Raw genomic sequence first — 55,631 nt, forward strand, 5'->3', positions numbered from 1 at the left:
TTCGGGACAACAGATGATTTCCAGGAGGCGTTTTTCCATAGCCTCGGGAGGTCTAGTATTTGGCGACGCTCGGGTCGACGCGGTCGGCCCAGGCGAGGATGCCGCCTTCCACATTGGCGAGCTTGCCAAAGCCTGCCTTCTGGAGCTGGCGGAGTGCCTTGGCGCTACGCACACCGCTCTTGCAGTGGATGACGATCTCATCGGCGCTGTCGAGTTCGCTCATGCGGGAGGTGAGCTCGCCCAGCGGGATGAGCTTCGCGCCCGGGATGCGGGCGATGTCCCACTCGAAGGGCTCGCGCACGTCGAGGAGGACGAATTTCTCCTTCGCGTCGAGGCGCTTCTTCAGGTCCTCCACCGTGATCTCCGGCACCGGCGGCTCGGCGTCTTCCTCGGCCTGAGCCTGGGGAATACCGCAGAACTGATCGTAGTCGATCGGCGCGGTGATGGTCGGACTGGCGCTGCACACGGGGCACTTCGGATCCTTGCGAATCTTGAACTCGCGGAACTTCATCTTCAGCGCGTCGAAATGGATGAGGCGACCGATGAGCGCCTCGCCGATGCCGACGATGAGCTTCACGGCCTCAATGGCCTGGATCACGCCGACGACGCCCGGGAGGACGCCCAGCACGCCACCCTCGGCGCAGCTCGGGACCATGCCCGGTGGCGGCGGCTCGGGGTACAGGCAGCGGTAGCAGGGACCGCCGAGATGCGGGGCAAACACGGTGGCCTGCCCGTCAAAGCGGAAGATCGAGCCGTAGATATTCGGCTTCTTCAGGAAGACGCTGACGTCGTTGGAAAGATAGCGCGTGGGGAAATTATCCGTGCCGTCGATGACGATGTCGTACTGCTCGACAATCTCCATCGCGTTCTCAGCGCGAAACATCACGTCATGCAGGACGACGTTGACGTTGGGGTTGATGTCTTTGATGCGGTCGCGGGCGCTGTTCAGCTTCTTGCGGCCCACATCCTTGGTGCCGTGGAGCACCTGGCGCTGGAGATTCGAGTAGTCGACAACGTCGAAATCGATCAGCCCGAGCGTGCCGACGCCGGCCGCAGCGAGATAAAGCGCGATGGGAGAGCCGAGCCCGCCCGTGCCGATGCACAGGACGCGGGCGGCCTTGAGCTTCCGTTGACCCTCCAGCGTCACCTCCGGCATGATGAGATGCCGCGAGTAACGGGCGATTTCATCATTGCTGAACTCGATGTCTTCGAGTCGAGCGGGATCGAGGATGCTCTTGGTCATGGTAAGTTCGATTAATGTTGAACCAGCCACGTTAGCGAAGAGAGACCGGATTGCAAGACGCTGGAATATTTGACGACCACTCTTGTGCAGGATATGTCCTCCTGCCTCGCACACGGGATGAAAGCCACCCTATCCAGCATTTTCGCCGTTTTCAGTCTGGGAATCGTCTATTTCCTGGCGGCCATCCCGACCGGCGTCGCGCTCAAGCTCCACCCCGCCACTGCGGCCGTTGCCGCGTGGGCCGGATACACCGCCATTGCCGCCGCCATGCTCCTGATCGGCACCCCGGCTCGCGAGTGGCTGCAGAGGAAGTTCAAAATCTCGCTGGAACCGAATCCGCAGAAGGTCTTCTGGCGGGTCTGGGGCCGGTTCGGCATTCAGGGTTTGGGCTTGCTCGCTCCGGTCACCACTGGTCCGTACATCGCCGCCCTCATCGCTCTCGCCCTCGGGACCCAACCTCGAAAAGTGATTATCTGGATCGCCGTGGGAGCCATTCCGTGGTGCATCCTTTTTGCCATCCTCAGCGCGGCGGGAATCCAATTTCTCCCCAAGCCCGAGTAGTCCGAGAGAGAGAACACGAGGAGCCGGGGAGGAAATTCGCCCCGGATGGAAAAAAGGCTTCGTTTCCCCCGGTCGTCCCACGTAGTTTTCCGGCGTGAGTTACCGTGTATTCGCCCGGAAGTACCGCCCCCAGACGTTCGACGAGGTGGTGGGGCAGGAACACATCACCCGTACCCTGCAGAATGCCATTTCGTCGGGACGGGTCGCTCAGGCGTACCTTTTTGTCGGTCCCCGAGGCATCGGCAAGACCTCGACCGCACGCATTCTGGCCAAGGCGCTGAACTGCGTGAACGGCCCGACAGCCACGCCTTGCGGCGTGTGCGATGCCTGCAAGGAAATCGCGGAAGGGCGCAGCCTCGACGTGCTCGAGATCGACGGAGCCAGCAACAACGGCGTGGAGAACATCCGCGAACTGCGCGACAACGCCGCCTACGCCCCCGCGCGTGGACCGTTCAAGGTCTATCTCATCGACGAGGTGCACATGCTCAGCGCCGGTGCGTTCAACGCCTTGCTGAAAACGCTCGAGGAGCCGCCCGAGCATGTGAAGTTCATTTTCGCCACGACCGAGGCCCAAAAGGTTCCAGCCACAATCACGAGCCGCTGCCAGCGTTTTGACCTGCGCCGCATCCCGACGGAATCGATCTCGGCGCATCTCCAGGACATCGCCCGCAAGGAAAACATCACGATGGAGCCGGCCGCCGCCGATGCGATCGCCCGCGCGGCCGAGGGTGGATTGCGCGACGCCGAGAGCATGCTCGACCAGTCGGTCGCTTTCTGCGGGGACAATATCTCCGCCACCGATGTGATGGCCGTCTTTGGCTTCACGCCGCGCGAGGTGATTCATTCCCTGCTGGAGAACGTCCTTTCTCGCGACGCAGCCGCCGCGCTGGCAGTCATCGCCGGGCAGGCCGAGGCGGGACGCGATCTTTCCCGGCTCCTCGCCGACCTGATTTCGCTCATCCGCGACGAACTCGTGGCCGGAGTCGCCGGAGCCTCCTCCGCGCCGCGCGAGAAGCTCCTGCTGCTACTCGATCTCTTCGCGGAAACCGAAGCCCGCATGCGCTGGGCGACGGACAAGAAGCTCCAGTTTGACGTTGCCACGATCAAGGCCGTCCACATTCTTGATCAGGCCAGCCTCGATGATGTGCTGACCACCCTTTCCGCGTTGAGTCGCGGCGAGGCACTGCCGTCCGCTCCGGCGCGGCCCGCCCCCTCAGCAACTCCAGTGCGCCCGGCTCCCGTGGTACAGGCTCCCACCGTTTCAACAAAACCGGAACCCGCTCCGGTGCCAGCCCCGATTCCCGCGCCCATCTCAGTCCCTGCTCCGACCCCGATTGCTTCGGCTCCGCCGATCCCCCCTGCCCCGCCGGCTCCGGCCCCCGAGCCACTTCTGACCAAGGCCGAGGAGCGGGAGGAAAAATCCATCGATGCCTCCATCGCCTGGGAAAACGTAGCTCGCACCTACGAGACATCGATCAAGTTCCGATGGCTGACGAAGGGCGTCTTTGCGCTCATCGAGGGAGATTCGGTCCTCGTGCAACTCCCGCCGTCGGAAGCGAAGGAACTGGCGTCCTTCCTCGGCGAAATGGGCCGCAAGGATGCCGAAGGAAAGCTTTCCACCGCCCTGAATCGCAAGCTGACCTTGCGCCTGGAAATCGGCGAGCATCTCACCGTGGTCGAGGAAATCCCGGAGCCTGAGCCCGAACCCGCGTCCGTACCGGAGGCCAAGGCTCCCGAGCCCGAACCCGCTGCAACGGCTCCACAAGCCCCGGCAGTCGATCCGATGGACGACTTTAAGAACGACCCTCTCATCAAGAAAGCCCTGGAGATTTTCCGGGGCGAAATCCAGACAGCGACAAAATGAACATTCAGAAAATGATGCAACAGGCCCAGCGCATGCAGGCCAAGATTGCCGAAGCCCAATCCTCCCTCGCCGACAAAACCGTGGAAGCCTCCGCTGGCGGCGGCAAAGTCACCGTGACCGCCAATGGCACGGGCGACGTGCTTTCCATCACGATCGACCCGTCGATCGTCGATCCGCAGGACGTCGAGTTTCTCCAGGAGCTCGTCCTGGCGGGCGTCAAGCAGGCCATCGAGGATTCCCGCAAGCTCGCTGAAAGCGAAATGAAGAAAGCCACGGGCGGCCTGAACATCCCGGGAATGCCCTTCTAAGGAACGAGAGTATGAGCGTTTGTTCGGATAAGTGGATTCGCCAGATGGCGAAAGAACGCGGAATGATCGAGCCCTTTGTGGACGGTCAGGTCAAAGCCGCCGAGGACGGTTCCCGTCTCATCAGCTATGGCCTCTCGAGCTACGGCTACGATCTGCGAGTCTCCAATGAGTTCAAGGTGTTCACCAACATCTTCAACACCGTGGTCGACCCGAAGAATTTCGACCCAAAGTCTTTCGTCGACATCGAGACCGACGTTTGCATCGTCCCACCGAACTCCTTCGCCCTCGCCCGCAGCGTCGAGTATTTCCGCATTCCGCGCGAAGCGCTCACCATCTGCGTCGGCAAGAGCACGTACGCCCGTTGCGGCATCATCGTCAATGTGACGCCTTTTGAGCCCGAGTGGGAAGGTCACGTGACGCTGGAGATTTCCAACACGACTCCCCTGCCCGCCAAGATCTACGCCAACGAAGGCCTCGCCCAGGTCGTTTTCTATCTCGCCAACGATGTTTGCGAGACCAGCTACGCGGACCGTGGCGGCAAGTACATGGGCCAGCGCGGAATCACCGTTCCCCGGATATGAAGATCTACGCTGCCGTGATGCTGGGAGGAGCGATCGGCAGCCTGTCCCGATTCCTGCTGGCGAGCTGGATCGATGGAGTATCCGGTGCATTGTTCCCTTGGGGAACCGTCATCGTCAACATCATCGGGTGTTTCGTCATCGGGCTCTTCAGCGGGTTGATCCTGCCTGAGGGGCCTTGGAATGCGTCACCGGCGTTGCGGTCATTTGCCATCATTGGGGTTCTGGGTGGTTTCACCACCTTTTCCTCATTCAGCCTCCAGTCTGTGGCCCTATTCCGACAGGGACATCATTGGCTGGCTCTCGGAAACGTGTCCCTTTCCCTGGCAGCCTGCCTCTTGGCGACGGCTGCGGGTTTCGCCTTCGCCCTGTATATCGACAAGCACGTGTCCTAGGAGATCAGTCGATCAGCCAGGGTTCCCAGCACAAACAGAGCGCCCACTATGGCATTGGCCTGAAAAAAGGCCTGATTGATCGCGTCCACGCTGCCCTTTCTGGCCAGAATGTGTTCATAAGCCATCGGGATGAGAATCAACCCGGTCGCGGCAAAATAGACCACGCCGAGGTGAGCCGCCCAACCGAAGGCAACCAGGCCAAACCACGCGACGAGATGCAGCAGGACGGCGAGCCGCAACGCACCTGGAATTCCGAGTAGCGTCACCATGGAGCGAAGCCCCTCGCGCCGATCGACCTCGTAGTCCTGCGTGGCATAGATCGTATCAAAGCCCGCCGTCCACACGCATACCGCGACGGCAAGAATGATGGGAGCGAGGGCAAACGATCCCGTCACCGCCAACCACGCACCCACCGGGGCAATGGCCAAGGCGAGACCCAGCACGAACTGAGCGAAATGGGTAAACCGCTTGGCGTAAGAATATCCCAAGATCACCGCCAGCGCCGCCGGCGAAAGGGCAAGGCAGAGCGGATTTAAAAACGCCGTCACTCCGATGAACGCAAGCGAGGAGACCGCGCATGTCGCAATCGCCACGCCCTTGGGAACGAGTCGATGACGTCCCACCGTGCGCGGATTGCGTTTATCGATCTCCCAATCCGCGATGCGATTGAACGTCATGGCCGCCGTACGTGCGAAAACCATGGCGAGAAGAATACAGACCATCACTCGCAGCGAGGGAAAGCCATCCGCGGCAACTACCATCGCGCCGACCGCGAAGGGAAGTGCGAAAATCGTGTGGGAGAAACGGATGAATCGAAGCAGATTCGATATCATCGACGTGGCCGAGCACTATCCTCGAACAACTCGACCAGACCGTCGTCGATGCGCAAATCGACCAGCCTCCACTCGCCCTGCGTCTTGTAAAAATAGAATCGCCAGCGCAGGGGCAGATCGGAGTTTAAGGAAATACATGTACGGCGCATGAGAACGGTTCCCACCTCGCGCTCGTCGACCACCTCGTATCCCGAGATCGGTCCGTAGCCATCGATGGCCTCCTTGGTCTTTGCCTTTAGCCCGTCGACATCCTTTTGCCTCTCGGCAATGATCGTGTTGCGGACCAGCGCGTCATAGGCGGCATCGACCTGATCGGCCTTGAGGGCCAGGAAGAAGGCGTTGAGGATATCATCCGGGGAAAACACCTTTCCCGAGGGAGCAGCCTGCTGCGTGGGAGTCGGCGCAGGGGTATTGACGACAGTCGGTTCCTTTGCACCGGGCGCAAAGATCATGCTGCTGCGCTGATTGGTCTGCTGACCAAAAGCCGACGCAGCCGCCACCACCAGAAACAAAAGCGGGTACCTCATACTGACTGCCTCTAGCGACGACCCAGCTCCGACATGTCCGGTCCATCACCGATGGCACGGAGAGTCGACCCACTCACCCACTCACCCGGGATGAGGATCTTGCGAGGCTGACGAGGAAGACCGAGTTCATTGCGGCTAAGAGCACCGATGAGATGATCGACCGCCGAGGCGCCGATCTCATCGTGCTTCTCATTAATGCCGCTCCACTCGGAGACGTCAGCGACGAGATTCAGGTTGGCGAGGCCGATGTCCTTCGGCACGCTCAGCCCGAGTTGCTCCACCCACTCGCGAATGACCGGGTTGATGCAAAGAATCGCCTCCGGCTTCTCCTGCTCCAGCCATGTGTCAAAAGCCTGGGGACGCCCTTCCTTGAACCGCTCCAGGAATAGAATCGGTATGCGCTGATCCTCGGGCAGCGCTGCCTGCTCGGAGAGGTAGGCGCCCTGCGCCTGGCCGTTGGCCTCGGCGTCGATGTATCGACTATAGACCAGACCGATGCGACGATAACCGAGCTGCAGCAGATTCTGGTACGCAAGCCGCATATTGAAGAACAAGTCACGATCGGCGATGGGGAAACGCTGCGGGTAGAACTGTGCGTGCAACCCGTTGAGGCCGGTAGGCTGCCGGAGGTGGCCGCTGCCAATCAGCGAAACGACACAATGCTCCCACTCTGCGAGCAGATACTGGTGGTTTAGCATGAGGGGAAGAATGATGCCGTAAATGCCCTGGACCTTGAGAAATTTTGACACGCGCGAAACCTCATCCTCAAAGCTGCTGTTTGCCGTCGAGAGGCTGATCTCCTCCAGCCGGTAACCCATGTCAGCGCACCGCTGCCGCGCACCGGCCAGATATCCCCGCAGCCACGGAAACTCATGCCAGGAAGCCACATGCGGATAGTCGTTAAGCCAGCCCATGGCCGCTTGCATCGACGTCGGCCGACTGGCGCGAGCCTGGGCCTGATACATGGCCACCAGCGGATTGGGACGATAGCCTTCCTGGCGGGCAATCTCCTGGATGCGATCCCTCGTGGATTTGGGAATCGTGGGGTGATTTCTCAGTGCTCGTGAGACAGTCGCCTTGTGGACGCCTGCCAGTTTAGCAATGTGGTCGAGGGAAATTCTTTGAAGTTTCACAGCGCAACAGTTGCACGGTGGCGTATTTTTTTCCCATGCGCAAGGTTTATCCGGAATCAACTTGGCGAGAATCGTTTGCGCAGGCAGCATTCGCCGCCATGGCTACTTCTGAAGAGAATGTTTTGGTAGTTCCCCGCAGCCTTTTCGACGAGCTCGGATCGTTCCAGGGACTGCGCCGTCCGGCAGAACCGTATCTCGAAAAATTTCTTCTCAAGGAGAACAACTCCTTTCTCGCCCGCTCACTGGCGGAGAATGATCCCTCCTTCAAGCAGATCATTCCCTATTGTGTCTTCACGCACGGCGACCGCATCCTCCACTACGTACGAGGCTCGAAGTCTGGTGAAAAGCGACTCGTCGCCAAGGGGTCGATCGGCATCGGCGGCCACATCAACGACACCGACGAAAGTCAGGCCAGTTTTGACCAATCCGCGTATCACTACGCAGTGAAGCGCGAGATTTCGGAGGAACTTTCTTTAACCGGAGGATTCACCGAGCGCACCGTCGCGCTGATCAACGACGACAGCAACGAGGTCGGCGCTGTACATCTCGGCGTCGTTCACATCGTCACGCTGGAAAGCGATCAAGTCAGCGCAGGAGAAAAGGCCATCGCGGAACTCGGCTTCCTCACCATCGAGCAGCTCCGCGAACGTCGCGATAACCTCGAGACGTGGTCACAGATCGTGGTCGACGCATGGGATACACTGTAGTCTTCGCTAAAATTCGTTAAGATATTTTGCGACTTTTGCGGGTGCGGAGGGTTCATCCCCTCAACAGCTAATATTATGAAACGCACCCTGCTAACTCTCGTTGCCACAGGCGCGCTCGCAGGAGCCGCCATGGTGATCGCAGCCGACAATTCCAGCCAGGACTCACCTCCGCCTCCGCCGAAGCTCGAAAAAGGAGATCGGCCAGGCGGTCCTGGTGGCCCCGGAGGCAAAGGCCCGCGCGACTTCCGCGGCCATGACGGCGAACGCGGACCCGGTGGGTTTGGCGATCGCGAAGGCGGTCCCGGCTTCCGTCTTGCGGGTGCGCTCGACCTGACCAAGGAACAGCGCGAAAAGCTCAAGACCATCCTTGATGGCCAGAAGGACAAGATCAAAGCCATCCGCGAGGAAGCCCGCCAGAAGATGGATGCCGTGATGGCCGATGTGGAGTCGCAACTCCGCCCCAGCCTCACCACCGAGCAGCAGAAGGTTCTCGACGACCTGAAGGCTCTGGAGAAATCCCGCGAGGCCCTGAAGGACCAGAAGCAGGCTCAAAAGCCTGTAAGTAAACCCGAATAAGGCTTAAACATTAAGACATCCGGCGTCTGATCATTCAGTGGATCGGCGCCGGATTTTTGTATAGACCGATCCTAATGCGCCGGAACGGCCAGGAGGCGAAAATGAATATGCGCTTTTCCGCCTTCCTCACACCACTGGGCGCCCTGGATTTCCCATCGTCGCCGTGACGGAAGAAAGATAAACTCGGCATGCGGCACGCCTTCCCGCCGCATTTCACCCTCCGGCCAGAAGACTCCCCTCGCCCGCTCGGGTTCCAGCACGACCTGCCCCGTGCCAACGACATCGGCATTCCGCCCGCCCATGGCTGCATGGGTCAGGCGTGACCGGAGGTTCCCGGGCAGTTTCTCCGGGCTGTGGTAATCATCGGCGTTCATTCCGAAACGATACGCCAACTCACCCGCCCCGCAAATAACGCGGGGCGTATCAGTCGCCTGATACGCCCCGGTTAGTATCTGAAAAAAAAGACTCAGGCTTGCGCCAAGCCGAAGGCTTCGTGGGCCAGGTTGGCGGCCTCCACGATCTTGGCCTCGTCGAGGATGACGGCGATCTTGATCTCCGAGGTGGAGATCATTTCGATATTGACTCCGCCCTTGGCGAGGGCCTCGAAGAGACGCGCGGCCACGCCGGAGTGCGAGCGCATGCCGATACCGACCACGCTCAGCTTGGCAATGCCTTCCTGCTTCAGGACGTCGCTGGCGCCGATCTCTTTGACGATCGGGTTGAGCAGCGTGCCCAGCTTCTCGAGTTCATCACGGTTCGTGGTGAAGGAAATATCCGTGGTGCCTGCGGCGGAGACGTTCTGCACGATCACGTCGACAATCACATGCGCGTCGGCCAGAGCGGTAAAGATGCGGGAGGCCGCGCCGGGACGGTCCGGTACGTTGGTGATGGTGACCTTGGCCTGGTTGCGTTCCACGGAGACGCCGCGAACGACGACGTTTTCCAGTCCGGGAGTTTCTTCTTTCACGATGGTTCCTCTGTTGGTGTTAAAGCTGCTGCGTACTTCGAAGGGGACTTTGAATTTCTTGGCGAATTCCACGGATCGGGACTGCATGACCTTGGAGCCGGAGCTGGCCATTTCCAGGAGTTCGTCGTAGGCGATCACGTCGATCTTGCGGGCGTTGGGTACGATGCGAGGATCGCAGGTGTAGATGCCGTCGACATCGGTGTAGATCTCGCAGTTGTTGGCCTTGAGCGCGGCCGCGATCGCGATGGCCGTGAGGTCGCTGCCGCCACGGCCGAGGGTCGTGATGGAGCCCTGCACCGTCTGGCCCTGAAACCCGGCCACGATGCAGATATAACCCTCCGAGAGGTATTTGCGGATCTGGCGGGGCGAGATGTTGGCGATCTTGGCCTTCGTGTGAATACCGTCGGTCATGATGCCCGCCTGGGCGCCCGTGAGCGAAACCGCCTTGCCGCCGAGGGCATTGATGGCCATGGCCGTGAGCGCGATCGTCGTCTGCTCGCCGGTGGCGAGGAGCACGTCCATCTCGCGCTCGGTCGGTTTATTGGAAACGTCACGCGCCAGTTTGATGAGGCTATCGGTCACGCCGGACATGGCGGAGACAACGGTCACGACCGAATTCCCGGCCTGCTGGGTGGCAAGCACCCGCCGGGCGACATTCAGGATCCTCTCGGGGGTACCGACGGAGGTTCCTCCATATTTTTGGACGACTAGGGGCATGGCAAAAAATCAGGATTGCTCGAGGACGCTGCGAACGGTGTCGAGGTCGGCCTCGGCTTCGATCGGATGGTAATCACCCGTGGTCATGGCTGTATCCGGGTCTTTCAATCCATGGCCAGTGACGGTGAGCACGATCGACGATGCGTTGAGCGAAGCTCCGCTTTCAAGGAGCTTGAAAAGACCGGCGACCGAGGCGGCGCTGGCGGGTTCGACGAAGATGCCTTCGTTCTTCGCCAGCCAGCTCTGGGCGGCGAGGATTTCCTCGTCGGTGGCGATGTTGATGCTGCCGCCGCTTTGCGTGACGGCATTGCTCGCGCCTTCCCAGCTCGCGGGGTTGCCGATGCGAATGGCGGTAGCCACCGTATTCGGCTGGTCGACGACCTTGTTATAGAAAATGGGAGCTGATCCGGCAGCCTGGAAGCCCACCATGCGCGGCAGGCGAGTCGAGCGCTCGGCCTCGGCAAATTCCCGATACCCCTTCCAGTAGGCCGTGATATTGCCCGCGTTGCCGACCGGCAGGATGTGCATGTCGGGAGCGTCGCCGAGTTCCTCGATGATCTCAAAGGAGCCGGTCTTTTGCCCCTCGATGCGGTGCGGGTTGATCGAGTTGACGATGGCGATGCCGTTCACGCCGCCGAGTTCGCGCACGAGGCGGAGAGCGTCGTCAAAGTTGCCTTTGATCGCGATGACCTTGGCTCCGTAAAGGTAGGCCTGCACGAGCTTGCCGGAGGCGATCTTGCCCGCCGGGAGGATCACTGCGCACTGGATGCCCGCACGAGCGGCATACGCAGCGGCGGCGGCAGACGTGTTGCCCGTGGAGGCGCAGATCACGGTCTGAGCGCCTTCCTCGACCGCCTTGGAAATGGCGACGGTCATGCCTCGATCCTTGAAGGAACCGGTGGGATTGAGTCCCTCGTACTTGATGTAAACCTCGGCGCCGGCCTTTTCGCTCAGGCGCGGCGAATGAATAAGCGGGGTCGATCCTTCGTTCAGCGAAATCACCGGGGTGGCATCGCTGACGGGCAGGTATTCACGGTAGCGGCTGATGACGCCGCGGTCATGGAGAGGAGCTGGCATTTAGGAGAAGGATTCGACGTGCAGGAGTACGGGTTGGTCACGGACGCAGTCCAATCCCGCGATACGCTCGACGGCCTTGCGCATCGCTCCATAGGAAGCGTCGTGAATCATCAACACCAGCGGCACGGAGTCGCCCTCCTGGCCTTCGGGTTGAATGACGGAGAGAATGCCGATACCCGCCTCGCCCAGCGCTCCGGCGATGGCGGCGAGCACGCCCGGCCGGTCGTTGACCGCGAGACGCAGATAGTATCGGGAAATGGATTCGTCGACCGGCTGGCACTTGCCATACAGGTCGTGCGAGGTGAAACCGTAGCAGAAACGCGGGCTCTCGATCGCAGCAGCCGCCTCGGCGAGATCCGAAATGACGGAGCTGGAGGTGGGGTCCTGGCCCGCGCCGCGTCCGTAGAAAAGAGAGTCCCCCGCGATGTCGCCCTTCACCGCCACGGCGTTGAACACGCCATTGACCGAGGCCAGCACATGGCTCTTCGGGATGAGCGTCGGGCAGACGCGCACCTCGATGGCGTTTTCCGGCCCGGCCTGGATGGTCGCGAGCAGCTTGAGGCGGTAGCCGAGTTCATCGGCAAAGCGAATATCCGCCGCCGTCACCTGATCGATACCGGAAACAAAAATCTGGTCGGGATCGAGCCAGAACCCATAGGCGAGCGAGGCGAGGATGAGCGCCTTGTGCGCGGCGTCCCAGCCGTTGATATCGAGCGTCGGGTCCGCCTCGGCATAGCCGAGCTGTTTGGCTTCCTCCAGAGCGGGGGCAAAATCCATCCCCGTGTCCGTCATGCGGGTGAGGATGTAATTGCTCGTGCCGTTCAGGATGCCGTGAATGCTGAGGAAGCGATTCCCCACATACGATTCGCGGACGACCTTGATGATCGGGATACCGCCCGCCACCGCCGCCTCGTAAAAGACCGGCACGCGATGCTCACGTGCGAGGTGAAAAATCTCCTGCCCATGCTCGGCGAGCAGAGCCTTGTTGCCGGTAACAACGATCTTTCCGGCGCGAATCGCCTTGCGAACGAACTCCAGCGGAATCTCGATACCGCCCATCAGCTCGACCACGATGCGAATCGACGGGTCGCTCAGCAGTTCATCGAGGTTGGTCGTAAACAACGCCTCCGGCGCCTCCACGGAACGCGGCTTGGAAAGATCGCGCACGGCGACCTTTCGCACCTCGAACCGGGCGCCCATGCGTTGCGAAATCAAATCGCCGTTGGTCGCGAGGTTCTTGTAAACCCCGGCGCCAACTGTCCCAAATCCCGCCAAACCAATTCCAATAGGCTCCATCGTACGAAAAGCCAGCCAGTATTGGCAGACTCGCGGAATTTGCCAAAACCAAATTTTTCCCGCGGCCCGGCAGCCTTCTAGAATCCGGGGTTCGGCGGGCCTCCGACCGGCGCGTAAACTGCGGAATTCGCTCCCGGAACAGGACGCTGAACGACCGTGCCCGACCTGTCATAGCTGCGCACAGGAGTGGCATCGACAAACGTGACAACACCCACGCCGCCCTTATCATCGGCCAGCGCAATATACTGAACCAGACGATCTTGCTTCGGGAAGTCCCACTCGCCGTTAAACTTTGCATATTTGGGCTGGAGGTCGCCCATCTCGGTCTGGAGCGGCACATTCGGCCCCGTCTGGTTCGGAGGACCGAACTTCTTGATCAGGTAATCCCGCAAGCCATCCCACCCGCCCGCCGTAGTGAGGCTGTTCACTCCGGGGCCCTTGAAATACCGCAACTCCAGCTTCACCAGCTTGCCATCGACGAAATAAGCAATCGCCCGGGTGATGTACGGATTGGGATTCTCGATCTCGTAAACATTCCGCCCCGGTCGGCCAAAAGGCATCTTTTGCGCCTGGGGAAACAGCTTCTTAATCGTCTTCTCGTTCTCGCCAATCTTCAGACCGTTCAGGTTGACCTCACGGACGAATTGCTCTCCCGCCTTGTGAGACCCGGGCTGCACGGTCTCGCATCCCGTCATGACAAGGCACAGGGCGAGGATCGAAAGCGCGGTGAAATGCTTCATGCGGCGGAGGCCTTAACAAATCGCTTGCCCGAGGGCAATGCTGCCCTTCAGGCGGCGGGCTGGCTGTCCACCTCGGGCCCGTAATACTTTTCCCCGATAACGATCTTGGGCCGCCCCTGGGCGACGCGCCATTTGTTGGAATCCCGGAGCGAGTAGATGCACCCGCAGTATTCCTGCATGTAAAACCGCTCCTCTTTGGAAATCTCGAGCATTCGCTGCGAACCGCCCTGCTTGCGCCAGTTGTAGGTCCAGTAGGTCAGACCGGGGTACTTTGCCGCCGCGCGCTCCCCGCATTCATTGATCTGCTCCATGCTCTTCCATCGGGAAATGCCGAGACAGCTTGTGATGACGGAGAAGCCATTCTCATGGGCGTAAAGCGCCGTGCGTTCAAACCGCATATCGAAACACATCGTACACCGTGCGCCCTTTTCCGGTTCCCACTCCATGCCCTTGGCCCGCACAAACCAATCATCCACATCGTAATCGGCGTCGATGAAGGGAATGCCGTTCTTCTCGGCGAAGCGGATATTCTCCTCCTTGCGCAGGTCGTACTCCTCGCGGGGATGGATGTTTGGGTTGTAGAAATAGATCGTATAGTCGATGCCCGAGGCCTTGATCGCCTCCATCACCTCGCCCGAGCACGGGGCGCAACACGAATGCAGGAGCACCTTGTCGGCATCCCCTGGAGGGCGGAGTTGCGGGCGGGTGAAATTGCTGCGGTCGAGAGGGTTCTGGCTCATGGGACTGGGGTCTATTTCTTCAATACGATCATCTCTGCGTCAATCGCGGTGATCGTATTCGTATAGGGCTGGACGTAGCCCGGTTGGTAAACGGGAACAAAATTCGTGTACGTGTAGGACTTCCCGTTCTTGCAGTACGTACCCGTCACCGGGACGTAATCAAACTGTGGCGGCACCTGAAAATACGCCGTCTGCGTGTTGCTGCTGACATCCTTCAAGACGACCGCATCCGCGCCATGGATCTGGGCATTGTAGATCATGCTTTTGCGCATGAAGTTCCACCCATTGTAGCTCTGAAAAGCCAGCCGACCTATAGTGGTGTAGCCGTCCCTCGGCGGCTTGCCGATGATCGGGATAAAGGCATCCGGTGGCTTGGGCGGATACGCCTTCATCGTATACGGGATGTAAAACTGCTCGGTGGACTTCACCGAGGCACACCCCGAGAGGAAGCCGATCGCAATTAGAGCGAGGGCCATCCAGAACCCGGTTGAAAAGCGGGCTGCCATGGTGTTTACTATACTCGTCTGGAGACACCTATGAAAACGAAATCGGCGATCGTGGGATTTCTGGCTCTCGCCGCTGCTACGACCGCTTTTGCAGGCGGCCCACAGTTCGCTATTTCCATCAATACGGGGCCAGTTTGCCGCCCGGCTCCGATTTGCGCTCCGGCGCCTGTCGTCTGCCGCCCGATCAGCACCTATTACGGATGTCCCTCCCCCGCTTTTTACGCCTGGGGGCCATCTGTCGTCGTGGTTTCCCAACCCGGCACCACAGGATTTTCCACCGTCCCGAGCTACGCTCCAGTGGCTGCGCCTGTCTATCGCGTGCCACCGCCCGTGATCCAAACCCAGCCGATCACGGTCTATCCCTCGACCTTCGGGTGGCGAAAATAACTTCCCCCGAGTAGAAGCGGTCTCGTCGGTACGTTCGACGGGGCCGCTCTTTTTTGCCGTCTAGACGCAACAACGCGTTGACAATCGGCGACAAACACAGGATTCTCTCCCACCCATCGCCTCACGGCGCTGGTTCGCAATGGTGGCCGTAGCTCAATGGTAGAGCTCCAGATTGTGGTTCTGGCTGTTGCGGGTTCGAGTCCCGTCGGTCACCCCACCTTAATCTCCTAAAGATCAGTGATTCATGGAGAATTTTCAAAAGGTTGTCGAAACGATAGGAATGGCTAGAAAACGACCGGAAAAGCTTTAAAAGCATCCCAAAAAAGTCCCACTAAAAAGCCCTATTCTCCCCGAGACGGCAAACTCCAGCAGAATAGGAATCAGCTCACGAGTGCCTCAATTCCATGCCCGAAGAGTTCGAGGCGTTGAAAACCAAGATAGAGACAGGAGACCAGCAGAGCCGTCTTGCTCTGCAAGAAGAAATCTGTCCGTGCGTGGAGAAAACCATCCAAGGCAAGCCGGTGAAGATCTTGGGTTAGGCATCACTATTTACCGGTCTCTCTCGATATCAGTGTGTCCAGAGCGAGTTCGTTGAGGGAGACGGGGTTCTTTTGCTGGAGTTGGGCGAGGTAGGCTTCGCGGTTGGATTTGGCGCGTTCGGTGCGGAGGACTTCGATGAGGCGGGGTTTGACTTCGTCCAGGGTGGCAGTGCGGGGTTCGCGGACGTCGAGGACTTTTATGATGTGCCAGCCGTCGGGGAGGCGGATGGCCTCGGTGACGGCGCCCTTGCTGGCATTGGCGAGGCGGTCGCGGAGCTCGGGCTGGACGGCGGCGGCGGTGAGCCAGCCGATTTCCCCTCCGCGCGCGGCGCTTTGGGCTTCCTGGCTCTTGTCCTTGGCGATGGCGGCGAAGTCGGCATTGGCGGCCTTGAGCGCCTTGGTTACGGCGTCAAGGTTGGCTTGACCGTTGGCGTCATCGGCTCCGATGAAGATCTGGGCGAGCTGGTATTGTTTGGGGAGCTGGAGCTGATCCTTGCGGGCGTCGTAGGCGGCCTTGATCTCGGTTTCGCCGGGGTAGTTGTCGGGCACCTTGGCGACGGTGACGAGGTAGTCCTCGGCGATGGCGTTTTTGCGCAAACGCTCAAGCTGCTCGACGACCTCGGGGCGCTTGTCCCAGTTGGCCGAGAGGGCTTCCTTGAGCAGCACCTGCTGAAGGATCAACGAACGCACGACCTGGTTGAGGAGGGCGGGGTTCCTGGTCAGGGCGGCGCGGTCATCGGCGGAAAGGGACGCGAGGTAGGGTGCGAGGTCTTTGGCCTTGAGCTCGGTGTCGCCGACCTTGGCGATGATGGTGGTGGCGTCCTGCGCGCGCGCGGTCAACGCGGCGGCGAGGAGGAGGATGCTAATGGTTACTGCTTTCATGGCTGCTGGAAGTTGGGCTGGTGGTACTGCTGCTGGTACTGGAAATACGCTGGTCGACGAGCTTGTCCTGATAATCCTGCATGAGGGTCTGGAACTTCGCCCGCGTCATGCCGACAAACGGCTCGCGGGCGAGGATGGCCTCGCCAAGCCCGAACTTCTCGTAACGGTCGAGGATCTCGGTACCGACCTTGTACATCTGGACGTTCTTGATCTGCTGGTCGGCCACGATGCGGTCGAGCTTGATGATCTGCGCGGCGGCCTTGGCCCGCTCGGCCTCCTTCTTCTGGGCCAGCGCGGTGGCTTCGTTGTAACCGCGCTTCCACTGGTCGACGGTGGCGTTGAGCTTCTGGATGACGACGCCCTGCTCCTCCAGCCGGGTGTTGAGCTCGGCGATCGAATTGGTCGAGGCGTTCTTGTCCTCGATCATCTGCCTGGTCAGCTTGTCGTTTTGGGCGGTGAGTTCCTTCACCTTGGCGTCGCTGGCGATCTGGGCGGCCTGGGCGTTGGCGAGCTGACCTTGCACGTCGCGCATCTGGAGCATGGTGTTGCGCAGGGCTTCGCGGAGCTTGGCGACCACGGGGTCTCCCTCCTCCGCGCCCGCCGCATGGAGCAGCGCCGGGCTAAGCAACAACAGGACGGCTAATATCTTTTTCATTAGAACTTGGCGTTGAGGTCGAACTGGAACACGTCGACCTTGTAGGTCGGACCGGCGATGTTTTCCGCGCCGTACCAGCGCACGGCCAGCCAGACATTGGGGTTTAGCGCGACGGCTGCACCGACGGTGTAGCCCTGCATATTGGTGCCTCCGAGGCCGAAGTCGGAATCGTTGAACCCGTCGACCACGGAGTCGGAGCCGATGTAGCGGTAGCCGCCGGAAATGTACCAGTCCCACGCCTTGGCCAGCGCAGGCGTGCCGACGCGCAGCTCGACGTTCCAGCCGTACGGGCTGCCCTCGAAGTCGCCGATGTTGTCCAGCTCGGTCGTATCAACCGCGCCACGGTTATTGACCGCGATCTCGTTGATCGCGCTGCTGTTGAAAGCGAGGTTCTGGACGTACTCGCCGATGAGCGAAACCTGGACGGGTTCCCAGCCATTGTAGTCAATACGCGCGGTCACGGTGAAGTCCTGGAACTTCGTCGCGAGTCCGTAGTACTGCCACTGGTTGATTGTGCCATAATCGTTGCTTGCATCCGGCACGATGTTGCGCAGGGCCATGTAGGTATTGCCCTTCTGGGCAAAGGACGGACGGCTGTTGTCCGTGTTGCCCGCGTCGTTAATGTTCTGCGGTGTGTAGGGATCGGAGAGCTTGCCCTCGATGTTGTAGAAGTAGTAGTAGGCCGCGCCAAACTTCACCTTCCAGTCCTTGGCCGGAGACCAGTCAAAGCCGAGCTGGCCGCCGAAGAGGAACTTGTCGTAGCTGGCGAACTTCTGCGGCTGGTTGGACGAGAAGTTCAGGTCGGTGTTGTAGACCGGGAAGGCTCCGCCCACGAGCCATGGGGTAAACCCGTCGAAGACCTGGTAGCGCGCCACCATGGCCGCGCCGTCAAAGCCGAGGTCGTCATCCCAGATGAGCGAGGTGTTGAAGAAGGGATTATCGAAACGACCGCCGATGACGGAGAGACTGCGGTCGTCATCCTTCGCGCTGACTTCGTATTTCAGATAGGCACGGTCGAGCCAGATGGCGTATTTGCTGAACTGGCCGCCCTGTCCGTTGTTGTTCAGGCCGATGGTCTGGTTGGTCGTCACCGGGGAATTCGTCTCGCCGGTGGCGATGCGAAATCCGGTGGTGAAGTTATCCGTCAGATCCATCTCGGCTCCGCCACGTACGCGGATGCGGAAGCGGTTGCGGTTCTGATCGGCGTTGTACTGCGGCGAAAACTGGTCGCCTGCGGTGTTGAAGGGCTGGCCGGTGTTGATGGCGTTGAAGTTCGGAAACGCGCCGGTCACGTCGTTGCCATCGGGATAGAAGATGCCTTCGTAGCGCAGGCGCAGGTCAAAGAAGGGATGGACGCGGTTGACCCAGGCAGGGAGGAAGCTCGCGACATTCGGACCGCCGAGCAGCGGCTTGCCGGAGGCGCGGCTCTCGTTGACCAGCTCCATTTTGATGTCTTCTTTAATCTGCGTTTTGACCGGCTCGGGGATGTAGGTCACGCGCACATCGCTGTCGGATGGCGTGGGTCCGGCCTGCGCTTGCGCGACTGCGCCCTGATCGCTCACGGCCTGGGCGGCGGCGACCTGCGCGATGGCAAACATGTCGGCCTGGGCTTGCGCGCGGGTGGCTTCGGCTTCCGCCTCGGCCTGTGCGATCATGTCCTTGGCATCCTCCTTGGTGAGGAGGCCGCGCTGAACGAGCTTGTTGATGAGGTTGATCGTCACGCTCTCAGAGGCGGGACGCTTGTCCTGCGCGCTGGGCAAAGCGAGGTTGGCGGACTCGGCGGCTGCGGCGACGTCGGGCACCGGCTCGTTTTGCGGTGCGGCGGCGGTGTGTGCGGGCTGAGGCGCTGGCGCGGCGGGAGCCTGCGGAGCAGGTTCTTCAACCGGCTGCGGTTTAATCGCGGCGACAGGTTGCGGCGGTGCGGTGGGAGCAGGAAATGCGGAATCCAGTGTAGCCGGGGCGGGTGCAACCGACGGGGTCGGCGATGTGACAACGGCCTGCTGTCTGGCGGGATTCGGGAACACTTCCGCCGGGCGCTGATCCACCGGGGTTTCCTCCGGCGTCGGCGCGGGGGTGGCTTCGGCCACTGCCGGAGCACTCGGTGCAGGTGTGTGAGTGGCTTCGCTAACGACAGGGGCAACGCTCGGGGCCGCGATGGCCTCGGCGACAGCCGGGGTCGGCGCAACTGGAGCGGGCGTCGCTTCCGCCACGGCAGGTGCTGGCGTCGTTTCAACCGGCGAAGGCACAGGTGTTGCCTCGGCCACAGGACTGGCCGGGGTCGGCGTAAAGTCGATCAGCGGTTTCGGTGTCGGGGTGTTAAGATAAACCGGAGTCGTGGCGGCAAGAGGCGCCGGGGTCGGCGTAGCCACGGGCTCGGGGGTTGCGGCGGGTTCCGGCGTGGAAATCGCGTCTGGAGCCGGAGTCGCTTCCGGGGTGGCCGTGGGCACCGGGGTGCCGAGCGGCCACGGCTCGGGGGTGGACAATGAGGTCGAGGCGGTCGGGGTCGCGACCGGGGTGGCCGTCGGGGCGGCGGCCGGAGTGGGCTCGGCGTAATCGAAAATGATGCGGGTGCGTCCGCCGCTCTGATTGATGATGGGCGACGGAGCCGGACGGGCAGAATCCTGAGCATGCGCGCCGATGAGCGGAGCTACTCCACCCGCAAGCAGGAGGAGGCAATTCATCATTCGGCGTGGGTTGGTCTGTCTCTTCATGAAAACTAATTGGGTCGGCGCGCGGTGATGCGCATCACGATGGGCATGGGCATCCCGTCAGGCGGCGGCTGGCTGAGTTGCAGACCCGTGAGCACTTCGCGCTCGAGGGCCTGGTCGATGGCGGCGTCTCCGCTCGTCCCGCTCACCTTGGCGCGCGTCACGCGCCCGTTGCTGTCGGCCCAGATCCGCACCTGCACGGTCAAGGCCGAGCTGCGCAGCTTGCGATGCCGTTGCATCGCCTCGAGCACGCGGGCCTGGACCTGCCCGGCGTACCAGCCGTATTTGGTTCCGCCTCCCCCGCCCTTGCCATTGCCACGGCCTCCGATGAGACCGTTGCCGGTGCCGGACAGGCCAAAGCTGTTGGGGCCATCGCCCTGCAACGCCGTGCCCATTGCGGGCGGCGGATTGTCGGGCGGCTGCGGCGGCTCGGGCGCGGGTTTTTCCTCGGGTTGAAACTCAGGCTGTTTGGTCTGCTCCGGCGGCGGTTCCTGCGGCGGGGGCGGCGTCGGCGGCGGAGGGGTTGGTGGTGGCGGCGGGGGCGGCAGCGGCGGCATGATGCTCATCACGCTGGCGGTCGATTTGCGCTTCTTGCCTTCCTTCGGTCCGAAGACGACCCATCCGCCGACGACAAGCGCCAGCACGCCCACCGCGATGATGATCACGCGGTAGCGCTGAAAGAATGTGGGTGTGTCTTCGTCCTGCATGAGGGTCTATTTGCTGGCTTCGGTGGCGAGGCCGACCTTGGTCAGCCCGAGGCGCCCAACGACGTTGAGAACGTCCATCACGCCCTGATAATGCGTGAGCCGGTCGCCGCGGATGACGACGGGAAAATCCGGGAACTTCGCCTTGTGCTGGCTGAGCTTTTGCTCCAACTCGGGCAGCGTCACGGGCACGGTATCGAGGAAAATCTTTCCTTCGTTGTTCACCGTGATGGCTTTGCTCTTGGGACCTTCCAGCGCCGGGCTCTTGCTTGCCTTCGGGAGATCGACCTTCACGCCCTGCACGCCCGCCGTCGTCATGATGATGAAGATCAGTAGCAGCACGAGGTAGAGATCCACCATCGGCGTGACGTTGATGTCGTCGTAACTCTTGTTGTCTCCTCCGGCGTCCATTTCCTTATTCCGGCGTGGGGTAGAACTCCGCCATCTTGGTCACGAACTCGTCGATGAAGGTCTGCATCGTGCTGACCGTTTCCTTGATGCGGGTGCTCAGGTAGCTGTAGGCAAAGAGCGCCGGAATGGCCACGAGCAGACCAGCGACGGTGGCGAGAAGCGCGCCCGCGATGCCGGGGGCGATGGAATTGACTTCCACCTCGCCCGTCTTGGCGATGGTCGCAAACGTAATCATAACGCCTATGACCGTGCCGAGCAGTCCGAGATAGGGACCGCCTGCGATGCTGATGGTCAGGAAAACGAGCTTGCCGTTGAGCTTCTGCACCTCGCGTACGAGGCCGCCCTCGAGGCTGGCCCGGATCGCCTGGATGGACCGCGCGGAGAGTCCCTTGTTTTTGTCTTCCTTGATGCGGTGGCTGATCTCCTGCGAGCCGATGTGATAGATGTGATAGAGCGGGCTTTGCAGCATGAGCTTCTGCTGCTTGACGCTGGCTCCGCCGAGAGCCTTCACACTGGCCTCGTCAGCGTGGTCGATCTTCGTCAGGTCGGAAGACACCTCCTCCCACTGCTGGATGAACTGGTCGGTGCCTTTCTTGACCTGGTTGAGATAGACAAACTTCTGCACCGCCACGGTCCACCCGAGGATGGCCATGATCGAGCACAGGGCGATGACCGCCCAGCCGTCGAAGGTGAGCGACTTGCTGATGTCGCCGAAGATCGACACGTGCTCCATGATGTTGTCGAGCGTGCTATGGCCTTCTCCGCCCTCGTCTTCGCCGGGAACGAGCAGCTTCGTGCTGGCGTCGCTTCCGCCTTGGTTGATCGCTGTGAATTTCACCCAGCCGACAGGACGTGCGATCTTGGAGATGACAAGTTCGTCGAGCTCGCCCACGAATCCGCCGGTGGCATCGGGGCCGGTCGCACCCAGATAGGACGGGCCGTTGATGGCGGGCACCTTGGCGTCGAGCGTGGCGTAGTCCGCGCCGTCGACGAGCAGCTTGATTTTCGCTCCATCGGAAACGACCGCGAGGTTCTTCCAGGTCGCGGCGGGCAGCGGCTGGCCTGCTGCCGTGCGCTTGACTCCGCTGGCGTCGGTCACTTCCACAAACGGCGCGCCGTTGTCGACTCCGATGCGGAAGCCATTGCCACCCGCCGTGCGGTTGAAGAGGGTCGCGTTCGCCGCGGGCGTGCTTTCCTTGATCCACGCCGACCACGTAAAGGCCTGGCCGTCGGACCATTCCAGCGAACTCGATCCCGGCAAAACCAGCGGATTCGCTCCCAGCAGGCGCAGGCCGCCACCGATGAGCGCTCCCTCGGACGCCGTCCCGGCGTTTTCCGCCGTATTGCCTGCTTCGCTCGCGTCCTGCGGCGCTCCGGCTCCGGCAAAGTGATACACCAGCACGGTGTCGGCGTCGTACGTGCCCTTGACGGCCTTGGCGTCGAGCGCCGTGGCCTCGGCATTCCCGCTGTAGAGCCAGAAGGTTGTTTTCGCCCCGGGCTTGATCTCGGGCGCCTTGACCCAGACGAAGGCTTCGTTCAGCAGCCCGTCCCATTTCTCGATCTGGTGCGGCAGCACGGTCTTGTCGTCCTCGGCCACGAACCGCAGGTCGCTTCCATCCTCCTTGACGGCTCCAAAGTTGAAATTCCCGCTGTGCAGCCTCACCAGCACCACGCCCGGACCCACCGGCTCCGAGATGTCTCCGCCCTGCGCCGTCGGGTCGATCGTGAACGATTTGCGCGCCGTCCAGTCCTTGTCCCACCACGCGCTTCCCGTTGCAAGGGTCACCCCCAGCATGGCCATGGTCATTATGAATGTTCTTACCTGCATAGAAATTTTTACAGTTCTCCCCAGACCCGGAACGACAGCAGCGGGTCGTACGCCGTGTTCGGGCTTTGCGTGATGAATGGCACTCCCAGCACCACTGAGCCGTTGAGGTGTTCAAAGAGCTTGATCGTGCTGCCGAACCCCGCGCTCGCCAGACTGAACTCGTCCTGCTGCTCGGGCAGCGGGTCGTTTACCCAGGCCACGCCTCCGTCGAGGAATCCAAACACCCGCCATTCGTTGCCCTCCGGCGCCCACCACAGCAGCGACGGACTCCGCAACTCCAGCGTTCCGGCAAAGGCGCTGTCGCCCAGCACCGCACTTTCCAGATACCCGCGCACGGTGTTCAAACCGCCGAGCGCAAACTCCTCGGTATCCACCAGCGGCTGCGCGCTGGCCTGTCCCTGAACCAGTCCATACGCCTGGAAGCCCCATGGAAGATCCAGCGTGTTGCCCAGGCTGCCTCGGAAGTAGAAGAAGCTCGCGTCCGACGCGTACCGGCGGTTGTCGAAATCCGTCTCGTCGCTGCCGATCCCCCGAAAACTCCACGTCACCCCTCCGCTAAACTCCGTCTGGTAGTTCTTCCCCACCCACGCCGCCGTGTAGCTGAGCGAGAACGGAAAATACTGGATCGGCGATCCCGTCGTTGCCCCGTTGATGCTCAGGTCCTGCGTGAAGTCCTTGTAATCCGCCCCGAAACTCGCCGAGTGAAAAAAGCCCTTTTTCCCCGGCAGGTCGAAGAGCAACCGCCCGCCGATGACCGAGCCATTTCCCGCCACGGCGGAACCACCCAGGGTCGACACGTTGCTGTTCTGCCGGATGGCCTGCGCCATCACGCTCAGCCAGTCCACCCCCGGCACCGGCGCGATGTAATACCCGGAATAAATCAGCGCGTCCTGAATCCGCTGCGGTGCGATCTGAAATCCAAACCCGATCGTGTGTCCCAGCTGCCACAGGTTGTCATACCGCAGGCTCAAATCCAGCCGCAGCGGCGTCGTGTTCGCGCTGTAGCGGTTGTTCAACTCCACACTCCCGTGCAGCGGAAACTTGTCCTTAACAACGAGATTCACATCGACCGTGCCGGGCATGACGCCCGCAGCGAGAGAGGGCGTAACCTGGAGATCGCCGGATTGGTTGAGTGCAATGATTTCCCGCTCCACCTTGTTAAAGTTTGGCAAAGTGCCCTGGGCCAGCGAAGGAACCCGGGCCTTGATCTTGTTAATATCGTAGAAGCGCGACCCGTTGATGCGGAGACGCCCGACAGGAGCCTCGGTGACCTGAAGAAAGACAACGCCATTAGCGGCGCGCTGCATCGGAACGCTAACCGAAACCGTCTGAAAGCCCTTGTCGCGATAGGTTTTCTCCAGCGCGGCGCGAGCACCTTCCACATCCTGCGCCGTGCGACCCGGCCCGAGATAGCCATAGACCGCCTCCTCAACTGAACCCCGATCCAGCGCCTTCGACCCCACCACGCGATATTCACGGATATAGAGAGTCGCGTCCTCGGCAGGCGGCTGTGGCGCAGCCTGCTGATCGGCAGAAGGTTGCTCCTGAGCAGGCGCAGTGGTTTCCTGAGCCGAGGCAGGCAGACTCAACACCCCCGAGAGGCACAGGCCAGCGAGCACGCCGCAGCGAAGCGACGTACCGACGACGCGAGCGCGGCGGAGAGTTGAACTGTGAAAACACGGCCTAGGCATGAACGCCTAATCTGACCGTGCGCGCTAAAACCGGTCAAACGGCCACAGGTTACGGTTTTGTAACAAACCCCTCAGGCCTGTCGTGATGCCTAATCCGGGATAGCTAGCAATATGTAATAATCACCGCGCACCTGCCCGGCGGGGAAAACGAATCCCTGTTTTTTGTCGGGAGAAGCGTAGAGATGCACCTGAAAGGTCCAGTCGCCATTGAGATGCACTGGTCGCCCGTCCTTCGTCATCTTGAGCTGGCCAGTGCCATTGCGCTCCGAGGTTTGCACCATGGGGTCGGGCCAGGTGCACATGCTCTTGATGACTCGGGCGTAGGCCTTGCGGGTGGCATCATCAGCGCCATCGAAGTTGAAACATTGCGCGAGGGCGGCGGAGTTTTGCGTCTTGATCGCCGACTGAATGTTGAAAATCAGCTCTGCCCGCGTCGACGCGCCGAAGAGTGCGCAGGGCAACAAGAGGAACGCGAGAAGCAGTCGCATCATTGCGGTCGAAGGCTGGCGACGGACGATAGGATACCCGTGATCATGGAATAGGCGACCACGCCGACGAAGATGGCAACGACGAAAATGGTGAGCGGCTGGATAAAGGCGGTGAGACGCTCGATCTGGTGCGCAAACTCCCGATCGTAGCGCTTGGCACCGCGCTGGAGAGAGGCTGCAAGGTCGCCGCTTTGTTCGCCCACGGTGACGATATCGCAAAGCATGCCGGGAAAGAAGGGCTGGCTGCGCAGGGTGGCGGCGAGGGAAGCCCCCTCGCCCACTCTCTCGACGATCGCCGAGAGGAGTTTCTGAAGATAGACGTTGCCCGTGGCGTGCTGGAATAGGGTGAGGGCATTGAGCAGCGTGACGCCATTGTTCAGGAGGGTGGCAAGGGTCTGGCAAAACTCAGCAAGGAACTTACCGGTGAGGATGCCACCGATGAGTGGAATGCGAAGTTTGAACTGGTCCCATGTCGCCCGCCCCTCAGCGCTGCGTTTCCACCCCCAGAAACCGATGATGAGGGCGACCAGAGCAGCGAGAACGAAGATGCCGTAGTGCGTGATGAAGTCGCTCGTGTTGATCATCATCTGCGTCATGAGGGGAAGCTTTTTTCCAGTCTTGCCGAGCAGGACGGTGAGCTGGGGCAGGAGGAAGGTCATAAAGATGACCATAAGCAGTATGCCTGCGGCAAAAACGATGCTCGGATAGATGAGCGCGGCGACGATGCGCTTGCGCAGGTCGAGAATGACCGCAAGGTACTCGGACTGGCGCTTGAGGATCTTGGGCAGAGCCCCGGCGGCCTCGCCTGCGGCGACAGTGCTGCAAAAAAGCTCGGAGAATCCGGTGCCACAGCGCCGAAGGGCATTGGAAAAACTCACCCCATCGCGCACCTCCTGACGGAGAAAAGCAGAGGCCTTGGCGATGTTGGGGCTGTCCTTGCTCGACTCCATCACCCGCAAAGCGGGATCAAGCTGGAGGCCGGAGTCGAGAAGCTCCGAAAGCTCCTCGGTAAAAAGGAGGAGCTCATTCGCGGAAAGTCGTCCTGTAAACTCGACCGCGCCAGGAGATCTTTTCACCGCAGTCGTATCTCCTCCCTCGCCTGCACGTTCGATGGCGATCGGGCGAAGCTGGCGGGAAATCAAACGCTGGTAGGCTTCGGCCTTGGAACGGGCCTGCAACGTGCCGGACTCCACCCCGCCAGGACCAGCAGCCTTGTAGGAAAAGGTTTCCATCGTCAGCTCTCGGCGGCAACCTCCGATTCGGCGCTGGTCACGCGAAGCACCTCGGCGGGCGACGTCAAGCCGTCACGCACGCGCATCCAGCCGTACTCGCGCAGAGTGATCATACCCTCCTCGCGGGCGAGGCGGCGGAGATTCTTGAAGGTGGCCTTTTGCTGGATGAGCTCCTGGAGATTGGGGCTCACGAGGCAGATTTCATAAAGCGCGGTGCGGCCGCGGTAGCCAGTGCCGCGACAGGCCTCGCAGCCGCCGGGTTCATAGACCAGATGGCCGTCCGGGACAAAAAGACCGGCGGACTCCCACTGCTTTGGCGAGACCGGGCGGCGGCACTCATGGCAGAGGCGACGTACCAGACGCTGGGCGATGAAGGCCCGGACGGCAGAACTGATGAGGAACGGCTCGACGCCGACATCCATGAGCCGTGTGATACCACCAACGGCGTCATTCGTGTGCAGGGTGCTGAAAACGAGGTGACCGGTGAGGGCTGAGCGTACAGCGATCTCCGCGGTTTCCAGGTCGCGCATTTCGCCGACCATGATCACATTGGGATCACCACGGAGCACACTGCGCAGGGCGTTGGCAAAGGTGAGGTTGATCTCCGGACGAACGGCGATCTGAATCACACCAGGGAGCTTGTTTTCCACCGGGTCCTCGATGGTGACAATGCGGCGCTCCTTGGTATTGAGCGACGAGAGAAAGGTATAAAGGCTGGTCGACTTGCCGCAGCCGGTGGGGCCGGTAACGAGAACGATGCCATTGGGCATGGCGAGGAGGCCGCGAATGACATTCTCGGAGGCTTCATCGAGACCGAGCCGGGAAAAGTCAAAACGTTCCTGCCCCAGCAACCGGAGGCTGATGGTTTCGCCGGTGACCGACGGAATGGTAGCCACGCGGACATCGATGGGTTTGCCGGAGAGTTCGAGGTTGATGCGACCATCCTGCGGGATGCGGCGCTCGGCAATGTCGAGGCCCGCCATGATCTTGATACGCGAAAGAACGGAGGCCTGGAGGAGCTTGATCTTCTGGGGGACGGGAACCTCGTGAAGGACACCGTCAATGCGGTAGCGGATGCGGAGGTCGGTGCCCAGCGGCTCGACGTGAATATCAGTGGCGCGCTCGTTCAGCGCCTCTCGCATGATCTGGTTGACGAACTTCATCACCGAGGCCTCCGAGTCCTCGCTGTCGAGGACGTTCACCTCCTCGGTGGCTTCCAGGTGGTCGAGGTCCTGGCGGCCCTCGAGGAGCTCCTCAAAGGTCTCCGCGCCGACGCCGTAGCGCTCACGGATGGCATTGACGACGAACTTGCGCGTCGAGGCGACAAACTGTACGCGGTGCTGCGGAAAGGCCTGGCGCACGGCGGACAGCGCCACGATGTCCAGTGGATCATACCCCGCGAGGGTGATATGCGCCTTGGCCATCGTGATCGGGACAAGGTGATACCTCAGCGCGAGCCTGGCGGGAAAATGCTCGTTCTGCGGATCGAGGGTATTCGACGGGGCGAACCACTCCACACCGAGCTGATTGGCAAGTGAGTGCAGAAACTCGGTTTCCGGCAGCCCGGTGATGTCCAGAACGCTGCGGATGGGCGACTGCTGGAGTTGGAGCGCGGATGCGACGCGGGTGCGAATCTCGGTGATGTCAGGAAAGCCCGACTCCTCACCGGCCCGGCTGAAGAACTCCACGAGTGAATCGCCGCCTAGCATGGGTCAGTTGGCCTGTTGCTGCTTTTGCTGGAGCTTGAGCTGGCGCTGTGCGGCCTTGCGCTCAGCCTCCTCCTGTTTCTGCCGGGCCTCCTCGGCCTTGCGCTGCTGCTCGGCACGCGGGGTGTCGGGGAGGATGGCCTTGCGGACGGGAATTTTGTCCTCGTACATGCTGGACTGGAAGCTCGTATTGCCCCGTTCAATCATATTGGCCTCCTTGAGCTTCGCGTCACTGTCGATGATGAAAGGTTGGATCATGACAATGAGCTCGCGGCGTGTGACATCTTTCTTCGTCGTGGAGAAGAGATAGCCGAGACCGGGGACGTCCTTGAGAAACGGGATGCCTGTTTGAATACGAGTCTCCTGATCAGTGATGAGTCCGCCGAGAACCACGGTGTTGCGATTCGGCACGGTGACAGTCGTGCGCAGTTCCTGCGTGCCGATGACCGGGACGCTGTTATTGGATATCTGCACCTGCTCCTGCACATTGTCGTTTTGCTGAGCGATCGTGAGGGTAACCTCGTTCTCGGAATTGATGAGCGGGATAACCTCCAGCTTCAATACGACATCCTTGTAGTCGATGTTCGATTGGAGCGCCGTAGAGTCCGTGGCAACATTCGAAGAAATGGCGGACGTGAGGGTGCTGGTGGGAACTGGCACCTGTTGACCGGAGCTAATAACGGCTTTCTTGTTATTCACCGTATAAACAACCGGACGGGAGATAACCTCGAACTTATTGCTCGTTCCGAGCGCACGCACCAGCACGTCGACCGAATCTCCGAATGAGCCAAAAACCGTGAGCCCAGAGAGAAGTGGAAGAGCGGTACTCGCGACCTGCGAAGCAGTAGCGGCAGCATCGGCGGCAGCAGAGACGACATTGGACGTGCCGGGAACGACATCAATCGAAGCACTACGCCCTTGAATCAGATTTCCCAAATTGGCTGCCGTTCCCTGGCCAAGGATCTTCAGGTTATCTGTATGAATGAGATAATCCACACCCGCCTCAATACCATCCCCCAGAGTCAATTGCCCAATGACCACTGCGAGGTAGATTTGCTTGGGCTGCTGGTCGAGAAGATCGAGTACTCTTGCAGCGCGATTGCGGCTCTCTGGAGGGCCGATGACGATGATTTTATTCACGCTGCGATCTGCAATGATGCGGGCATTACCCACGATCTTGGAAAGCGGAGCGGTACTTTCATTTGGATCCACGAGTTTGTCCGGCTTGGTCCCGCCAGACACACCCCCGCCGCCCTGGCCGAAGCCCCCTGAACCATTCTGACCGTTATTATTCGTGTTATTATTGTTATTATATGGACTGCTCTGGTCCGACATCCTGTTGTTTTGCTGTTCCGACTCAAACTCCTTCTGCTTCTCAGGATCGTCGGTAAGCATGTTGGCGAGGACGGGAAGTACATCCGCCGCACGTACGAACTTCAGAAAACGTTCATAGGGTTCCTCGAAGGAGGCTGCTCCGTCCAGGTCGGCGATGAGCTTACGGATGTAGGGCATCTGCTTCTCCGGGGCGATGACAAGGACGCGATTGGTGCGGACGTCGGCAAATATTTGCACGCCGTTGCCTCCGGCGGCCTTGATGGCGGTGGCATTGGATGTCGTGGGCGCGCCCCCTGCGGGTGGAGCGGCGGGACGGGGAGCGGAGGGGGAGCCGGAATTCTCAAAGATCGCGCCGAGCATGTCCTGCACCTTGGTGGCATCGGCCCGCTGAAGCGGAAAAAACTCGGTAAGCGTCGTGGCACCCTGCACATCGATGACCTTGCGCAGGTCGATAAGACGTTTCACCAGAGGAACATTCTCCGTGATGACCACGGCATTCACGTTCGGTACAGGAATGATCGAGCCGTACGAGCGCAGGACGACGTAGGAGTTGAAGACATTCACCGCCTCGTCGCTGGAGATGTGCGAAAGTGGCATGAAGTAGGAGATGACCTGATCGTTATTCGGCAGGCTGGAGGCCGGTCCGGAGAAAAGCGGCACAGCCTCGCTGCGTGGCTGCTTGGTGCTGCCGAGGATCTTCACCGTATTGTCGTCGACGGGAACGATGGAGTACCCGTTGAGCAGAAGGGCGGCCTCGATCATGCTGATCGCCTCCTCACGAGTGACAAAGTCGGGAGCCTCAATGGAGAGATTGGGCCCGGTGAGGGTGGCGTCGCGGATCAGGCGCTTTTTTGTCAGAGCCTCGTAAAACTCCAGCACGTCGCTGATCGGGTTATTAGGCAGTTGCAGCTTGGTGTCCCGCGGACTGGAGGTAGTGGTGCCGGGTGCAGGCATCTGGGCCATGGCCCAGGATGCAAGCAGGATGAAAACAAGAGCGGCGAGGAGAGGTCTCATCGGTTGGTGTTGGTTTGGTTGCCGAAATTAATCAGACGACGGCGATTGATTTGCCGGGGAGCCTGCGGCTGGGGTGCGGATCCCGGATTCTGCGAGGCTGCCTGAGCTGGAGGTTGCCCCCCCATGCCGGGAGGGCCTCCCCCAGGGCCAATAGGGGCGGGCGGCTGAGCAGGTTGATTGGCGACCTGAGCGACGCCGGGATCGTACTTCAGCGTGGCCTCCTCATTGCCCAGCCGGATGGTGACGGCGGCTTCCTTGAGACGGTCGGGATTCTGAATGGAGACGATTTGCACTCCGGACTGGTCCTTGCCATTGCCCACGACGACACGGGTGAGCGTGTTGCGATCGAGGAGAAAAATGAGCTGGCGGTCTCCGAGGGCGGCGAGGCCGGTAAGCGCAAATCTCTGCGCCAGGGCCGGTCCCTGAGCTGCAGCATCGGACGTGCGGGCAACGAACGGAGATTTCTCCCAGATGATCCGATAATAGGCCAGGTCACGCGTCTCGGGGGTAAAGTCGACCGGCTCCTCGGCCATGGTGACATCGACGAACGCAGCAGAAAGCAGAACCATCACGGAAAGGCGGGAGATCATGACGACTTGGCGACTCCTTCCATCTTTCCGATCTTGGTGACACGCAAGCGAACAATCATTGTGTCACCTTTATCGAGGCACTTGAGGTTCATCTCCTCAATGACGATGTAGCGACCAGGCTGCTGAATCGAGTAAAGCCAGCGGACGATATGCTCGAGGTCCGCCTTGAGGCTGAGTTCCAGTTCCATCCGGACGAGATCGCCTTCGTGACGGGACTCGCGGAGGCTCTGGGAATCAATGGTTATGCCCTCCTTTTGCAGGCTTTTCTGTATCTCCTCGGCAAACGCGGATTCCGTCTGCCATCCAGCGTAGGCCTGGGGTGGGTTTCCTTCCATCCAGCGCTGGCGAGCCTCCCAGATCGGGCGCTCGGCAACCACCGAGCGATACTCGACACCCATCGCACGGAGGTCGGAAAGTCGGGCGAGCGCCGCATTACGGGCACCCACATACCAGCGCAGGACGAAAAGATTGACGATGAGTGCAACAACGCACCCGAAGATCACAAGCAGGCGGGTTTCGCTGGGACTGAGCCTTCTCATCGCGATGTGCCGACGATCTGAAATCGTGCGGTGTTGTTGGGCAAGAGCGCCGGGGGTGGCATCTGCCAGTCAATATCGGTCATCCCGCTCTGATGGGAGACCGTTTCGAAATATTTGGCGGCGTGCGATGCGGAGATGGCCTCTCCCTCCACGGTGATACGCTCGGGAGTCACATCAAAGATGGTCAGGCGAATGCCTTGCGGTGGCAGGCTCTCAACGACTTGACGCAGGATCTCCAGCGGAAACCGCCTCGAGTCAATGCTGGGGCCAACAGATTGCCACTGTCGGATCATGGGCTGGATCTGTGTCGCCTCCGCGCGGAGCGAGTCGATATCGGCCGAGAGTCGCGTGCCCTGAATATTGAGCCAGACAAGATATCCACCCGCTATGAACACGAGAAGCGCGTAGGCGACAGCGACAGCCAGCCCGATGCGCCGGAACTGGGCGCGCCCCAGCCTGCGCCGCTCCGCCTCCACGGCAGAGGCAGGCCTCCAGTCACACTTCACCATTTCCAGCGCTGGCGGGCCGAGCGGGCGAACGACAGGAATGAACTCAAATCCAAGGTCAGAGACATTGAAACCATCATCGACCACCACTTGAGCCGGACGTCGGGAGATGAACCCGGAAGCCAGGAGCCCGAGGGTGGTGGATTTCAGCCAGGTCTGAATTTCCCTCCCGGTGGCAGCAGCGTCCCAGGTCGTCCAGTAAACCAGCGTCTTTCCGCGCGTGTAGGCGGCTACGATTTCCCCGCCCTCGCGCCAGACCGTCAGCGCATCTTCATCGAGTGGAAGCAACGATGCCGACACCTCGTAGCGCTGCGCGGCAACGTCGGGAAATCTCTTTTCGAAATCCGACGGGAAGACAGACACCACCACCAGCGTACGTCCATTTTCCTTGGTGACCTCACGTACGGAGACGTCGGCCAGGGCGCCTTCGGAGGCAAATCCCCTTACCTCCAGCTCCAGAAGAACCGAGGCCTCGACCACAGCTGGATCATCGGAGTCCAGCCACAACGGCACGGCCACCACTTGCCGGGCAGGCACGGCAAAAAGATCGCCTTCCCCAGCCACGGCCAGCTCAAGCGAACGTACGACGGGGGTCGACGGGATCGACTCCCATCGCTCCCAGCCGTTGCACCATTGCCGCACGACGCGGATGCCTGTGGCCTTTTTACTCATTCCTCCTCCCAACTAAACGGAGTGCCCTGCTTGCGGTCGAGCACAGAGGTGATGCGGTAGCGGGTTCCACCGAGGATTCCAACACTTTCGACCCGTGTCGGCTCGGAGGTGAGTTGGAAATTCTGGAGCATGGTCGCTGCCCGCTCAGGATCGATCCCGGCAGCCTCGGCGATCCAGCTTATATCCTTGATCGTGGGATCATCTGGAGTGCCGGGAAGTCGGTCGCCCCCATTGCGGATCTCGAGAACAGCTTCAGCCTGCGTAGCGGTCAGGCCAGCGGCCTCCAGCACATCCGCGGAGGCATCCTGAATGTCGATCTTTCCATTACCGTAGACGGTGAAAAAATCTTTCCAATCGGGTTTCACGCGGGCCACTGCATCCATTCCGCGCACGCGCGACATCTCATTGACGGAACGAAAGTTACGATTTTCCGGCAGCGAATACTGGTCCTGTCCCAGGAGTTGCTCTCTCTCCGCGCCGTTGAGACGTGCGAGGCCGTCGCGATCCACCCAGTCGCCAAGGGAATCCGTGACGATTCGCACCTCCTCATCGGAGAGTCCCCAAAGACGAAAGAGACGCTCAAGGATGTGGCTGTCCCGGTCGGCGAGAACGGTGTTGATGTTGATCCGGGAAGCTTCTCCGACAATCCGGACGTGCCATTCGCCACCGGAGGGAAGAGTTTGGTTAAAGAACTCGCTGTCGCGCTCCAGCTTGGGGTTCATCCCGTGAGCCATGCCAGAGAGTGCGAACTCACGTGCCTCGAAGCGCTTTGCCCGCACTTTCTCGGTGTCGACGTCGGCATCCACCACGCGCGCGAGTGTCACAACGACGATGGCCACGATGGCGACACACCACAAGGTAATGAGCAGCGCCGCGCCACGCGAAAGCCTGAGGTCGAGGTGGGCGGTCATCGGTCGCGAGGCGGGCGATCGGAGGCCCGGGTCAGAATGGGAACGCCAAAAGTAAACTCCGATGTCGAGCCATCGGTAAGGGTCAGCTCGAAAACCACAAAGACCGGGCGGCCCGAGTTGCCATCCCATGTCTCCTGGAGGATAGGCTGCCCGGCAAGGCCGAATCTCCACCGTACTGAACGAACGTCGGGCAGGAGCGGAATCCACGTGGCAGCTGCGATCTCCTTTTCGCGCTCCTCACCGATGGGCGAGCGAAAGTTGGCCATGGAGATCGTGAAGGCGCCACGCCCATCGGGCAGGGCCGCGATGGCAAGACCGGCTCCGGTTCCGCCAGTCTGAAAGTCCATGAAATCCGGCGCCGGAAAGATGAGCAACTCCACCGCCGGGCCACCCTTGGCATCACGCACACGCAGGTCGATGCGGGCATCGGGCGGGAGATTGACGAAGAGCGTGCGGAGGAGCGCCTGAAAAGAGTCGATACGGGCGCCCTGGAGCCGCATGGTGGTGACTTCGCGCGCTGAGATGGTCGAGACGGTGACGACGGTAAAAATGCCTCCCACGAGCAGCATGAACACCACCATGGCAATGAGCACCTCAACGAGAGTAAAGGCGCGTCGGGGACTATTGCTTCGCATTGAAGGCGAGATGGGAGACATCCCATTCATAGTTTTTGCCACTCTCCTTCCAGGCCGCAGTGACACGGATACGCCAATACCCTCCCATCAAGGTCAGGTCGGCGGCTTTGATCTGCTCGCTGGTGATCTCCGAGGTATAGGTGATGCCATCGCGGTCCTCCGTCTGGCGACCGGCGATGAAAGGCGGGGCAGAAAGACGGGCCAGACGGTTCTGCAGCTCGGTGCGAATGGCCTGCTGACGCAGGGTCTCACGAGCGGCGTCGGTGGTGACATTGAGAGCAAAAAGCAACCCTAGCACGGCAAAGGCGAAGACAGCCGTGGCCACCAGCACTTCCATGAGGGTGAATCCCCTCGTTGACATACGCTCTCTCATGGGGAGCTAGAGCGAGTACCGCTCCTCCATGATGTCGCCGGTAAGCGGGTCGACATCCACCTCCAGCCAATAGTCGCCATCCTCGACCCGCACGGTCGCGGGTGAGACCACCCCACAGGGCAAGATCCGCCACACCTGACCGCGAGCGCGTTCCATCTTGCCTCCAGGAAAGCGGATAGACATACGCACCCCCGGCACATCCAGGCGACCTGCGAGAGACTTCTGGTTCACCATGAGGCCGTCGGAGTGGCACTGAATTAAAACATCGCGGCCGGCGGCCTCGGCAGCGAGGCGATTGGAACGCACGAAGGCCACGATATCATCCATCGCATGGCGGAGCTTGCGTTCGGAAAGCGACGGCGCAGCCAGCGGGATGAGGGCAATAAAGATGATCGCTATGATTGCCAGGGCTACAATCACCTCGATGAGGGTGAAAGCCCGATGGCTGTCTGCGGTGCCTCTAGTTCTTGGGCACGTCATCCTCACTCGGCTTGCGGTCGGGTCCCAAGGAGTAGAGGTCAAAGCCGCCGGCGTTTTTCTTACCCGGGAACGCATACTGGTAAGGGGTGCCCCAGGGATCGAGTGGCACGGCTTTCAGGAGTTGCCGCCATTTGCGCGGGACAGGTTCGGTCGAGGGCCGTACTACGAGCGCCTCGAGGCCCTGGGCCGTGGTCGGGTACGTGTAGTTCTGCATCTCGTACAGGCTGAGCTGCTGCTTGATGGCCTGAATGTCGGAGTCCACTCGCTGGTCTTTTGCGGTATCCACGCTGCCAACGAGCATGTAGATGGCCGACCCGGCGAGCACAGCAATGATGCCGAGCACGATCATGATCTCCACCAGCGTGTAGCCGGATTGTAATGAGGGCCGGGAGGCAGAAAACGAAGAAGAGATGCTCATGATGAACTATGGCGAGAGATCGAGGTTTTGCGAATCGAGATCGACCGAATCTCCGGCCGAGACGGTCTGCCCGGGCGAGGGAGTCGGAGAAGCAGCGGGGCGAAACTGGAGCGCGGCGTCGCGAATGTAGGCACCGGTCGCCCTGGAGGAGATAACGAGCGAGTTGTCGCCCTGCTGAAAATCGGAGGCTCGAATGAAGAGAGAACCCGTGCGCCATCCCGCATAGGAAGAATCGCCGGATTCATCGACGACGTAACCGGCATCGGTCAGCGGGGGAACCTGCGGATGCAACTCGCCGATATATTTCTTATTCAGCCACACCGAAACTCCCTGGTCGAGCGGGAGGCCGAGGAAGCGCGCGGAGAGCAATACCTGGGAGGCCGGCTCGCCGAGGGGCACCACAAACTCAACTCCTCCTTCGACCGAGGCCGGCTCCTCCTGGAGAAAGGCTTCATACACCTTCCCGATCCATGCATCGGGCTCAGCCACGGGAGGCTGCCCATTCACCGCGTCCACCGGAACAAGTCGATCATTCACCAGATACCGACCGGGACGCTGATCGGCAGCGGCAACCGTGGAGACAGGCGAGAGCCAGTCGAGCCGGGCGCGGAGGACCTTCGATTGGTCCCCAGAGATCACAAGTCTCCCGCCGGATAGAGCCGAAGCCACAGGTATGGCCACCGTGCGCTGGTTCTTTCCCTCCACGCCGTCGGAAAGGCTGGAGGAGAGTGTGACCTGCTGCCCGGAGTCATCAATCCAGAGGAGAGCAGGGCCGCCCTCCGGGCCGTCCTCGAAGACCACCGTAGCGAGGACCTCCTCACCGGGAGTCGCGGGCTGAAGTGCAAAAATCGTGTAGCCAATGCCATCCGACGATATGATCTGCTTCACCGGCCCGGCCATTCGAGCCGGGATATCGGCGGAATCCTTGATCGGAAAATCAAAAGAGGCGGTATCAGCTGCCTGGAGAGGGGTCCAGACAAGCATCACGGCGGAAAAAATCGCCAACGCAGTCCGGGCCACCGAGCGGGCGTCGGGCCATTGCGACATCTGGAAAACACACATAAGTGAAATAAACTGGCCGACTAGGCGGGAGTGGAATTGTGCGTTGGGAGGCTACCGAGGGAAAAGGCAACCACAACGGCGCTTGCGTGACAAGATTGTAACGAAGACTCAAGAAGTCGTTTTTGCTTTTCCCATCGTTCTGGAATGATGTCGCGCAAATCCATGCCAGAGAACGCCGACCCCCCAGCTCCGCCTCCAACCCGGCCGAGTTTTTGGGAGGCTACCCTCTACTGGCTCCGGCTGGGATGCATCAGCTTTGGCGGACCCGCCGGACAAATCGCGATCATGCACACCGACCTGGTGAAGAGAAAAGGGTGGATCAGTGAGGAGAGGTTCCTGCATGCGCTGAACTTCTGCATGCTTCTGCCCGGCCCTGAGGCCCAGCAACTCGCGACCTATATCGGATGGCGGCTGCATGGGACGGCTGGAGGGGTGGTGGCAGGGGCGCTTTTCGTCCTGCCTGCGGCCATTCTGCTTTGGGCGCTAAGCTGGCTCTACGCAGCTGCCGGCTCCGTCCCAGCTATCGCGGCGATCTTTTATGGACTGCAACCGGCGGTGATCGCGATCGTGGCGGCAGCCGTTTTACGGATCGGCCGTACGGCCCTCCGCAATCGTGCAATGTGGGCGGTGGCTGGAGCGGCGTTTACGGCTTTGTTTATCTTCAATATCTCGTTCGTCGCGGTGATCCTGGCGGCGGCAATGACCGGAGCGGCGGGCGCACGGTGGTATCCACGCTATTTCACCCCGTCTCCCTCCCGCGAAGCCACAGCTTCCGTACTCGACAGTGAACCCCTCAACCATGGGCGAAGCCTCCGCATCGCCATGACCTGCCTGATCCTCTGGTGGCTCCCGGTGGCGCTGGCCCACCTGTGGCCAGAGGCAATCTTTGCAAGTTTGGGAATGTTTTTCAGCAAGGCGGCCATGGTCACCTTTGGTGGGGCCTACGCAGTGCTACCATTTGTCGCGCAGCAGGCGGTGGAGCACTACCACTGGCTGACCGCGCCGCAAATGGTGACCGGGCTGGGTCTGGCCGAAACCACCCCGGGACCGCTGATCCTGGTTCTAGAGTTCGTCGGGTTCCTGGCCGCATGGCAGCATCCCGGCACGCTGCCCCCGCTCGTGGCAGGTACGCTGGGAGCGATGATGACGCTCTGGGTAACCTTTGTCCCAAGCTTTCTTTTTGTCCTGACCGGCGCCCCGTACATGGAAAGGCTGCGCGGTTCGCATGCCCTGGGTGGCGCTCTTTCGACAATCACCGCAGCAGTGGCTGGAATCATTCTGAACCTTGCGGTCTGGTTTGGACTCCATGTGATCTTCCCGGTCCCACACCGAGTTGACTTTTTTGCCTTGTCCCTGGCCACCGTGTTTTTCTTTGGCATCTGGAAAGGCCGGTGGCCGGTACTACCGGTGGTCGCGGCTTCGGCCACGCTCGGCCTGGTGGTGAAGCTCTTAATCGCCAATCCCTGAAGCTGAAACGGTCGATTTCCTGCTCACGGGAGGTTGGCGCTGGTGCTTTTCACGGCAAACTGGTAGGCTTTCTACCCGTCGAAAGACGCACATGAATCGATTTAGCCCGGCGGACGCCTCCGTTTTCGATCTTTCAGGTAGCCCCCCCAGAATTATTGAGCTTATCCGGACGGCGCACTGGGATTGGAGGCCTCCGGAAGACAGTGAATCCCTCGGTGAGGGATTTGCAGAATTATTTGGTTGGGCTCCCGAAGTATTACCGACGCACCCCCGAGCGTGGCGCAAGTTCCTCCGGGGGGAGGATGTCGACCGCATGGAGGAGAGCTTTCGCAAACACGTCGAGAGCCGGGGGCGCATTCCCTTCCGCGAAGAGGCCAGGTACACCAATGCGAATGGCTCTCTGATGTGGGTGATATGCGACGGACATGTCATCGATTGGGGGCCAAACGGAGAACCCCTTCGCGTGACCGGCACACATACCGATGTGTCGGCAGTCCGCATCCAGAAGCAGCGCCATGAGCTTCTTTCGCTGGTCGCAGCTCATACAATTCACGCCGTCATCATCACAGACGCGGATGGCTTCATCCAATGGGCAAACCCCAGCTTTTCCAAAATCACCGGCTACTCGCTGGAGGAGGTGCGGGGAAAGAAACCGGGCCAGGTATTGCAAGGGCCCGAATCGGACCAGGAGACCATCGGGCGCCTCCGAGGGGCCATCTCGGACGGCCGAAGCTGCGAAGAAACGCTGACGAATTATACCAAATCCGGCACCCCCTACATCGTGCATGTCAAGATCGACCCCGTCCGTGACGCGATGGGCAAGATCACTCACTTCATCGCCGTACAGACGGATGTCACCAGGCAGGTGAAGGCCCAACGCGCGCTCGCCCAGAGTGAGAGCCGACTCCGGGCGGTGCTGGATTCAGCCACCGGCGTGGCTCTTATCGCCACAAATCCCGAGGGACTCATCACATACTTCAGCCGGGGCGCGGAGACCCTGCTCGGATATTCCTCCGACGAGGTGGTGGGCAAATGCACTCCGATCATTTTTCACGACGCGCTCGAGGTCGAGGACTACGCAAAACACCTCCTTATCGAACACGACCTCTCTGCGGAAGGGTTTCGCACCCTTACCGCCATCGCCGAGAGAGTCGGAGTCGACAGTCGGCAATGGTCCTTCATATGCAAGAATGGCAGTCGAAAGTCGGTCGCGCTAAGTGTCACGATCGTGCGCGACGAGCATGGAGCAGTGCAGTCCTATCTCGGCACCGCCATCGATGTAACCCAGCGTGAGCAGATGGAGCGAGACATCCGCCGGAGTGAGCAGCAGTTCCGCGGGATGTTTGAGCTTTCGCCCGTAGGCATCTCGTTCAACATGATGGACGGCAGCTTTGTCGATGCCAACCGCGCTCTCCTCGACAGTCTCGGGTATGCGAGGGATGAGCTGAAGCAGATGACTTACTGGGATCTCACGCCCCGGGAGTACGAGTTGCAGGAACTCGTCCAACTCGAGCAGATGCGCCAGACCGGGAGGTACGGCCCGTATGAAAAGGAGTTCTATCATCGGGACGGCCATCGCGTACCGGCCCTCCTCCACGGGGTCGTGCTGGAAAATCCCGGGAGCGAGCCAACAGTCTGCTCGATCGTACAGGACATCACGGAGAGCAAACGCACCGAAAGGGAGCTACGGCTGGCGGCCGAGGCCCAACAGGCTGCCTACACGTTGCTGGAAGCGGCAGGTCGACTGGGACGGGTCGGCCACTGGGAATGGACGGTCCTTTCCAAGGTCATGTACTGGTCGGACGTCACCTACGAGATTACCGAGGTCACTCCGTCGGCAAATCTCTCGCGGGAGATGATGGTCCACCTGGTGATCGAAAGCGATCGCGACCGGGTAATCAACGCCCTCGGCGATCTGGTGCGAACCGGGCAAAAGCTGGATCTCGAAACGCAAATCGTCACCCCGTCAGGGCGCACGAAATGGGTTCACTGCATGGCTGAGGCTGTGAAATCCAAGGGCGACCAGATCATCTCCTTGCGCGGAGTCCTCCAGGACATCGATGAACGCCGCCGCGCTGCCGAGCTGCTGGAACAGCGGAACAGAGAGCTTGAGATTGCCACAGCGAGAGCTGAGGCCCACGCCCGAGCGAAGGAGGAATTCCTCGCCAATGTCAGCCATGAAATCCGCACGCCTCTCAATGCCGTCATCGGCATGTCCGAGCTGCTTTCCGGCGCCAATCTCCTGCCGCACGAACGCGAACTCGTCGAAACGATCCACAGCAGCGGCAACACTCTGCTCGCGCTCATCAACGACATCCTCGATTTTTCCAAGATCGAGTCTGGACAGCTCGATCTCGAGACCATCAAGGTCGATCTGCGCGACTGCCTGGAATCTGCCATGGAGGTCATGGCAACAACCTCGGCCCGGAAAAAACTCGATCTCGTCTGCCGGGTGCATCCGGAGGTGCCCGCCTGGATCAAGGGCGACCCGACGCGCCTGCGCCAGATATTTGTCAACCTGCTGTCGAATGCAGTGAAATTCACCACCCACGGCGAAGTCGTGGCCACACTGGAGCTCCGACGTGATCTCATGGGGCGGCCATTGATTCATGGAGAGGTACGCGACTCCGGCATCGGCATCCCGACGCACCGCATGGTGAAGCTCTTTCAGGCCTTCAGCCAGGTCGATGCCTCCACCACGCGGCGATACGGTGGCACGGGGCTCGGGCTCGTCATCTGCCACCGACTCATCGAGAAAATGGGGGGACGCATCTGGGTCGAGTCAGATTTCGGCCATGGATCGCTCTTTCAATTCGAGTTTCCTGCCATCGCGGTTAATTCTCCGCCAAGAGGACAAGTCGATACCCTCTCTTTGCGTAGCCGCCGGATCCTGATCGCGGATGATAACGCAGCCTCGCGAGATGTTTACCGCGCTCAGGCAGAAGAAGAGTGCGGCATGATAGCCTGCGTGACCGATACCGCCGATGCGGCTCTGGATGAGCTGCGTCGGGACGCCTCCTACGACATCATCCTGGTGGACAGCTCCATGCGCACCGCCTTGGGAGAGGAAATCGTCTCGGGCATTCGCGCCCTGCAAAAGGAGACGCCGATCGTCGCGCTCGCTCCCATGGGAGCCACACCGGCTCCGGTAAAGAGCGTACATCATGTCACCGTGCTTTCGCGCCCGGCACGCAGGGCGGCCCTTCTCGCCACGATGGTTCGCATGATCGAAGGCAGAGCCGGAGAAAATGGAGAGAGCCGCCATGCAATCCAGGAGCCATCCCAGGGATCACTCCTGCCCTTGAGAATCCTGGTTGCGGAAGACAATTCAGTGAACCAGCGGGTCGCCCAGTTGATGCTCCACCGGATCGGCTACGACGCAATGATCGTCGCCAATGGCGTTGAGGCCCTGCACGCCCTCGGGACGGTACCTTTCGATGTCGTACTGCTCGATGTACAGATGCCGGAGATGGACGGGCTGCAGGCGGCCCGCGAGATACGCAAACGTACCACTCCCTCATTTCATCCCTGGCTGATCGCCCTCACAGCCAATGCCGAGGAAAGCGACCGGACAGCCTGCCTGGAGGCGGGCATGGACGACTACATGAGCAAGCCAGTGAGCCTGGAATCCCTCAAAGACAGTCTGAGCCGCGCCTACCATGCCTGCCGGGGCATGCGTCAGGCAACCACAACGGCCCAATCGTAACCATGCCCCCGCTTCATCCCATACCGCGCGCGGTGATCTTTGACCTCGATAATTGCCTCGCCGATGCCCGAGAGGTTGGCACCGAACTCTTCGAGGAGGGATTTCAGGCAATACGCGATGCCAATACTGGATGGCTGGCCGAGACAGCCCTGGAGGCGGCATTTTCCGACTGCTGGCGGCATCCGCTGGACTGGGTGGCGGAGCGGCATGGGTTCTCGCCGGAGATGCTGAGAGCGGGCTGGGAGACCTTTTCCCGGATGGAGGTTCGCCATCCTATGCATGGATATGGCGACTTGCCCGAGTTGCTGAAGCTGCCGCAACACCGCGTGCTGGTGACATCAGGATTTCGCCATCTGCAGGAGAGCAAGATTCGCGCGCTGAACCTCTCGAGCTATGTGCACGAGCTTTACGTCGACGCCATCGACGAGCCGGATCGCATTGGGAAGAAGGGATGGTTCCAGCGTATCCTCGCCAGTCACGGCCTCACGCCTGCCGAGACTTTCGTCGTAGGCGACAGTGCGGCCTCCGAGATCGCTGCGGGCAACAGCCTCGGTATGCCCACCGTGCAGATCCTCCGTCCAGGGGTCCCCCGCTCCGAGACGGCGCGGTTTCACATCGCCTCGCTGGCCGAGCTGCCCGGGCTGCTCGGTCGCTGAGGCATCATTGCCGGCGGGCCAGAGAGGGATTCCACAGGTTGATACCCTTGGCGGGGTTAAAGGTGTCTCCCGGCGACATCGTCTCCACATGACCATCGGCGAAAGCGTAGTTGGATTTCTTGCCATGGCGCAAACCGTCGATGGCATTGGTGACTGCGCGAGCCGTGGTCCACTGATGGCTCATGATATGGTCGGCGTAGAAAACAGCCTTAGGCTCCGCGAGGAGAATCGTCGCACCCGGCGAGATCACACTGGCGGGACGCCGCCAGATCAACGGGCTGCCGGGATAGTCGTCGCTGTCAGGGTTCAACTCAAAATGCACGTTCAACGCATAGCTATAAATCTTTGAAGTACGGTTTGTATCCGCCGGGCAGCGGAACATTTTTTCAAACATCGCATCCCAGGCTGCCCCAGTTGGCGTTTCATCGGTGCCGATGTACGGCAGAATCGCGATTGCCCAAACGGGTTTTCCTGCACCCGATGCGCTATGCAGGCTGCGAGGAAACTCCCCCTGATCCTGAGTGTACTGCAGGATACCCGAGGCGAGACTGCGTACGCGGGAAACGCACTGGACATCTTTGGCTCGCGTCATGGAACTCCGGGTCATGGCGGTGATCGTCAGAAAAAGGACGCCGATGATGGCAACGGTCACGAGGATTTCCACCAGAGAAAATGCCCCGCCGGGGTCGGTGGCGCATTTGCGCCACCGACTGGCAGGATATTGTGATGACAGCTTCACTATGCGACCCCACGCTTTCGACGCAACATGAGGAAAAGCACACCGGCGAGGCCGAGGAGCATCCATGTCGAAGGCTCCGGAACGACCGTCCAGGTGTAGTTGATGGTTACGCTGCTATAGTTCGGATCGCGCGGAGCATCCTGTCCCAGCGTTGTGTAGTCGGCATTTCCCGTGCCACTGGTAAACGTCCCATTCACGAGATACACTTCAAAGCTCGCGGTGTAGGTCCCTTCAGCGGCACCAGAGGGCAGCGTGACATAGTTATGCCACATATTGCCGCTCCAAAGAAGCTGATCCCCGACATCGGAGAATATCTCATCAAACCGATTCTGGCTGTTGACGTAGTTGAAGAACTTCATCTCGATCGAACTGACCGAGAGCAGACTGATGGCGAGTGCTTTTCCCTGGGGGATAGCACCCGAGAAGGTAAAACCATATTCGTTATTAAACAAACTCCCGGCTCCCCCAACTGGATCAAGGATGGCATACCAGGCCGCCGTAGGTTGAAACGTGTCCCCTGGGGCCCATGTTTCCAACGACGCGAGTTGGGGAGTTCTGCTCGTATCAAACTCCAGTGATAGAGCATTCCCGGAAAGCCGCACCAGCGGCATAATCATGTTACCCTGATCTTCAGGACCGGGGATGGAGGTGAGGACGGTGGCCCGCAGCGACGATGCACCGAGGGCAAGCGAAAGGATAAGGCAATAAATGGATTTCATGAATGTGGATTGATGCCGGAAAGACACAGGCATACCGAGACCGTGACCGGCATCACGGCAGGGCGGAGCGCACGCGGGTGCGCGTCAGTTCATAACGTTGGGAAAGGGCGCGAACAGGCCCCTTAGCTTAGACGAATAAAGCGGATCAGACAGCCGCTATGGGTACGGGCACGGGAGGAGCCTCACGGCGCGTACTGAAAAGAAAGTCGGAAAGGAAGTAGGTGACGTCGCGGCCAGCGGGCTGGCGAACTGAGAGGGCAGCCAGTACGACATAGACCTCGAGCTGCTTGTCGACCTTGAAGATGGCGGGAGCCTTTTGCTCCTTCTGCGTCTGCTCGGCGACCTTGCGACACATCGAGCAGGGATATTTGCCGCTGAAGGTTTTCTCCGCACCGGCCATGAAAGAACCGGTATCCTGCGAATAGCTCCAGAGCATCTGCCCCCATGCGACGGCTTGGAACACGGCAAGGTGCCCGCCCGCCAGGCCAAACATGGCGAGGCAGATCAACGGAAGACCGAGGGCCTTCAGGATATGTTCAGGCGACAGGCGCACGCCTTACAACACAAGGAAACGCCCGTCGATGTCGAGCGATTTCTGCTATTATCTAAGAGCCTTCGCGGGCGGGACGGCGAGCAAAAGATTTGACTGACCTTGACGCCACTTGTAGCCCGTTCCAAAGGGAAGCGGCAATACATCCGCAGGATTGGCAAAGGCGGCGGTCAGGTCGGGCTGGTAGTATTTGGTGAAGATGTCGAGCGTGCCGGTGTAAGTGCCGAAGAGCCAGGTGCGCCAGCCGTTCTGGGCGAAGTATTTGTAGGGAATGCCCGAGTCGTCCTGGAGGACGGAGGAGGCATTTTCCAGGAGGAACGAGCGGATGCGGCCGAAATAGGTCTCGTGCGTGAGGTAGGACGCGGCCTTGAGATAGACGTTGCCGGGGCCGAACTGCGCGGCCCATTTCAGCACGCCGGGATTGGACTTCACCGCGTCGTCGACGACGTTGGACTGCACGTAGTAGATGGTCTGCGTGCCCGCGCCGAGGGAACGGCGGAAGACGATCTTCACGCCCGGCGAGACGCCCTTGCCGCCCGCGTAGGTGGTGCCGTAATCCTGGAGATTGCCGGAGGAGTCGATACCGATGTAGCTGGTGGAGAGAATCTCTCCACCCGAGAGGGCGATGAACGAGCTCATCACAGGCAGCACGCCCCGGAAGGCGGCGCGGTCGAGATCGACCTTCATGTCCTTGGTGATGAAGAAGCCGTATGAGAGCACGGACTCGACGGAGCGGCGGAGATTGGCCAGGGCCTCATCGAGCGCCTCCGGGGTGAGCGAGGAGATCGGCGCGATGGAGCCGACGGGTTCCAGGCCGCCGAGGAGATAGGCCGGGGCGTCGGGGTAGTAGGCGAGCGGGCTGGCCGCATCCGGACCGCCGAAGAAATAGATCACCGGGCGCGACATGGGAATGCGCGGGGCGAGTTCCGTCGCGCTCCATGTGCCCATTTTGGTGAAATAGCTCTGGTAGTAGCGGTTCCAGAGTTTCGTCATCTCGGCGACGTGGTTCTGGTAGATGGACGACTGCTGGTAGGCGGCGAGCGACGCGACCGGACGACCGGCGAGGAACTGCGCGATGTCGTTGGGGTTGGCAACGACGGGTGCGTCAACCGGCAGGGCGCGGCGAACCTCCTGCGCCTGGGCAAACGAAACAACGAACAGAGCAACTACGAGCAACCACGGTCTCATGCCGATAGCCTTCGCTTCCTGAGCGGGAAATAAAGCAAAAAACCAACCAGCAGCGTCGCCGCCCCGGCGAGGGCTGAAATGGGTTTATCGTGCGCCGAGTAGGCCATGGCAAAAAGATTCAGCACCAGAAACACGATGGGCGTGACGGGATACCCCCAGCAGCGGAAGGGCCGGGGCAGAGCAGGCTGCCGCCAGCGGAGAACCATGACGCCCAGCACGGCAAGGAAGCTGCACGCGAGAATGGCGAACTGCGCATAAACCAGCACAGCCTCAAAGGTCGCCGACAGGAGCAGGATCACGACGATGGCGGTCTGCAAGCCCAGCGCCGGGAGCGGCACACCGCCCGAGCGGGTGGCCGAGAGCACCTTGAGCGAGGCGAGATCGCGCCCGATGGCCTGGGCCACGCGAGGCCCGGCCCACGTCATGGCGCTGATGGCGGAGATGAGTCCGATGCTGATGAGGCCCGACATGATGCGCCCGCCCTCCTCGCCCAGCAGGTGCTCGGCTGCGATCTGGCCGACCTCGATTTTATCCACGTAGTCCTGCAGCGGCGCGGCGGCGAGGAAGACGGCATTGATCGAGACATAGAGGACCGTGACGATCACGGTGCCGATGAGGAGTGCCCAGGGAACGGTCACCTCCGGGCGACGCACCTCGCTGAGGATGTACGCGGCGGCATTCCAGCCCGTGTAAGCGTAGAGGACAAACATGAGCGAGATCGCAAAAGGCGTGCTCACCATGAGCGCGAAGTCTCCCGGCTTTGGGGCAAAGCTCACGGGATGCGCGGTTTCCTTCCACACCCCGATGATGATGAAGGCGACGACGAGGCAGACTTTCAAGCAGGTTACGACGACCTGGAAATTCCCGCTCGCCCGCACGGTGAGGGAGTGCAGCAGTGCGACGAGGAGCACGACAACCATCGAGGCCACGCCCGGATGCACCCCGGGAAAAGTCGCGGCGAGATAGCCGCCAAAGGCCATCGCCGCCAGCGCGATCGGGGCGGCGAAGCCGACCGTCACCGAGACAAAGCCCGCCATGAAGCCGACGGCTGGGTGATAGATGCGCGAGAGGAAGTAATATTCCCCGCCCGAGCTCGGCAGCGCCGAAGCCAGCTCCGCATAGCTCAGCGCACCGCAAAGTGCGACGAGGCCGCCGAGCAGCCAGACCATGAGGACGGGAAAAGGCGAAGGCAATACCGCCACCTGAAACCCGAGGCTGGTAAAGACCCCGGTGCCGATCATGTTGGCCAGCACCAGGGCGGTGCAGGTGATGAGGCCGACTTTGCGAAATTCCATCGTCCCCGTCAGGTTTCCCTTTATGGGCGGGTGAAGCTCACGGGATCACCGGAGTTGGCCTGCGGCGCGATCCAGAGGCTGAATTTCCCGGCATCCACGCGCCACTTGCCGTCGCGGCCCACATAGCCGAGCACTTCGTCGGTGACGTCAAAGGTAACCTCCTTTTTCTCGCCGGGCCGGAGTTTGATGCGCTGAAAGCCGCGGAGTTCCTGATAAGGCCGCGCGCCCTCGGGGCAGAAGAACTGCCGCACATAAAGCTGCGCCACCTCGGTGCCCTCGCGGTCGCCGGTATTGGTAATGGTGGTGCGGATCTGGGCAGGCTTGCCATTCGCAGCCGGGATCACCTCGGCCTTGCCGTAGGAAAAGGAGGTGTAGGTGAGACCGTAGCCGAAGGGAAACATCGGCTCGCGGCTCATGTCGCGGTAGTCAATGAAGCCTTTATCCGGGCGGCCCGTGTTATAGCGGTTGTAATAGATCGGAAGCTGGCCCGTATCCGCCGGCCACGTGATGGTGAGGCGTCCAGACGGATTCACATCGCCAAAGAGGATGTCCACCAGACCCGGGCCCGCCTGGATGCCCGGCTGCCACGCGGCGATGACCGCAGAGGCCTTGGCAAAGATCGAGGGCAGCGCGAGCGGACGTCCGCTGAAGAGCACGACGACGACGGGCTTGCCCACGGCGGCGATGGTATCGAAGAGCTCCTGCTGGCGACCGGTGAGGGTGATGCGGGCGCGGGAGGCGTTTTCTCCCGTCCAGCTCCACGGCTCGCCCAGCGCCATGATGACGAGGTCGGACTCGCCCGCAGCGCGGACGGCGGCAGGCAGATCAAAGACACCCATCGGCGGGGCCACGCTCTTGTCGAGGACGACAGTGCCGTCGGTGAGGGTCTTGGTGCGCGGCTGGGAGCCGTTGATGTCGCAGCCCTGCACGATCTTCACGTCGCCATCGGCCCCGACACGGCTCTTCAGCGCGGTGGCGAGGGTGACGACGTCCTTGGCCTTGCCCTGCGAAATCCAGCAGCCGATCATCTCGCGCTTCTCATCACCAAAGGGGCCGATGAGCGCGATGCGCTTCACGTCGGAGGCGATCGGCAGGATGGCGCGCTGTTTCGGCGTAGGCTTGGGTGTAGCCGTGGGCGCGGGGGTCGAGGCGCTGGGATTCTGCGGCACGGTGCCAGGGGTGGGCGACGGGGTGCCGGTCGGCGGGGTATTCAGGAACGGTTCGTTCTTCAGGAGCACGACGGAACGGGCCACGGCAGCGCGGGCAAGCGCAACGGACTCGGGCGCAAGGATGGTCTTCGCATAGGCCTCGGGGTCGGTGTACGGCTGCTCAAAGATACCGGAGAGGAACTTCACGCGCAGGACGCGGCGCACGGCCTCGTCCACCACAGAGATCGGCAGCGTGCCATCGGCGATCTTCGGCCCGAGCAGGGTGAAGGTCTTCGACATCATCTCCATGTCGTTGCCGGCCGTGAGCGAGGCGATGGCCGCGCCCACGTCGTCAGGGGCATAACCCCAGTCGACGACCTCCTGCACGCCTTCCCAATCGCTGACGACGAAGCCCTTGAACCCCCACTCGCCGCGCAGCAAGTCGGTGAGCAGCCAGTGGTCGGCGGCAGCGGGGATGCCGTCATTCGCGTTGAAGGAACTCATCACCGTGAGCGCCCCGGCATTCACTCCCGCATGGAAGGGCGGGAGATGGAAATTGCGGAAGATGAAGGGCGGGATCTCGGTGTGGTTGTAATCACGCCCGCCCACGGAGGCACTGTACCCGGCAAAGTGCTTCAGGCAGGCAACGACACGGCCCGGATCGGCGGGATTCGTCCCCTGGAAGCCGCGTACGGAGGCGGCGACGTAGAGAGAATTCAGGTACGGATCTTCGCCGAAGGTCTCGGCCACGCGGCCCCAGCGACTGTCGCGGGCAAGATCGCACATGGGGGCGAAGGTCCAGTTCAGCCCCATCGAGCGGGCCTCGCGGGCGGCGATGGTTTGCGCCTGCTCGACGAGATCGGGGTCCCAGGTGCAGGCGAGGCCGAGCGGGAGCGGGAATACGGTGCGATGGCCATGGATGACATCCGCGCCGAAGAGAAGCGGGATGCCGAGGCGGGTCTCCTCGATGGCTGTCTTCTGCATCGCATTGCGATACTGCGCATCCTCCAGCATGAGGATGTACGCGCCGACGGAGCCGGTGCGGATGACGGAGAAGAACTTTTCCATGTCCTTTTCCATGCCCACGTCGATCAGCCGCTGCGTGAGCTGGCCGATCTTTTCGTCGACCGTCATACGGGCAAGGAGATCCTCGACCCGTTCGTCGACCGGGAGGGAGGCGTCGTGGTAGTCACCCGCCTGTGCGACGGGACAGAGGGAGGCCAGAGCGAGGCCCAACGCTCCGGCGCAGAGCCGGAATGAACGCGGAGTCATGGTGGTGAGATAATCAGGGCCGTTTCACGAGAAATCAAAAACGACGGAAATTTTCACCGGGGAAAACTCAGGATATCCGGATGGGCACCCCGCCCTCGGACTGCGAGTGAATCTGCTGCCAGAAGTACCGCAGGCTGGGTGTGATCTGGCGGGGCAGCACGCGGGTGTACTTGCCCTCCAGGATTTCGCGCGGCTGAGGCACGATCTTGTCGGAAAGGCCGGTGATCCGGGCCCGGTAAAGAAAGACGATGGCGTCCTTGTCGGGTCGGTCAAAGATGCCGATGAGGACGGGCGAGTGGACCTTGAGCTTCGTCTCTTCAAAGACCTCGCGGGAAAGGCAATCCAGCAGGCTCTCGCCGCGCTCGATCTTCCCACCGGGAAGGGTCCACTGTTTGTTGCCGCGCTTTTGCTTGAGAAGGAGAACCTCGCCGAAGTGATTTTCGATCCATGCCATGACGGAAACCTCGCGGGCGAGCTTCAGGCGTTGCTTGGGGATGGACTTCTCGGTTGGCACGGGCTGCGGGAAAAAATAAGGTCAGCGAGGAATCTGGAAAGTGTTTTTTCCAGCATTATGAACCAAACGGGTCTTTTTCTTCCCCAATCCGCCATTTGGAAGGTCAGCCGCGAGACGATTTTGCTGCTGGGAGGGCCGGCGGCGGCGATCCTGCAAATCGCCCATCCACAGATCGCGCTCGGGGTTTCGCGGCACAGCAACTTCCGCGAAGAAACCCTGGGCCGCCTGCATCGCACCCTGGAGGCGGTGTACACCGTCACCTTTTCGCCCCGAGCGGAAGTCGAGGCGATGGAGAGGCGGATTCGCGCCCGCCACGCTCCGGTACAGAGAGCAGAGCCGCAGCGCTACTCGGCCTTTGACCCGGCGGCGCAGATGTGGGTGCTGGCGACGCTCATCGCGGTGGCGGTGGAGTGCTATGAAGCGTTCGTCGGTCCGCTCACGGCGGAGGAATGCGAGGGATATTACCGCGACATGCGGGAGTTTGGCGTGTGTTTCGGGCTGGATCGAAATTACGGCCCGGCGAACTGGGCGGAGTTTGCCGCCTATTATTCCGAAATGCTCAGCGGCGACGAACTCTGCTCTCTTCCGATTTCGCGAGAACTCGCCAGCCATATTGCGCATCCCAGGCAGCCGCTTTTCCTGAGGTTGGGCTGGCCCGCGAGCAACTGGGCGACCCGCCGTTTTCTCCCCTCGCCTGCGTGCGAAAAACTCGGGTTCCAACGCATCGGGGCCGGACCGGTCGACGACGCGATCCGCGATGCGCTTGGGTTGTTGCCCCCGGAGTTGCGCTACGCCCGACAATATCTGCGGGCTATCGATTCAGCAGGACAGCCGTGATCGCGCTCCACTCCTCATCGAGGCTCCCGGCATAGGGTTCCTTGCCCGCGCGGGCATACCAGTAGTTGGCATTGCCGTTGTCACCCTCCTTGCGGTGCAGATAAGCATGCACCCAGGCGCCATCGCTGGAATCATCCTCTTGGGCAGCCTCGTGCGCGGCTTTCCAATCGTTTTGCTTGTCATGCCACATCGCAGCGAGCGACGGGGGCGTTCCGGCAGGAAGAGTTTCCTGCTTTCCGAACAGTTCCGGGGTCATGGCACCAATATGGCACCATCCAGCCCCGAATGACAGAACGTTCAGCTTTTGCGGTCGCCGAAGACCTTGCGCATCATCTCCTCGATCGGCGGCTCGGAGACGGTCAGGTCGGCCACGGGCGCCTGGTCGAGCACGGCGCGGCAAACCGCAGCCACCTGTCCGCGAGGCACTTCGATACGTAGCTCGTCGGGTTTTTGCTCCAGCACATGCCCGAGATGCGAGAACGCACACGACACGGCGGAGGAGAATTTCACCTCGACGATTTTGTTCGCGGAAAACTCAGACGTGATTCGATCGAGCTCGCCGTCGAACATCACCTTGCCGTGATCGATAAGGACGACGCGCGGGCAAAGCTCCTCGATGTCCTGCATGTAGTGGCTGGTGAGGATGATGGTCGTGCGCTGCTCGGCGTTGTGGTGCTTGAGGAAATCGCGCACGGTCTTCTGGCTCACCACATCGAGACCGATGGTCGGCTCGTCGAGGAAGAGGACCTTGGGCCGGTGCAGGAGCGCGGCGATAAGCTCCATCTTCATGCGCTGGCCGAGGCTCAACTCGCGCACCATGACGGAAAGCTGGTCGCGCACATCGAGCAGCGCGGTGAGTTCGTCGACGCTGCGCTGGAAATCCTCGCGCGGGATTTCGTAAATGGCGCGGTTCAGCTCCAGCGATTCGCGAGCGGGCAGGTCCCACCAGAGGGCGTTCTTCTGGCCCATGAGGAGGCTGATCTGGCGCTTCATCCCGTCGCGGCGTTCCCAGGGCACAAAGCCCAGCACGCGCGCCTCGCCGCCCGAGGGGTGCAGGAGGCCGGAGAGCATCTTGAGCGTCGTGGTCTTGCCTGCTCCGTTCGGCCCGAGGAAGCCGACAAACTCGCCCTCCTCGATGCGGAAGCTCACGGCGTCGACGGCCTTGGTCTCGGTGTACTCGCGATGAAAGAGCCCCTTCACGGCAGCCAGCACGCCCTTGTCCTTGCGGTAGGTGCGGAAGGTCTTGGTGAGGCCGTGGAGTTCAATGACGCTCATGGACGGGCAAGCTGCCGCATGGCTTCGTAAAGTGCAATCCCGGCGGAGGTCGCGAGGTTCAGGCTGCGCGCATTTTCCTGCATGGGAATGGTGACGCACCGATCGCCATTGGCGGCGAGCAGGCTCTCGGGCAGCCCGCGTGTCTCCCGGCCAAAGACGAGATGGTCGCCATCCTGGAACCGCTCGTCCCAGTAGATGCGGGAGGCCTTGGTGGTGAAGTAGAAAAAACGGGCGTCGCCCGCGTCGGCCTGGAGGGCGTCGAGCGACGGCCAGACCTTCACGTCGCACTGCTCCCAGTAATCCATCCCGGCGCGACGGAGCGCCTTTTCCTCAAGGGAAAACCCGAGTGGCTCGACGAGATGCAGCCGCGCCCCCGCCGCGAGGCAGAGGCGCGCGATGTTGCCCGTATTGGGCGGGATCTCGGGCTCGACGAGGACGACGTGCAGCATGCCGTCCCGGAGAACTACGCGGTGCGGCCGCAGCAGTTCTTGTACTTCTTCCCGCTGCCGCAGGGGCATGGGTCGTTGCGGCCAGCCTTGGGCAGTTCGCGTTTGATGGCGAGTTCGATGTGCTGCGGCGGCGCGGGAGCCGCCTGAGCGGGCGCCGGGGCGGCGGCCTGCTGTGGCGGGCGCGGCTCGGCCGGGTCGGTGAGCCCGGGTACGTCGGCCTGGAGCAGATTTTGCGGCAGGCTGCGCAGGAGCATCTCAAAGGCCTGGAGATTCGTCGTGCTGCGGAAGAGGTTGGTGAGCACCTCGCCCTTGATGTTGTCCATCAACTCGCTGAACATCGCAAACGCCTCGTTCTTGTACTCGACGAGCGGGTCCTTCTGCGCGAAGGCGCGGAGGTAGACCGCCTCGCGGAGGCCATCCATGGCGTAAAGGTGTTCCTGCCAGAGACGATCGACGGCGTTGAGGATGATGTAGCGCTCGAGTCCCTTGAGCGCCTCGGGGTGCTCCATGGAGGCCTTTTTCTCATAGGCGTCCTTGATGACGCCGACGAGCCACTGGCCATTCTCCTCGACGGAACGCGATTCCAGCGCGGCCTTCTCGGCGCTGAGGCCGAGCGGGAAGGTCGTGTTGACCCAGTTGAGCAGGCCGACGTTGTCAGGCTCCTCGCCCTCGGTGTCGCCGAGGAAATCGGCCACCTTCTTGGGCACGATTTCACTGATGACCTCAAAGATCAGGTCGCGCGGGGTCTCGGAATCCATCACCTCCTGGCGATAGCCGTAGACCACCTCGCGCTGCTGGTTCATGACGTCGTCAAACTCCAGCGTGCGGCGGCGGATCATGTAGTTGCGCTGCTCGACGCGCTTCTGCGCGGTCTCGACGCTCTTGTTCAGCCATGGGTGCTCCAGCTCCTCGCCCTCCTTGAGGCCGAAGGTCTCCATGATCTTCGTCATGCGGTCCGCCGCGCCGAAGTTGCGCATGAGGTCGTCTTCAAACGAAACGTAGAACCGCGACATGCCGGGATCGCCCTGGCGGGCGCAACGACCGCGCAGCTGGCGGTCAATGCGGCGCGACTCGTGGCGCTCGGTGCCGATCACATAAAGACCACCGGCTTCATTGACGCCTTCGCCGAGTTTGATGTCGGTACCGCGGCCGGCCATGTTGGTCGAGATGGTCACGGCGCCCTTGAGACCGGCGCGGGAGACGATCTCGGCCTCCTGCATGTGGTACTTCGCATTCAGCACGGTGTGCGGGATCTTCTCGCGCTTGAGCATGCGGCCGAGGAGTTCGCTGGACTCGACGCTGGCCGTACCGACCAGTACCGGCTGGCCCTTGGCATGCGCGCCCTTGATGGCGTCGATGACGGCGTTGTACTTCTCGCGGCGCGTCTTGTAGATGCGGTCGTTCTCGTCGATGCGCTTCACCGGCCGGTTGGTCGGGATCACGTTCACGTCGAGACCGTAGATGTCGTGAAATTCGTTGGCCTCCGTCTCGGCCGTACCGGTCATGCCGGACAGGCGGGCGTAAAGGCGGAAGTAGTTCTGAATCGTGATCGTGGCGAGCGTCTGGGTCTCGCGGTCGATCTGCACGCCCTCCTTGGCCTCGACGGCCTGGTGGAGACCGTCGCTCCAGCGGCGGCCCGGCATCTTGCGGCCGGTGTAGGTGTCGACGATGACGACCTTGTTTTCCTCCACGACATACTCCACATCACGCTCATAGAGGCAGTAGGCCTTGAGGAGCTGGGAGATGTTATGAATGCGCTCGGCCTGGTTGTCGCAATACTGCTGGCGCTGGGCCTTCTTCTGCACCTTCTCGGGGCCGGAGAGCTTCGCGTCATTATCGATGTCGGCGAATTCCGTGAGGAGGTCGGGCAGGACAAAGGCGTCCGGGTCGTCGGGATTGAGAAAATCGCGCCCGAGCTGGGTGAGGTCGGCATCGTGCTGGCGCTCCTCGATGGTGAAGTACAGCTCTTCCTTGAGGGCGACCAGGGCGGCCTTGCCCTCGGTGTCCTTGTAGAACTCCAGCTCCGCCTTGTCGATGAGGCGACGCATGTCGGTATCCTCCATCATGCGGGCGAGCGCCTTGCTGCGCGGCTGGCCGAGCTTGAGCTTGAACATCGCGCGTCCGGCCTCGTCCCGCTTGCCCGCGTCGTAGAGTTCCTTCGCGTCGGTGGCGAGGCGGTTGCAGAGCAGGTTCTGCTTGCGCACGAGCTGCTCGACGAGGGGCTTGAAGCGGTCGTACTGGTGGGTCGAAACGGTGGACGGACCGCTGATGATGAGCGGCGTGCGGGCTTCGTCGATGAGGATGGAGTCCACTTCGTCGACGATGGCAAAGAAGTACCCGCGCTGGACCTGCTGGTCGCGGCTCGTGGCCATGCCGTTGTCGCGGAGGTAATCGAAGCCAAACTCGGCATTCGTGCCGTACGTGATGTCGGCCTCGTACTGGGCGCGGCGGATCTCCGGCGGCTGGTCGTGCTGGATGATGCCGGTGGTGAGACCGAGGAAACCGTAGAGCTGCCCCATCCACTCCGCGTCGCGGCGGGAGAGGTAGTCGTTGACCGTGACAAGGTGCGCACCGCGTCCAGCCAGGGCGTTGAGATACATCGGGGCAGTGGCGACGAGCGTCTTGCCTTCGCCGGTGGCCATTTCCGAGATGCGGCCGCTGTGCAGAACCATGCCGCCAATCAACTGCACGTCAAAATGGATCATCGCCCAGGTCACGGGCTGGTCGCAGACGGTAAACTGATGCTTGCGCTCCGTGAGGCGACGGGCCGCGTGCTTTACCAAGGCAAAGGCCTCGGGCAGGATCTCGTCGAGACGCGCCTTTACGGCAGTAAGGTCTTGGATTCCCTTGAGTTCCTCCTGCCAGGCGCGAGTCTTCGCGCGCAGTTCGTCGTCGGAAAGGCCGGCCAGCCCCTGCTCGATTTCATTGATGCGCCGGACAATGGGCTGCATGCGGCGCAATTCGCGCTGGTTCTTCGAACCAACGATTTTCTTGATAATCCAGTTAAACATGGGATCGGGCGGAACGGTAATCAATAGCCGAACGGCAAAAATGTAAAACGAGAATTCTGGTCGTCGCTCCTCGCAGCAGGCATCCGGGCGCGGGAATGGGGCCGAATGGAGTTGTTCACCATTGGAATTGTCATGACTGCAACCGCCCGGTAATTGCTTGCTGTGCTCGAACTCAATCCAGAGAAAAAACTGGCCGGAATTCTCGCTCCTGTGTTCGCCCTGCGGGGCAGCGAAGACCTCGGCATCGGAGATACGGAAGCGCTGAAGGAGT

57 protein-coding genes and 1 tRNA gene (2 of these 58 cut by a window edge) are annotated in these 55,631 nt (G+C 61.2%); 15 read left to right on the forward strand and 43 right to left on the reverse strand.

Annotated elements, in window-relative coordinates:
• Both TSACC_RS13990 and moeB read right to left on the reverse strand, forming a co-directional pair.
• Positions 1-39: the beginning of a Trm112 family protein gene (locus tag TSACC_RS13990; protein ID WP_075079867.1), read on the reverse strand. The gene continues 168 nt to the left of window position 1, outside the view; the window shows 39 of its 207 coding nt (coding positions 1-39); it begins with the start codon at positions 37-39; its stop codon lies beyond the left edge, outside the window.
• Between the two features lie 13 nt (positions 40-52).
• On the reverse strand, positions 53-1,243 hold the full coding sequence (gene moeB / locus TSACC_RS13995; protein ID WP_075079868.1) for a molybdopterin-synthase adenylyltransferase MoeB: 1,191 nt from the start codon (positions 1,241-1,243) through the stop codon (positions 53-55).
• 69 nt (positions 1,244-1,312) lie between these two features.
• On the opposite strand from moeB, the gene TSACC_RS14000 reads away from it, so the two are divergent.
• From TSACC_RS14000 to crcB, 5 genes are all read left to right on the forward strand, one after another.
• The gene (locus TSACC_RS14000; protein WP_153811430.1) at positions 1,313-1,804 is read left to right on the forward strand and encodes a small multi-drug export protein; all 492 of its coding nucleotides are present in this window, start codon (positions 1,313-1,315) and stop codon (positions 1,802-1,804) included.
• Between the two features lie 94 nt (positions 1,805-1,898).
• Entirely contained in the window at positions 1,899-3,668 is a 1,770-nt protein-coding gene (dnaX, locus tag TSACC_RS22550) for a DNA polymerase III subunit gamma/tau (protein ID WP_075079870.1), read from the forward strand.
• Complete coding sequence (locus TSACC_RS14010; RefSeq protein WP_075079871.1) at positions 3,665-3,976, forward strand: YbaB/EbfC family nucleoid-associated protein; 312 nt, start codon at positions 3,665-3,667, stop codon at positions 3,974-3,976. The genes dnaX and TSACC_RS14010 overlap by 4 nt, the downstream gene beginning before the upstream one ends.
• An 11-nt stretch (positions 3,977-3,987) precedes the next feature.
• Positions 3,988-4,557, forward strand: coding sequence for a dCTP deaminase (gene dcd, locus TSACC_RS14015; protein WP_075079872.1), 570 nt, complete (start codon positions 3,988-3,990; stop codon positions 4,555-4,557).
• A complete protein-coding gene (crcB, locus tag TSACC_RS14020; protein ID WP_075079873.1) occupies positions 4,554-4,949 on the forward strand; it encodes a fluoride efflux transporter CrcB in 396 nt (131 codons plus the stop codon). Before dcd ends, crcB begins: the two co-directional genes overlap by 4 nt.
• On the opposite strand, the gene TSACC_RS14025 is transcribed toward crcB, so the two are convergent.
• The 3 genes from TSACC_RS14025 to TSACC_RS14035 are packed head-to-tail and all read right to left on the reverse strand — an operon-like array spanning position 4,946 to position 7,442.
• On the reverse strand, positions 4,946-5,782 hold the full coding sequence (locus TSACC_RS14025; RefSeq protein ID WP_075079874.1) for a UbiA-like polyprenyltransferase: 837 nt from the start codon (positions 5,780-5,782) through the stop codon (positions 4,946-4,948). The genes crcB and TSACC_RS14025 overlap by 4 nt on opposite strands.
• Positions 5,779-6,309 carry a hypothetical protein gene (locus TSACC_RS14030; RefSeq protein WP_075079875.1) on the reverse strand — a complete coding sequence of 177 codons (531 nt, stop codon included), beginning with the start codon at positions 6,307-6,309 and terminating at the stop codon, positions 5,779-5,781. The genes TSACC_RS14025 and TSACC_RS14030 overlap by 4 nt, the downstream gene beginning before the upstream one ends.
• 11 nt (positions 6,310-6,320) lie before the next feature.
• A complete protein-coding gene (locus tag TSACC_RS14035) occupies positions 6,321-7,442 on the reverse strand; it encodes a LacI family DNA-binding transcriptional regulator (protein WP_075079876.1) in 1,122 nt (373 codons plus the stop codon).
• A gap of 98 nt (positions 7,443-7,540) precedes the next feature.
• Here TSACC_RS14035 and TSACC_RS14040 point away from each other — a divergent pair, with 98 nt between their 5' ends.
• Positions 7,541-8,149 carry a hypothetical protein gene (locus TSACC_RS14040; protein ID WP_075080751.1) on the forward strand — a complete coding sequence of 203 codons (609 nt, stop codon included), beginning with the start codon at positions 7,541-7,543 and terminating at the stop codon, positions 8,147-8,149.
• Positions 8,150-8,224: 75 nt separating this feature from the next.
• A complete protein-coding gene (locus TSACC_RS22215; RefSeq protein WP_075079877.1) occupies positions 8,225-8,725 on the forward strand; it encodes an ATP synthase subunit B family protein in 501 nt (166 codons plus the stop codon).
• A gap of 71 nt (positions 8,726-8,796) precedes the next feature.
• Here TSACC_RS22215 and TSACC_RS14050 read toward each other — a convergent pair whose 3' ends face one another.
• The 7 genes from TSACC_RS14050 to TSACC_RS14080 all read right to left on the reverse strand — a co-directional run bounded on the left by TSACC_RS14050 (position 8,797) and on the right by TSACC_RS14080 (position 14,738).
• Complete coding sequence (locus TSACC_RS14050) at positions 8,797-9,099, reverse strand: hypothetical protein (RefSeq protein ID WP_075079878.1); 303 nt, start codon at positions 9,097-9,099, stop codon at positions 8,797-8,799.
• A gap of 92 nt (positions 9,100-9,191) precedes the next feature.
• Positions 9,192-10,409 (reverse strand): aspartate kinase, encoded by a 1,218-nt coding sequence (locus TSACC_RS14055; RefSeq protein ID WP_075079879.1) that lies wholly within the window; start codon positions 10,407-10,409, stop codon positions 9,192-9,194.
• A gap of 9 nt (positions 10,410-10,418) precedes the next feature.
• Positions 10,419-11,486: a threonine synthase gene (gene thrC, locus TSACC_RS14060; RefSeq protein ID WP_075079880.1), complete on the reverse strand. Its 1,068-nt coding sequence runs from the start codon at positions 11,484-11,486 to the stop codon at positions 10,419-10,421.
• Complete coding sequence (locus TSACC_RS14065) at positions 11,487-12,782, reverse strand: homoserine dehydrogenase (protein WP_075079881.1); 1,296 nt, start codon at positions 12,780-12,782, stop codon at positions 11,487-11,489.
• 77 nt (positions 12,783-12,859) lie between these two features.
• A complete protein-coding gene (locus tag TSACC_RS14070; protein ID WP_075079882.1) occupies positions 12,860-13,522 on the reverse strand; it encodes a hypothetical protein in 663 nt (220 codons plus the stop codon).
• 47 nt (positions 13,523-13,569) lie between these two features.
• Positions 13,570-14,262 (reverse strand): epoxyqueuosine reductase QueH, encoded by a 693-nt coding sequence (locus tag TSACC_RS14075; RefSeq protein WP_075079883.1) that lies wholly within the window; start codon positions 14,260-14,262, stop codon positions 13,570-13,572.
• A gap of 11 nt (positions 14,263-14,273) precedes the next feature.
• Entirely contained in the window at positions 14,274-14,738 is a 465-nt protein-coding gene (locus TSACC_RS14080; protein ID WP_237763979.1) for a hypothetical protein, read from the reverse strand.
• Between the two features lie 60 nt (positions 14,739-14,798).
• On the opposite strand from TSACC_RS14080, the gene TSACC_RS14085 reads away from it, so the two are divergent.
• The 3 genes from TSACC_RS14085 to TSACC_RS22555 all read left to right on the forward strand — a co-directional run bounded on the left by TSACC_RS14085 (position 14,799) and on the right by TSACC_RS22555 (position 15,694).
• Positions 14,799-15,155 (forward strand): hypothetical protein, encoded by a 357-nt coding sequence (locus tag TSACC_RS14085; RefSeq protein WP_075079885.1) that lies wholly within the window; start codon positions 14,799-14,801, stop codon positions 15,153-15,155.
• A 142-nt stretch (positions 15,156-15,297) separates the two neighbouring features.
• Positions 15,298-15,372: transfer RNA gene (locus TSACC_RS14090), tRNA-His, on the forward strand.
• 187 nt (positions 15,373-15,559) lie between these two features.
• On the forward strand, positions 15,560-15,694 hold the full coding sequence (locus tag TSACC_RS22555; RefSeq protein WP_269084879.1) for a hypothetical protein: 135 nt from the start codon (positions 15,560-15,562) through the stop codon (positions 15,692-15,694).
• Positions 15,695-15,700: 6 nt separating this feature from the next.
• Here the strand turns inward: TSACC_RS22555 and TSACC_RS14095 are convergent, their stop codons facing one another.
• The 20 genes from TSACC_RS14095 to TSACC_RS14195 all read right to left on the reverse strand — a co-directional run bounded on the left by TSACC_RS14095 (position 15,701) and on the right by TSACC_RS14195 (position 36,534).
• Complete coding sequence (locus TSACC_RS14095) at positions 15,701-16,576, reverse strand: peptidylprolyl isomerase (protein ID WP_075079886.1); 876 nt, start codon at positions 16,574-16,576, stop codon at positions 15,701-15,703.
• Entirely contained in the window at positions 16,557-17,231 is a 675-nt protein-coding gene (locus TSACC_RS14100) for a phage major capsid protein (protein WP_153811431.1), read from the reverse strand. Before TSACC_RS14100 ends, TSACC_RS14095 begins: the two co-directional genes overlap by 20 nt.
• Complete coding sequence (locus TSACC_RS14105; protein ID WP_237763980.1) at positions 17,231-19,942, reverse strand: putative porin; 2,712 nt, start codon at positions 19,940-19,942, stop codon at positions 17,231-17,233. The genes TSACC_RS14100 and TSACC_RS14105 overlap by 1 nt, the downstream gene beginning before the upstream one ends.
• A gap of 5 nt (positions 19,943-19,947) precedes the next feature.
• Positions 19,948-20,646: a TonB family protein gene (locus TSACC_RS14115; RefSeq protein WP_075079889.1), complete on the reverse strand. Its 699-nt coding sequence runs from the start codon at positions 20,644-20,646 to the stop codon at positions 19,948-19,950.
• A gap of 6 nt (positions 20,647-20,652) precedes the next feature.
• The gene (locus tag TSACC_RS14120) at positions 20,653-21,054 is read right to left on the reverse strand and encodes an ExbD/TolR family protein (RefSeq protein ID WP_075079890.1); all 402 of its coding nucleotides are present in this window, start codon (positions 21,052-21,054) and stop codon (positions 20,653-20,655) included.
• 4 nt (positions 21,055-21,058) lie between these two features.
• Positions 21,059-22,882 carry a DUF2341 domain-containing protein gene (locus tag TSACC_RS14125; protein WP_084400472.1) on the reverse strand — a complete coding sequence of 608 codons (1,824 nt, stop codon included), beginning with the start codon at positions 22,880-22,882 and terminating at the stop codon, positions 21,059-21,061.
• An 8-nt stretch (positions 22,883-22,890) separates the two neighbouring features.
• Positions 22,891-24,573, reverse strand: a complete 1,683-nt coding sequence (locus TSACC_RS14130; RefSeq protein WP_084400473.1) for a ShlB/FhaC/HecB family hemolysin secretion/activation protein — start codon at positions 24,571-24,573, stop codon at positions 22,891-22,893.
• 89 nt (positions 24,574-24,662) lie between these two features.
• Positions 24,663-25,064, reverse strand: a complete 402-nt coding sequence (locus TSACC_RS14135; RefSeq protein ID WP_153811432.1) for a hypothetical protein — start codon at positions 25,062-25,064, stop codon at positions 24,663-24,665.
• Entirely contained in the window at positions 25,061-26,293 is a 1,233-nt protein-coding gene (locus tag TSACC_RS14140; RefSeq protein WP_075079893.1) for a type II secretion system F family protein, read from the reverse strand. The genes TSACC_RS14135 and TSACC_RS14140 overlap by 4 nt, the downstream gene beginning before the upstream one ends.
• A 2-nt stretch (positions 26,294-26,295) precedes the next feature.
• Complete coding sequence (locus tag TSACC_RS14145) at positions 26,296-28,002, reverse strand: GspE/PulE family protein (RefSeq protein WP_084400474.1); 1,707 nt, start codon at positions 28,000-28,002, stop codon at positions 26,296-26,298.
• 3 nt (positions 28,003-28,005) lie between these two features.
• Positions 28,006-30,348: a secretin GspD/PilQ domain-containing protein gene (locus TSACC_RS14150; protein WP_075079894.1), complete on the reverse strand. Its 2,343-nt coding sequence runs from the start codon at positions 30,346-30,348 to the stop codon at positions 28,006-28,008.
• Positions 30,345-30,938 (reverse strand): hypothetical protein, encoded by a 594-nt coding sequence (locus tag TSACC_RS14155; protein ID WP_075079895.1) that lies wholly within the window; start codon positions 30,936-30,938, stop codon positions 30,345-30,347. Before TSACC_RS14155 ends, TSACC_RS14150 begins: the two co-directional genes overlap by 4 nt.
• Positions 30,935-31,477, reverse strand: a complete 543-nt coding sequence (locus TSACC_RS14160) for a GspMb/PilO family protein (RefSeq protein WP_153811433.1) — start codon at positions 31,475-31,477, stop codon at positions 30,935-30,937. Before TSACC_RS14160 ends, TSACC_RS14155 begins: the two co-directional genes overlap by 4 nt.
• A complete protein-coding gene (locus tag TSACC_RS14165) occupies positions 31,474-32,655 on the reverse strand; it encodes a PilN family protein (RefSeq protein ID WP_075079897.1) in 1,182 nt (393 codons plus the stop codon). Before TSACC_RS14165 ends, TSACC_RS14160 begins: the two co-directional genes overlap by 4 nt.
• Complete coding sequence (locus TSACC_RS14170) at positions 32,652-33,566, reverse strand: type II secretion system minor pseudopilin (protein ID WP_075079898.1); 915 nt, start codon at positions 33,564-33,566, stop codon at positions 32,652-32,654. The genes TSACC_RS14165 and TSACC_RS14170 overlap by 4 nt, the downstream gene beginning before the upstream one ends.
• Positions 33,563-34,201 carry a type II secretion system protein gene (locus tag TSACC_RS14175; RefSeq protein WP_075079899.1) on the reverse strand — a complete coding sequence of 213 codons (639 nt, stop codon included), beginning with the start codon at positions 34,199-34,201 and terminating at the stop codon, positions 33,563-33,565. The genes TSACC_RS14170 and TSACC_RS14175 overlap by 4 nt, the downstream gene beginning before the upstream one ends.
• Positions 34,188-34,562 (reverse strand): type IV pilus modification PilV family protein, encoded by a 375-nt coding sequence (locus tag TSACC_RS14180; RefSeq protein WP_169809647.1) that lies wholly within the window; start codon positions 34,560-34,562, stop codon positions 34,188-34,190. Before TSACC_RS14180 ends, TSACC_RS14175 begins: the two co-directional genes overlap by 14 nt.
• 18 nt (positions 34,563-34,580) lie before the next feature.
• A complete protein-coding gene (locus TSACC_RS14185) occupies positions 34,581-35,129 on the reverse strand; it encodes a prepilin-type N-terminal cleavage/methylation domain-containing protein (RefSeq protein ID WP_084400477.1) in 549 nt (182 codons plus the stop codon).
• Positions 35,035-35,472: a type II secretion system major pseudopilin GspG gene (gene gspG, locus TSACC_RS14190; RefSeq protein WP_075079902.1), complete on the reverse strand. Its 438-nt coding sequence runs from the start codon at positions 35,470-35,472 to the stop codon at positions 35,035-35,037. The genes TSACC_RS14185 and gspG overlap by 95 nt, the downstream gene beginning before the upstream one ends.
• Positions 35,473-35,478: 6 nt before the next feature.
• Positions 35,479-36,534, reverse strand: coding sequence for a hypothetical protein (locus TSACC_RS14195; protein WP_237763981.1), 1,056 nt, complete (start codon positions 36,532-36,534; stop codon positions 35,479-35,481).
• Positions 36,535-36,696: 162 nt separating this feature from the next.
• Between TSACC_RS14195 and chrA the strand changes: the two genes are divergently transcribed.
• The 3 genes from chrA to TSACC_RS14210 all read left to right on the forward strand — a co-directional run bounded on the left by chrA (position 36,697) and on the right by TSACC_RS14210 (position 42,363).
• Positions 36,697-38,001: a chromate efflux transporter gene (gene chrA / locus TSACC_RS14200; protein WP_075080755.1), complete on the forward strand. Its 1,305-nt coding sequence runs from the start codon at positions 36,697-36,699 to the stop codon at positions 37,999-38,001.
• Between the two features lie 91 nt (positions 38,002-38,092).
• Positions 38,093-41,707: a PAS domain S-box protein gene (locus TSACC_RS14205; protein ID WP_075079904.1), complete on the forward strand. Its 3,615-nt coding sequence runs from the start codon at positions 38,093-38,095 to the stop codon at positions 41,705-41,707.
• A 2-nt stretch (positions 41,708-41,709) separates the two neighbouring features.
• The gene (locus TSACC_RS14210; protein ID WP_075079905.1) at positions 41,710-42,363 is read left to right on the forward strand and encodes an HAD family hydrolase; all 654 of its coding nucleotides are present in this window, start codon (positions 41,710-41,712) and stop codon (positions 42,361-42,363) included.
• 4 nt (positions 42,364-42,367) lie between these two features.
• On the opposite strand, the gene TSACC_RS14215 is transcribed toward TSACC_RS14210, so the two are convergent.
• The 7 genes from TSACC_RS14215 to TSACC_RS14245 form a co-directional block, all read right to left on the reverse strand.
• Positions 42,368-43,102, reverse strand: a complete 735-nt coding sequence (locus tag TSACC_RS14215; protein ID WP_169809649.1) for a prepilin-type N-terminal cleavage/methylation domain-containing protein — start codon at positions 43,100-43,102, stop codon at positions 42,368-42,370.
• Entirely contained in the window at positions 43,102-43,821 is a 720-nt protein-coding gene (locus tag TSACC_RS14220; protein WP_075079907.1) for a PEP-CTERM sorting domain-containing protein, read from the reverse strand. Before TSACC_RS14220 ends, TSACC_RS14215 begins: the two co-directional genes overlap by 1 nt.
• 145 nt (positions 43,822-43,966) lie before the next feature.
• Positions 43,967-44,374, reverse strand: coding sequence for a hypothetical protein (locus TSACC_RS14225; protein ID WP_075079908.1), 408 nt, complete (start codon positions 44,372-44,374; stop codon positions 43,967-43,969).
• Positions 44,375-44,422: 48 nt separating this feature from the next.
• Positions 44,423-45,559 (reverse strand): hypothetical protein, encoded by a 1,137-nt coding sequence (locus TSACC_RS14230; RefSeq protein ID WP_075079909.1) that lies wholly within the window; start codon positions 45,557-45,559, stop codon positions 44,423-44,425.
• Positions 45,556-46,854 (reverse strand): APC family permease, encoded by a 1,299-nt coding sequence (locus TSACC_RS14235; RefSeq protein ID WP_075079910.1) that lies wholly within the window; start codon positions 46,852-46,854, stop codon positions 45,556-45,558. Before TSACC_RS14235 ends, TSACC_RS14230 begins: the two co-directional genes overlap by 4 nt.
• 20 nt (positions 46,855-46,874) lie before the next feature.
• Positions 46,875-49,274, reverse strand: coding sequence for a glycoside hydrolase family 3 N-terminal domain-containing protein (locus tag TSACC_RS14240; RefSeq protein WP_084400480.1), 2,400 nt, complete (start codon positions 49,272-49,274; stop codon positions 46,875-46,877).
• A 67-nt stretch (positions 49,275-49,341) separates the two neighbouring features.
• The gene (locus TSACC_RS14245; protein ID WP_075079911.1) at positions 49,342-49,788 is read right to left on the reverse strand and encodes an NUDIX hydrolase; all 447 of its coding nucleotides are present in this window, start codon (positions 49,786-49,788) and stop codon (positions 49,342-49,344) included.
• A gap of 57 nt (positions 49,789-49,845) precedes the next feature.
• On the opposite strand from TSACC_RS14245, the gene TSACC_RS14250 reads away from it, so the two are divergent.
• Positions 49,846-50,625 carry an oxygenase MpaB family protein gene (locus tag TSACC_RS14250; protein WP_075079912.1) on the forward strand — a complete coding sequence of 260 codons (780 nt, stop codon included), beginning with the start codon at positions 49,846-49,848 and terminating at the stop codon, positions 50,623-50,625.
• Here the strand turns inward: TSACC_RS14250 and TSACC_RS14255 are convergent.
• The 4 genes from TSACC_RS14255 to secA are packed head-to-tail and all read right to left on the reverse strand — an operon-like array spanning position 50,600 to position 55,360.
• A complete protein-coding gene (locus TSACC_RS14255; RefSeq protein WP_075079913.1) occupies positions 50,600-50,881 on the reverse strand; it encodes a hypothetical protein in 282 nt (93 codons plus the stop codon). The genes TSACC_RS14250 and TSACC_RS14255 overlap by 26 nt on opposite strands.
• A gap of 41 nt (positions 50,882-50,922) precedes the next feature.
• Positions 50,923-51,900 carry an ABC transporter ATP-binding protein gene (locus tag TSACC_RS14260; protein WP_075079914.1) on the reverse strand — a complete coding sequence of 326 codons (978 nt, stop codon included), beginning with the start codon at positions 51,898-51,900 and terminating at the stop codon, positions 50,923-50,925.
• Positions 51,897-52,349, reverse strand: a complete 453-nt coding sequence (locus tag TSACC_RS14265) for a tRNA (cytidine(34)-2'-O)-methyltransferase (protein WP_075079915.1) — start codon at positions 52,347-52,349, stop codon at positions 51,897-51,899. The genes TSACC_RS14260 and TSACC_RS14265 overlap by 4 nt, the downstream gene beginning before the upstream one ends.
• Positions 52,350-52,363: 14 nt before the next feature.
• Positions 52,364-55,360, reverse strand: coding sequence for a preprotein translocase subunit SecA (secA, locus tag TSACC_RS14270; protein WP_075079916.1), 2,997 nt, complete (start codon positions 55,358-55,360; stop codon positions 52,364-52,366).
• Between the two features lie 210 nt (positions 55,361-55,570).
• On the opposite strand from secA, the gene TSACC_RS14275 reads away from it, so the two are divergent.
• Positions 55,571-55,631, forward strand: partial view of a 4-alpha-glucanotransferase gene (locus tag TSACC_RS14275; protein WP_169809650.1) — the 5' end (the start) only. The gene runs 1,601 nt beyond the window's last position; only the first 61 of its 1,662 coding nucleotides appear in the window; it begins with the start codon at positions 55,571-55,573; the stop codon falls past the right edge of the window.

The sequence above is a fragment of the Terrimicrobium sacchariphilum genome (genome assembly GCF_001613545.1).
GTDB lineage: Bacteria > Verrucomicrobiota > Verrucomicrobiia > Chthoniobacterales > Terrimicrobiaceae > Terrimicrobium > Terrimicrobium sacchariphilum.

What these genes read in the sequence shown, in the direction of transcription:
- TSACC_RS14195 (WP_237763981.1), bottom strand. Translation starts at nt 36,534, where the DNA reads ATGTGTGTTTTCCAGATGTCGCAATGGCCCGACGCCCGCTCGGTGGCC.
- TSACC_RS14140 (WP_075079893.1), bottom strand. Translation starts at nt 26,293, where the DNA reads ATGGAAACCTTTTCCTACAAGGCTGCTGGTCCTGGCGGGGTGGAGTCC.
- dcd (WP_075079872.1), top strand. Translation starts at nt 3,988, where the DNA reads ATGAGCGTTTGTTCGGATAAGTGGATTCGCCAGATGGCGAAAGAACGC.
- TSACC_RS14135 (WP_153811432.1), bottom strand. Translation starts at nt 25,064, where the DNA reads ATGATGCGACTGCTTCTCGCGTTCCTCTTGTTGCCCTGCGCACTCTTC.
- TSACC_RS22215 (WP_075079877.1), top strand. Translation starts at nt 8,225, where the DNA reads ATGAAACGCACCCTGCTAACTCTCGTTGCCACAGGCGCGCTCGCAGGA.
- TSACC_RS14120 (WP_075079890.1), bottom strand. Translation starts at nt 21,054, where the DNA reads ATGGACGCCGGAGGAGACAACAAGAGTTACGACGACATCAACGTCACG.
- TSACC_RS14170 (WP_075079898.1), bottom strand. Translation starts at nt 33,566, where the DNA reads ATGACCGCCCACCTCGACCTCAGGCTTTCGCGTGGCGCGGCGCTGCTC.
- TSACC_RS14100 (WP_153811431.1), bottom strand. Translation starts at nt 17,231, where the DNA reads ATGAAAAAGATATTAGCCGTCCTGTTGTTGCTTAGCCCGGCGCTGCTC.
- TSACC_RS14210 (WP_075079905.1), top strand. Translation starts at nt 41,710, where the DNA reads ATGCCCCCGCTTCATCCCATACCGCGCGCGGTGATCTTTGACCTCGAT.
- TSACC_RS14055 (WP_075079879.1), bottom strand. Translation starts at nt 10,409, where the DNA reads ATGCCCCTAGTCGTCCAAAAATATGGAGGAACCTCCGTCGGTACCCCC.
- TSACC_RS14155 (WP_075079895.1), bottom strand. Translation starts at nt 30,938, where the DNA reads ATGATCTCCCGCCTTTCCGTGATGGTTCTGCTTTCTGCTGCGTTCGTC.
- thrC (WP_075079880.1), bottom strand. Translation starts at nt 11,486, where the DNA reads ATGCCAGCTCCTCTCCATGACCGCGGCGTCATCAGCCGCTACCGTGAA.
- TSACC_RS14080 (WP_237763979.1), bottom strand. Translation starts at nt 14,738, where the DNA reads ATGGCCCTCGCTCTAATTGCGATCGGCTTCCTCTCGGGGTGTGCCTCG.
- TSACC_RS22555 (WP_269084879.1), top strand. Translation starts at nt 15,560, where the DNA reads ATGCCCGAAGAGTTCGAGGCGTTGAAAACCAAGATAGAGACAGGAGAC.
- TSACC_RS14115 (WP_075079889.1), bottom strand. Translation starts at nt 20,646, where the DNA reads ATGCAGGACGAAGACACACCCACATTCTTTCAGCGCTACCGCGTGATC.
- TSACC_RS14145 (WP_084400474.1), bottom strand. Translation starts at nt 28,002, where the DNA reads ATGCTAGGCGGCGATTCACTCGTGGAGTTCTTCAGCCGGGCCGGTGAG.
- TSACC_RS14265 (WP_075079915.1), bottom strand. Translation starts at nt 52,349, where the DNA reads ATGCTGCACGTCGTCCTCGTCGAGCCCGAGATCCCGCCCAATACGGGC.
- TSACC_RS14065 (WP_075079881.1), bottom strand. Translation starts at nt 12,782, where the DNA reads ATGGAGCCTATTGGAATTGGTTTGGCGGGATTTGGGACAGTTGGCGCC.
- TSACC_RS14250 (WP_075079912.1), top strand. Translation starts at nt 49,846, where the DNA reads ATGAACCAAACGGGTCTTTTTCTTCCCCAATCCGCCATTTGGAAGGTC.
- TSACC_RS14175 (WP_075079899.1), bottom strand. Translation starts at nt 34,201, where the DNA reads ATGCGAAGCAATAGTCCCCGACGCGCCTTTACTCTCGTTGAGGTGCTC.
- TSACC_RS14180 (WP_169809647.1), bottom strand. Translation starts at nt 34,562, where the DNA reads ATGTCAACGAGGGGATTCACCCTCATGGAAGTGCTGGTGGCCACGGCT.
- TSACC_RS14220 (WP_075079907.1), bottom strand. Translation starts at nt 43,821, where the DNA reads ATGAAATCCATTTATTGCCTTATCCTTTCGCTTGCCCTCGGTGCATCG.
- TSACC_RS14255 (WP_075079913.1), bottom strand. Translation starts at nt 50,881, where the DNA reads ATGACCCCGGAACTGTTCGGAAAGCAGGAAACTCTTCCTGCCGGAACG.
- TSACC_RS14050 (WP_075079878.1), bottom strand. Translation starts at nt 9,099, where the DNA reads ATGAACGCCGATGATTACCACAGCCCGGAGAAACTGCCCGGGAACCTC.
- TSACC_RS14105 (WP_237763980.1), bottom strand. Translation starts at nt 19,942, where the DNA reads ATGAAGAGACAGACCAACCCACGCCGAATGATGAATTGCCTCCTCCTG.
- TSACC_RS14010 (WP_075079871.1), top strand. Translation starts at nt 3,665, where the DNA reads ATGAACATTCAGAAAATGATGCAACAGGCCCAGCGCATGCAGGCCAAG.
- TSACC_RS14235 (WP_075079910.1), bottom strand. Translation starts at nt 46,854, where the DNA reads ATGGAATTTCGCAAAGTCGGCCTCATCACCTGCACCGCCCTGGTGCTG.
- secA (WP_075079916.1), bottom strand. Translation starts at nt 55,360, where the DNA reads ATGTTTAACTGGATTATCAAGAAAATCGTTGGTTCGAAGAACCAGCGC.
- TSACC_RS14025 (WP_075079874.1), bottom strand. Translation starts at nt 5,782, where the DNA reads ATGATATCGAATCTGCTTCGATTCATCCGTTTCTCCCACACGATTTTC.
- TSACC_RS14160 (WP_153811433.1), bottom strand. Translation starts at nt 31,477, where the DNA reads ATGAGAAGGCTCAGTCCCAGCGAAACCCGCCTGCTTGTGATCTTCGGG.
- crcB (WP_075079873.1), top strand. Translation starts at nt 4,554, where the DNA reads ATGAAGATCTACGCTGCCGTGATGCTGGGAGGAGCGATCGGCAGCCTG.
- TSACC_RS14205 (WP_075079904.1), top strand. Translation starts at nt 38,093, where the DNA reads ATGAATCGATTTAGCCCGGCGGACGCCTCCGTTTTCGATCTTTCAGGT.
- gspG (WP_075079902.1), bottom strand. Translation starts at nt 35,472, where the DNA reads ATGAGCATCTCTTCTTCGTTTTCTGCCTCCCGGCCCTCATTACAATCC.
- TSACC_RS14260 (WP_075079914.1), bottom strand. Translation starts at nt 51,900, where the DNA reads ATGAGCGTCATTGAACTCCACGGCCTCACCAAGACCTTCCGCACCTAC.
- TSACC_RS14125 (WP_084400472.1), bottom strand. Translation starts at nt 22,882, where the DNA reads ATGCAGGTAAGAACATTCATAATGACCATGGCCATGCTGGGGGTGACC.
- chrA (WP_075080755.1), top strand. Translation starts at nt 36,697, where the DNA reads ATGCCAGAGAACGCCGACCCCCCAGCTCCGCCTCCAACCCGGCCGAGT.
- TSACC_RS14165 (WP_075079897.1), bottom strand. Translation starts at nt 32,655, where the DNA reads ATGAGTAAAAAGGCCACAGGCATCCGCGTCGTGCGGCAATGGTGCAAC.
- TSACC_RS14095 (WP_075079886.1), bottom strand. Translation starts at nt 16,576, where the DNA reads ATGAAAGCAGTAACCATTAGCATCCTCCTCCTCGCCGCCGCGTTGACC.
- TSACC_RS14040 (WP_075080751.1), top strand. Translation starts at nt 7,541, where the DNA reads ATGGCTACTTCTGAAGAGAATGTTTTGGTAGTTCCCCGCAGCCTTTTC.
- TSACC_RS14130 (WP_084400473.1), bottom strand. Translation starts at nt 24,573, where the DNA reads ATGCCTAGGCCGTGTTTTCACAGTTCAACTCTCCGCCGCGCTCGCGTC.
- TSACC_RS14185 (WP_084400477.1), bottom strand. Translation starts at nt 35,129, where the DNA reads ATGCGTTCCCGGGTAAGAAAAACGCCGGCGGCTTTGACCTCTACTCCT.
- TSACC_RS14230 (WP_075079909.1), bottom strand. Translation starts at nt 45,559, where the DNA reads ATGAGACCGTGGTTGCTCGTAGTTGCTCTGTTCGTTGTTTCGTTTGCC.
- TSACC_RS14070 (WP_075079882.1), bottom strand. Translation starts at nt 13,522, where the DNA reads ATGAAGCATTTCACCGCGCTTTCGATCCTCGCCCTGTGCCTTGTCATG.
- TSACC_RS14030 (WP_075079875.1), bottom strand. Translation starts at nt 6,309, where the DNA reads ATGAGGTACCCGCTTTTGTTTCTGGTGGTGGCGGCTGCGTCGGCTTTT.
- TSACC_RS14150 (WP_075079894.1), bottom strand. Translation starts at nt 30,348, where the DNA reads ATGAGACCTCTCCTCGCCGCTCTTGTTTTCATCCTGCTTGCATCCTGG.
- TSACC_RS14240 (WP_084400480.1), bottom strand. Translation starts at nt 49,274, where the DNA reads ATGACTCCGCGTTCATTCCGGCTCTGCGCCGGAGCGTTGGGCCTCGCT.
- moeB (WP_075079868.1), bottom strand. Translation starts at nt 1,243, where the DNA reads ATGACCAAGAGCATCCTCGATCCCGCTCGACTCGAAGACATCGAGTTC.
- TSACC_RS14075 (WP_075079883.1), bottom strand. Translation starts at nt 14,262, where the DNA reads ATGAGCCAGAACCCTCTCGACCGCAGCAATTTCACCCGCCCGCAACTC.
- TSACC_RS14085 (WP_075079885.1), top strand. Translation starts at nt 14,799, where the DNA reads ATGAAAACGAAATCGGCGATCGTGGGATTTCTGGCTCTCGCCGCTGCT.